This window comes from Geobacillus sp. E263 (assembly GCF_007197795.1).
GTDB lineage: Bacteria > Bacillota > Bacilli > Bacillales > Anoxybacillaceae > Parageobacillus_B > Parageobacillus_B toebii.
In genome coordinates, this window is the sequence record NZ_CP041632.1 from 2,133,846 (window position 1) to 2,190,990 (window position 57,145).

A 57,145-nucleotide genomic window follows, 5' to 3' on the forward strand; every position below is an offset into this window, starting at 1 on the left:
CATACAAGACGCGCATCGGTCTCCCTCCCTGCTTCGTTCTCAAAAACAGCTGGTGCAGCAGTCTTTGTTCAAGCATTCTATCCTGCGTGCTTCCCTCAAGGGAGCGACATTCCGTGGTGCACCAGACTACTGGGGTCCGTCTATATATCGGACTTTTACGTACCATAGATACAACGACCTCATGACCCCAGCTGCAAGGAGACCATTCGACAGAAGGTTGTTTTCATCCTTCCGATGGTGACGAAATTTTTTTGTCATGGGAGTCTATATATTTAAACAAGGTGCGATGCGTTGCATAAACAACAGCAAGCTGTACAAAATGTTGACTCGCTAGGAATAATGGAGTCAATATTAGTACCGCTAGTTAATGCATAGTAGAGAAAATCTGCAAAAAATCTCATCCACGGGATATCGGCAAAAAGAAACCGGCTTCCTCCTTGCACACTACCGAGGAGGAAGCCAGTTTTTTCGATGATAAACAGCACAAGAAGATCATCAATGCTCTCCCTATACGTTTTCTAACTGCAAATCATGCAATACGTAATTTTTCTTCGTTCATCTAGAAAACAGATCGAAAACCGCAAAAGCTGATTTAAAAAAGAGAAAGCGCCCTCGCGCTTTCTCTTTTCCGTCCTTTTTCAGTTTTTATACGCACAATACGGACGCAGTTTGACGCCGATGATGCTGCCGAGAAAGGCGAAGACAAACCAAATCCAGCCGTGGACGCTGAAAGAGGCGATGCCGCTGAAGTAAGCGCCGATGTTGCAGCCGAACGCAAGACGAGTGCCGTAACCCATCATCAATCCGCCGATAAGGGCGCCGATCGTCATGCGCGATGGGCGCTTCCATTGAATCGGTTTTGCGTATCGTCCCGCAAAGGCCGCGGCTAATAGCGCGCCGAACATCAAGCTAATATCCATTACTGTTGTTGTGTCTTGATATAACGGGCTTTTTAGCGCCTTTAATTTCGCTGGATCCTGCCAATATGCCCACTCGGTTGGATCGACGCCAAACAATTGCACGAATTTCGCTCCCCAAAGAGCGAACGCGGAGGTAATGCCCCACGGTTTGCCGTTGATCATTAATACAAGAGCATTCATAACGGCGAGTAAAAGCGCGCCGACAAGAAGCGACCATGGACCTTTATAAATCACTTTCCAGCCGTTTTTGTTTTCTATTTTCGCTGAAATCAGCTTTCCGTGACGGCGTTTTTCGATAACGGTCACAACGTAATAAACGAACGCCAATAGCACAAGTTGAAGGAGAAAGCCTCCGACAGCGCCAAGTTGATGAATGAGTGAAATTGGCGCAAAATGCGGTGTATTCATCCAAAAATCAAAATGAGTCGTCGCAATAACAGAACCGGCGATAAAACCGATTAGTGTCACAATTCCGTTCGTATCTCCGCCGCCGATATGGTAAAGCGTCCCTGAAGCACATCCGTCGCCAAGCTGCATGCCGATTCCGAAAATAAACGCGCCGACAATGACAGAAATGCCGACATCATGAACGTTTCCCGCAACCGGATGACCAAATATCGACCCTTTCAACAATAGCGGCATGAAGAAAATGCTTGCTACTAACATCATAATCATTTGTGCGCGAATACCTTCACCTTCACGATACAAAATGAATTTGCGCCAAGCGGTCGTAAAGCCAAAACGAGCTTGATATAACACGAAACCACCAAAAGCTCCTAACACATATAAAAGCGCTTGTTGCCAAGAAACGCGGCTATATAAAAACAAAGCACCACCGATTAATGCGACTAACGCTACGGCTATAATAAACGAAGTCGGATTTTTCGGGGCGTTCGTTTCTTGTTTTACTTGTATATTCGTTTGTTTTTTCACAACAATATCCAACTTATCTTCCCCCTTTACTTTGATAAATTAATAATACAATAAATTTGATGGATTTTCTAGGGCTTTTGTTTGTAAGTTTCAACGGTCAATAATGCTATACAAATTAATTTGTTATTTTATTAAATCAAAATGACTAGAATCTGATCAAACTGATATGTTATATTTTCTTTGTACGTGAAATTCAAATACAGGGTGATTTTATGTGGAAAGAATTTAAAGAATTTGCCATGCGTGGAAATGTCGTGGACTTGGCTGTCGGGGTCATTATCGGCGGCGCGTTCGGCAAAATCGTTTCTTCGCTCGTCAATGACATCCTGATGCCGCTTGTTGGCTTGTTGCTGGGCGGTGTTGATTTTAGCGGACTGTCGTGGAAATTTGGCAAGGCCGTGGTGAAATATGGCATGTTTATCCAAACCGTCGTTGATTTTCTCATTATCTCCTTTTCAATCTTCGTTTTTGTCAAAGTGTTGAATAAGCTGTACTGGCACAATAAAAAGGAAGAAGAAATCAAAGATACGGCGCCGGCTTTAACGAAGGAAGAGGAACTGTTGATGGAAATCCGCGATTTGTTGAAACAGCAGCGGGAAACGCAATAAGGGAATAAAATGGAAAGAGCCTGCCCGATAAGTGTAACGAGTTCCGTTTTAAAATGCAATTCCCATTATTCCATACGAATTGAATAGTATTGTCAGGGAAAACAACAAAAAGCTCGTCACATTGGCGAGCTTTGATTATTGTTTAATTGTCTCGTTTTTTAACTTTTTAGAGAAAATAATCGAGGTACGAATGCATTTTTCATTTTTATATTCCAATTCAATTAGAGCCACTTCTTGGATATGAGCATGTATCGTTTGAATATTGTCTGCGCAATATCGGAAAGTTCTATGGAATTGTTCTTCTGTTAAATGGTTTGCAATTGTGCAATGAGGAATCCATCTTTCTGGAAGATACAATGAAGAAGGATTGTCATTGTAACTCTTAAATTTCTCATGGTAATTACGATGCCAATCAAATAAAACCTTTGTCGGTGTAGGGGAAAGAAATATTGTCCTCGATTGTAAGAATGTACCTAATGTGCTAAGTGTCACAGGAATTTGGTCTGTTTCATGAAAAAATTCATCCATAAGCTTCATAAACGGCTCTTTTTCAAGTTCCTGATAAGTTGCGATTGTAATATGAGGTCTTCTATTTAATACTTCTTTTGAATAATAAGATAGACCTCTTTCATATAATTCATTCCAAATACTGTTTATTTGGTTTTCAGTTTTTTCATCAAATAAAGCAATTACTCCGTACATACTCCCACCCCTAATATAATGTCCGCTTCTAAATATAACTGTAACGGTTTATTATTTTTCTAATATTATAACAGTTTTATCATAAGATTTTTTGCTAATATTAGAATAATCCCTATTATACAACAATAAAAAATTGACGTGCTAAAATGGATGTCAGTTAGCACGTCATTTTCATATCATTTTTTATTTTGCACCTCAAAAATGGAACCTGTTACGATGATGGACAGGCTTTTTTTATCAGTACCCTATCGGCGTGGCGGTCATAGGCGTCCAAATCGTCCGCTCAATCCAAATGGCTAATCACTTTGGAAATGCTGATGGAAAAGCACGCGCTAGAAGCGCGTGCTTTTAGTTGCCAACGCCTAGTAACAAAGCCTCCCGCTTTTCACCACCACCCGGCCGTTTTTCACGACTGTATCGGTATGGTTCATGCCGTAGTGGTAGATGAGCTGCATATAATTCGGGACGTCGAAAAGGACCAAATCGGCTTTTTTCCCGACTTCAATGCTTCCGATTTCGTGGCCGCGGTTGATCGCGTGCGCGGCGTTGATCGTGACGGCCGCCAGCGCTTCGGCAGGGGTCATGCCCATCTGCAGGCAGCCGAGGTTCATGATCAGCGGGAGCGATACGGTTGGCGAGGAGCCGGGATTGCAGTCGGTGGAAAGCGCGACCGCTGCGCCGGCGTCGATGATCTTGCGGGCATTGGCGGCCTTGGTCATCAGGAAAAACGCCGTGCCCGGCAGCAGCACCGCAATCACTCCTTTTTCCGCCATGCGGCGAATGCCTTCGTCCGAAGCGCGCAGGAGATGGTCGGCGGAAATCGCCCCGACTTCCGCGGCCAGCTCCGCGCCGCCGTACGGCTCGATTTCATCGGCGTGAATTTTCGGCATCAGCCCGTACGCTTTTCCTGCCTCTAAAATGACTCTTGCCTGTTCTGGAGTGAACACGCCGCGTTCACAAAAGACATCATTGAATTCGGCAAGCCCGAGCTCGCTTACTTTCGGAATCATCTCTTCAACGATGACGCGGACAAAGCCGTCAGGATTGTCTTTCCACTCGGCGGGCACGGCATGCGCTCCCATAAACGTGGACACGACATCGACGGGATGGGTTTCATCGAGCTGTTTCGCCACCGTCAGCTGTTTGACTTCGTGCTCAATACTCAAGCCATAGCCGCTTTTCGCCTCCACGGTCGTGACGCCGTGAAGCAAAAACTGATCGAGCCGCCGCTTGCTTTCTTCATACAATGTTTCTTTCGATGCTTCCCGAGTTGCTTTTGTCGTCGCGTGAATACCGCCGCCGGCGTTCATTATTTCCATGTATGTCGCCCCGCTAAGACGCATCGCGAATTCGCTTTCACGGCTTCCCGCATATACGAAATGCGTGTGCGGATCGACAAGCCCCGGTGTCACCGTTTTCCCTGTCGCATCGACGATCTCCGCTTCCGCGATTCGCTCTTGAAATTGCTGCGAAAGCTCCTCGTCCGTTCCAACAGCGGCAATTTTTCCGTCTTCCACCCAGACGCTGCCATTTTCAATGATATGAAGTTCGTTCATTTTCTCCTTCACAAGCGGGGCCGTGGAGCTGCCGGCCAGCGTCACGAGCTGGCTGGCGTTGCGGATAAACAGTGGGCGCATGCGCCTTCCTCCTTTCGTTTATTTCAGCATCGGCATATGGATGCCTTTTTCTTTCGCCGTTTTGATAGCGAGTTCATAGCCAGCATCAGCGTGGCGGACAACGCCAAGGCCCGGGTCGGTCGTCAAGACGCGCTCGAGCCGTTTTTCCGCTTCTTTCGTGCCATCGGCGACAATGACCATTCCCGCATGAATCGAATAGCCCATGCCGACGCCGCCGCCATGGTGCACCGATACCCAGCTTGCACCGCCAACCGCGTTAAGAAGCGCGTTTAAAATCGGCCAGTCGGCGATCGCGTCACTGCCGTCTTTCATTCCTTCCGTTTCGCGGTTTGGCGAGGCGACAGAACCGGAATCCAAATGATCGCGGCCGATGACGATCGGCGCTTTCAGCTCGCCTTTCGCCACCATGTCGTTAATGATTTTGCCAAATTTCGCCCGTTCGCCGTAGCCGAGCCAGCAGATGCGCGCCGGCAGCCCTTGAAACTGGATTTTTTCCCGCGCCATGCGGATCCAGTTGCACAAATGCTGGTTGTCGCTGAATTCGCGCAAAATGACTTCATCGGTTTTGTAGATGTCTTCCGGATCCCCTGACAGGGCCACCCAGCGGAACGGCCCTTTCCCTTCGCAAAAGAGCGGACGGATGTAGGCGGGAACAAAACCTGGAAAATTAAACGCCTCTTCCACTCCTTCATCTTTCGCGACTTGGCGGATATTGTTGCCGTAATCGAATGTCACTGAGCCTTGTTTCTGCATGGCGAGCATCGCTTTGACATGTTCGGCGATCGATTGTTTGGCGCGGCGGATATACTGCTTCGGATCGCGCTGGCGCAGCTCAGCCGCTTCCTCGAGCGTCATGCCCGCCGGAATGTAGCCGTTAAGCGGATCGTGGGCGGACGTCTGGTCTGTCAACACGTCCGGAATAAAGCCGATTTCGATCATTTTCGGTAGCACTTCTGCCGCGTTGCCAAGCAGGCCGATCGATAGCGCTTTTCCTGCTTCCTTCGCCCTTTTCGCCATCTGGATCGCCACATCGAGACGATCGGTCATCGTGTCTAAATATTTCGTGTCAATGCGGCGCTGGATGCGGGCTGGGTCCACTTCGACGGCAATGCAGACGCCGCCGTTTAACGTGACGGCGAGCGGCTGTGCTCCCCCCATGCCGCCAAGACCTGCCGTCACCGTAATTGTTCCTTTTAGCGTGCCGCCATAGTGCTGGCGCGCCACCTCGGCAAACGTTTCGTACGTGCCTTGCACGATGCCTTGGCTGCCAATGTAAATCCAGCTTCCTGCCGTCATTTGGCCATACATGATTAATCCTTTTTTATCAAGTTCGTGGAAATGATCCCACGTCGCCCAAGCAGGCACAAGATTCGAGTTGGCGATTAACACCCTTGGCGCATCCGTGTGCGTTTTAAATACCGCGACTGGCTTTCCCGACTGAATGAGCAGCGTTTCATCGTTTTCTAAGTTTAATAGCGTTTCGACAATCGCCCCGTAGCACTCCCAATTGCGCGCCGCTTTGCCGATGCCGCCGTAGACAACCAAATCTTCCGGGCGCTCGGCCACCTCTGGATGTAAGTTGTTGTTCAGCATTCGTAACGCGGCCTCTTGAATCCAGCCTTTCGCATGCAAAGTAGAACCGGTGTATGTTTGCACCGGCCGGTGTTTCGTTGCCATCGTGATCCCCTCCATTTTTCCTTTGTTTTTAACCAATAAAACTTGTCAGCTTGCCGTTAGGATGAATGTCGAATAAGAGACGTTTTTCGCCGTCTCGATGGTCCGACTTAATCATTATTCTTTTTATTTATCAAGAATTATAAGATGAAAGCGGTTTCTGATATATGCACCCCATTTTTGAAATCGTATACAAACTTTTGAATTTCTTCCCCAATGGTGAAATGAAATGGCCATCTTGCATCATTTTCTTTAGATTTTTTTTATTTTTTTAGATTTATAAAAAAGAACCGCTCGATCATTGCGGTTCTTTGCGCTGTTCATCGCGGTATTCGCTTGGCGTCTTCTTCGTTTCTTCTTTAAATACGCGAGTAAAATAGTGCGAGGTGCGAAAGCCGGTTTGATGGGCAATCTCTTTTATGGACAGCTCCGTCTGGGCAAGCAGGCGCTTTGCCTCTTTTATTCTCGTTTGCGTCAGCAGCTTACGAAATGAGATACCGTATTTTTTCATTAACAAATGGCTGTAATACGCTGGACTTCTGCCGACAGCCGCGGCCACTTTTTCAAGCGTTAAATCGGGATTGCGAAAATATTCTTCAATATAGCGAATCCCTTTTTCAATCACATCGGCGCGCGCCTGCTCTTCCGCCTCTTTCGCGCGATCGAGAAGCCCATAGAGGAAAAGAAGCATTTCCTGCACAATGCGGTATAAGACGCGATTGTATAAAATCTCATGAAAAATGCGCATATAGTCGCGTTCCGTCTCGCCACGATCAAGGTGATACGTTTTCATAAAGCGGCGGATTTGCGCCAATATGCTCGTCAGCCTTGTCCGCACCATTTCCGGGTTGGGAAACGGCGTCGGCATATGCAAAAATTCACGCTGCATCCACGTTTTGATGGCCTGCTTGTCAAACCGGTGCAGCATGTCAATCCATTTCCGCTGCTCTTCCGGCGTTAGAAACGGGTCGAGTTCCTTCCATCGTTCATATTCAGGAGCGGGGGCAATCACCTGGCGGTACCCGATAAAAAATGTCGTTTCCAATAAGCGGCGCGCCGTTTGATATTGCGCACGCACCGTTTGACCGCCATCAGGCGGCAGCGCGACGACTGCCAAAGGCTCCGTGCACTCCGCCTCCCAGTCGCGCAGCAGTTTCCATGCCTCTTCTTTCATATCGCCCGATACACCGGAAAGCAAACAGACGACCATATTCGACAGTGGCAGCACGCGAGTCGGATAACGAAACGGATATTGCGTTAAAAAGGAAACAATGTCCCGCCATTTATTTGGATTTTCTGTTTGCAGGAGCAATAGCGCCACATTTGCCGCTCCCACCTCTTCGGAAAAGAGCGAACGGTACGAATAGCGTTCCGCATCGTTGGAATGGAGCGGATGAAGGCATTCTTGACGGACGAAGGAAGACACCGCTTTTTTTAGGCACTGCTTCAGCTTGGCTGGCTCGAGCGGTTTGACGAGCAAATCGACACATTGCCATTCAATCGCCTGTTTCGCTCGGGCAAACGTTGCCTCGGCCGTAACAGCAATCGTTTTTTGGCAAAACATCCGCACGTATTTCGCCATTTCCTCCCAATCGTCATGGGAAACCATGTCCAATTCAATATATAACAGCTCTGGTGTTTCCTTCTCTAATATCCTCATTGTCTGCTCGACGGTATTGGCGGTATAAACGTGATGAATAGGCAGCGAATAGGCGGAAACAAGCCAGCGGATCGCCGCGCTCTCGTTTTCATCCCGCTCCGCGATCAATAGTTTCATCGGGCTTCACCGACCTGTCGCCGCCCGCTGGCGGCGGTGGAAATGAACGAGCGCTTCCATGCAGAAGGCGGCCGCTAATGCAATCGTTTTTCGATTTTCATCGACAAGCGGATTCACTTCACAAATATCGAAACTGATCGTTTGCGGCTTGGAAATAATATAACGAAGCAGGGCGCGGACGATTTTTGGATCAAGCCCGAACGGCGAAGGCGCGCTCACTCCCGGCGCCGCGCTTGCACTCAACACATCCATGCAAAGCGTCAGCACCAGCACGTCATAGTTTTTGCTAAAATCGCCAATGATTCTATACGCGCGCTCTAGCGTTGCCAACGTCAATTCTTCTTCAAGCATGTACGTGCAGCCGTATCGCTTTGCGGTTTCAAATAACGCCGCCGTGTTGCCTAGTGTCTGAATGCCGAGGCAGCAGTATCCCACGTTTCCATCTTCATCTAATATTTGCCGAAACATCGTCCCCGACGACGGACCTGTTTCGTATGGCCGCATATCAAAATGGGCGTCAATGTTAATAATGCCAAGCTTCGTTTCCGAACCGACCGCCTGACGAACACCGAGATAATGCCCGTACGCGGTTTCATGTCCGCCGCCGATGACAACCGGCGTGATGCGATGGCGAATAAGGCGCTCTACCGCCTGTCCCAAATGCTTCTGGCTGTTTTCTAGTTCTTCCCCATCACAAGTAATTTCGCCCGCGTCGTAAAGTGTTGCGTCAGACGACAGGTGCCACGGCAAGTTCGCGAGCGCTCTTTTTACTTCCACCGGCGCGTGATACGCTCCTTGCCGCCCTTGATTGCGGCGGACCCCTTCATCGCATTGGAATCCTAATAAAGCAAAGGCGTTTTCTGCCTGCGTCTGTATTTGTCCTATATCAAGCAGACGAATTTTTTGATGGACGCGAAAACTTTTCTCATCGCTTTCGCTGTCGATCCGCCCTGTCCATCTCTCCTTGTCCGGCTGTTTGTACATAAAACGAGAACCTCCCTACTTTCTTTATGCTTTTGCACGACACCAACGTCCTGAATTAGTCATCGCGTTGATTCATCTATATCGGGATCTGATCCTTATCCCCGTCTCGTAAATGATGTCCCTTCTTCCTCTTTCTCTCCCACTTCCCTTATTTCCTTCTTGTTTTGCCGCCTATTTTTAGTGTTCTTTATACGAAAATAATAGGATTGTTTCTAATAACTAGTGAACTTATCATCATTACCATTCGTTTTGCCATTGCCGAAATCAAACCGCGCCATTCTTTTTCCCATCACAAATACAAAGCAATCCACGAGCTTCACTGTGTCGGGTCAACGAAAATGGGATCAAAACGCATAATTTTTTATTCATGAATATTGCGCAGCCCCTTAACGATAAAAAAAGAAATCTTTTCATTCGCGAATAGGGTAATATAGAATCTTATCATTTTCAAAAAAAGGGTTGTAGCTATGGCAAAAAACGTCAACTTGCATGGAGCCATAGCTGTAAAAGCGCACCGCCAGCCTGTGATACGTCGCTTGGCGTTCAATTAGTGGAAACAGGCGAAAGATATGCGAAAGGAAAATGGGCGATCGGGTGACATTGGCTAAACGGAAACGGCGGCATCATGGGGGATTTGTCAGTGCGGCGGCCTATATTATGATGGCGTATGCGATTACGACGTTGCTTCATAAAGACCAAACATTTGTCTCGATCAATCTGCATACAACATTCCACCGCCCCGACCGTTGCCGGAGAAGTGGAAGTCGAAGCAAAGGTGGAAAAATTCAGGTGCACTGTTGCCTATCTGACCGCTGTCTTAACGCAAAACGGCAAAGAAGCGGCAAGCGCCGTTTCTTCGGTCATGATCATGCCAAAACGATAAAAAAGCAGGATGGCCTCCTGCTTTTTGTTTGTCAATGGGCGCGCTATTTTTGCCCAAACGTCTTCGGCATCACAACGGCCACGACTTCACCGCGCGCACAAAGTTCTCCATCGGCGAATACTTCCGTCTTTACTTTCCACTTTTTCGGATGAATTTCTTCGACCGTACCGATTGCCTTTAACGGAACTCCATGCGGCGTCGGTTTCAAGAACTCTACGTTCAAAGAAGCAGTTACAAACCGCGGTGGCACTTCTCCATCTCCTGGTTCGTGTCCGTTTTTGCGATGCAGCGCCAGCGCGGCGGAACCAGTTCCGTGGCAGTCGATTAATGACGCAATCAATCCGCCATAAACAAAACCAGGAATAGCGATATGCTCGGGACGTGGCGTATAAATCGTGACCGTTTTCTCCCCTTGCCATCCGGTGCGGAAATGGTGGCCGTGCTCATTCAGCCGCCCGCATCCGTAGCACCAGGCAAATTCCTCTGGATATTCATCTTGAATGGCATGTTTTACTTGTTCTTCCATCATTTCTCCCTCCCCTTTCCTTTTCAGTATATCACAATGAGCACATTACTTCCTTTTTCGTTTATTTTTCTTTACAATAGTGATAGGTTTACAGAGAATGGAAAGGACTACAGCAATGAAAGTGTTAGAAACATATATCGTCGCAGGACTGACCGGTTTGCTGTTTTATCGTCTCCATTCCCCAATTCCATGGATGCTCGGAGCCATTACTGGAATGCTTGTTTGGAAAACGGTCATCAAGCGCCCAGTAGCGGCGCCGAAAGCGTTGTCGATCGGAGGAGATCCCGCAATTGTCAGCTCCTTGCAATTTGTACGTCTTCTTCTTGTCATTATCGTTGTGCCGAACGTGTTGAAATGGGTGTTTCGAAAATTCCCATATATCACCGAAACGCCATGGAAAAACCGCTCTGTTCGAAACTAAAACAGAGCGGTTTCGTTTTACTTAGCCGGTTCATAAAATTCGATCCATTCACCATCCGGTCCAAGGAAGAATAAATATTTCGCCACGTTTGGCAGCGTCGTAATCTCTTCCCATACAAGCGGAACGCCGAGCGAACTTTTTCGATGTTTCGATGTCTTTTACTTGAATGCCGACGTGTTCAAATTTTTTTACTGCCATTATGTTTCTCCCCTTTTTTCATTACTTCCAAGATTGTGAAAATACCGACCGCAAATATGGAGTCATATGTACGATCGAAATTCCTTTTTCCTCTAATTCACAGAAAATGCAGCGGTCAAGCGCATAAGGGCCAGCGGCTTTCCATTCTTCCACTTCCGCAAATGTCAGAAGAAGCGAAAACATCTTCCCTTGCGTATATCCGTATAAGTAGAGGGTACTATTTCTTAAGATTGGAGTTGCTTTTGCATGCAGAAAAACAAAGAAAAAGGGGGCTCTTTTTCATCGGAGAGCCCCTTCTGTTTACTTAAACGCCATCGCGGCTTTCACTGCTTTTTTCCAGCCTGCATAAAGCGCTTCTTGTTTCTCTTTTGCCATTTGCGGTTCGAATTGGCGTTCTAATTGCCATTGAGATGCGATTTCTTTGCGGTCTTTCCAATAACCGACGGCAAGGCCTGCTAAATATGCAGCGCCAAGCGCCGTTGTTTCATTGATGACTGGACGCTCTACCGGAACGCCGAGCATATCGCTTTGGAATTGCATTAAGAAATTGTTTTTCACCGCTCCGCCGTCGACGCGCAACGTTTTTAACGCAATGCCTGAATCCGCTTCCATAGCTGCTAATACATCTTTTGTTTGATATGCAAGCGATTCTAATGTTGCGCGAATGAAATGTTCTTTTGTCGTACCGCGTGTCAAACCAAATACCGCGCCGCGTACATCGCTATCCCAATACGGTGTTCCAAGGCCAACAAATGCCGGTACCACATAAACGCCATCCGTCGAATCAACTTTTTCGGCATACGTTTCACTGTCTGACGCCTTCTTAATCATGCGAAGCCCATCGCGAAGCCATTGAACCGCCGAGCCGGCAACAAAAATGCTTCCTTCTAACGCATATTCGACTTTTCCGTCGATTCCCCATGCGATCGTTGTTAATAAACCATGTTTCGATTGTACTGCTTTTTCGCCTGTATTCATCAACATAAAGCAGCCAGTGCCGTATGTGTTTTTCGCCATTCCTTCCTCAAAGCACGCTTGACCAAACAAAGCTGCTTGCTGGTCGCCGGCCGCTCCAGCGATTGGCACTTCGACGCCAAAGAAATGATACGGGATCGTTTTGGCGTACACTTCCGAAGACGGACGCACTTCAGGAAGCATTGATTTTGGAATGCCCAAAATATTTAGAATCTCATCATCCCATTGCAATGTATGAATATTGAATAAAAGCGTCCGTGAAGCGTTTGAATAATCCGTCACATGGGCGCGTCCGCCGGAAAGCTTCCAAATAAGCCATGTGTCGATCGTACCGAACAATAAATCGCCTTTTTCCGCTTTCTCCCGCGCTCCTTCCACATTGTCTAAAATCCATTTTACTTTTGTTCCGGAAAAATAAGGGTCAATTAATAAACCGGTTTTTTTGCGGAATAGTTCGTCATATCCTTGTTGTTTGAGCTGTTCGCAAATGTCGGCCGTTTGCCGCGATTGCCAAACAATGGCATTGTAAATCGGCAGCCCCGTATGTTTATCCCATACGACCGTCGTCTCCCGCTGGTTCGTAATGCCGATGGCTGCTACTTGCTCCGGCTGCACCGATGCTTCTGACAAGACGGTAGCAATTACCGCTAAAATCGAGCCCCAAATCTCATTAGCGTTATGTTCGACCCATCCTGGCTTTGGAAAATATTGTTTAAATTCCCGTTGCGCGATATGAACAATTTCGCCATTTTTGTTAAACAAAATCGCCCGTGAGCTTGTTGTTCCTTGATCCAGTGACAAAATGTATCGTTCCATCACCAATTCCTCCCCTAATTACATGAATGCATTTTTTGCTTTATTATAGCTATTCGATGTTTTTCCTTGGCTGATGAATGTCAGTGCGAGTACTACTATTATAGCAATAAGCACATACCAAAATTCCGCTGTCATTTTTCCTAGAAAGACAGCTTTGTAAAATAAACCGCCAAACGAACCGCCAAGAATCGGTCCGACAACCGGAACCCATGCGTAAGACCAATTAGACGACCCTTTTCCCGGTATCGGAAGCAAAAAGTGAACGATACGCGGCCCCAAATCCCGCGCCGGGTTAATGGCATATCCTGTCGTTCCGCCAAGGGAAAGACCAATGGCGACAATAAGAAACCCGACGATAAATGGATTTAGCCCATCGGCAAATTTATTGGCGCCAATAGCTAAAATGCCAAGCACTAATACAAACGTGCCAATTATTTCGCTGATTAAGTTTGCGAAATAGTTTGGAACAGCAGGACTTGTTGCAAATACGCCAAGTTTTGCGCCAGGGTCGTCCGTTTCTTTCCAATGAGGCAAATAATGAAGATATACAATGACAGCGCCAACCATTGCACCAAGCATTTGTGCGGCAATGTATTTTGGCACATCTGCCCATGGAAAATCCCCGTTAAACGCTAATGCAAGCGTTAGCGCTGGATTTAAATGAGCGCCGCTAAATTGTCCAACCGCATATGCCGCTACCGCTACAGCCAGCCCCCATCCCATTGTAATAACAATCCATCCGGAATTTTGCGCAAATGATTTTTTTAAGTTTACTCCTGCGCAGACCCCGCCGCCAAAAATAATAAGTAAGGCAGTTCCAACAAGTTCTGCAACAAACGCGGTCATTCTTCTTCCCCCTTGTCACATAACTTTTGTAACTGCTTCCCTGCTTTATCCCTCCGGAGGCAAAACACCATCTTTTTTGAAAGCAGTTACATTTTCCAGCGGAAAACACAAAAACCCACACATTTTCCCTCTGAAAAAAGGGAATATGTGTGGGTCTCCAACATCTCCGCCACCATTATTAACTTACTTATAAAGTTAATAGAAAATGTAAGCGTTGTCAATAGATTTTTTACAACTTTTATTTATCTCGGCAAAATTTGAATATAGTCAAAATCTAGCGTATCCACTCCATCCTCAATATCCAAGCGGGTGATAAACCGATACGAAATTCCAGGCTGTGAAGGAGGAAGCGAATCTGGTATCTGGTACGTAAACGGTATCTGCTTCCTTTGTCCTGCCTCGATCTGAAACGCTCCTGCAACCGGAATTGTTGCGATGACATTATCGATTTCTTTCCCATCGCGCAGCGTTTTTTGGATAAATTCTACATCCAGTTTTTCAATTTTTTGTTCCACCGTGCCGCCGAGAATATGAAGAACCCCCTCAATGCACTCTCCTGGCTGAAATGTGGTTTTATTTAAAATCAAATCGACATACGCCGATCCGACTCCGATTCTTGACATCATTTTACGCAATAACATATGCTACACCTCTTATCTCTTGTTCTTGTTGTTCATCCTATAGTACGATGCAGATTTGAATGTTGTTTCATCATTTGCCTATTATAAAGATAAACAGACCTATGCCTTATGGAAGCAAAGGTCTGTTACGTCTATCCCTGAACCTCTGCGCGACTAAAGTCGGCAGATTCTGACGTACTAAAGAGTTTTTTCAACACCTGCGTGCAGTCCGATAAGCACCCTGGGCAAACACCTTACTAGGGTTATGCGCCCTGTCGGCTCGGTTCAACACCATATCTGGACTTTCATGACTATATGCTTTTGCAGAAAAACCCTATTTTGATACCGCTTACAATAAGTTATAGCGTTGTGTCCTGTTTGTCAACTATTATTCATATACATTTTCGTTTTCAATGATATAGTCGATACGAATGACTGGAATATCGTTTCTTTCCACTTCTGCGACAATTAAGCCAATGCGGTCATTATAAATGCAAAACGTTTCTTGCCCTTTTTTAAACGCCGTTTCACCATAAGAAAGAACCATGTTGTAAATTTTGTTATCGGAAAAATAACGCCGACTGACCCGATTTCCTAAACGAACGATCACTTCTTTACCAGCGATTTTTCCGCGGTACATCCCATTCATCCCCCTTTACGCTCCTACTATTCCAATGTATGGTATATTTCTTCCATTCATTCTTACTTTTTTGCTTTCTAACCAAACTATTTCGAGACGCGAGCGGAAAATCCCTGTTTTTTTAACATTTTATAATTTTTTTCTGAATTTCGCCTTCTTTTCCTTGACGATGCCCTTACATTAGTGTATAGTAGAGTCATCATATAACAGAATATATTTCAAGCATTCATCATGTTTGCTCACCTTAGATGGCTGTGAAGTATATTCCGTTATTTGATAAAAAATCTTTAAGTTAGCCTAAGGGCTAAAGGTATTAGGAGGAATTCAGTATTATGCAACACGGTAAAGTTAAATGGTTTAACAATGAGAAAGGTTACGGTTTTATCGAAGTAGAAGGCGGTTCTGACGTATTCGTTCACTTCACAGCGATCCAAGGTGAAGGGTTCAAAACTTTGGAAGAAGGTCAAGAAGTTTCTTTCGAAATCGTTCAAGGAAACCGTGGACCTCAAGCTGCTAACGTTGTGAAATTATAAGGCGTTCGTTGACATAAACGAAAGAACGTAAGTGAAACAAAAAAGGCCGGCAACACGCTGGTCTTTTTTGTTTTTTATGCGCATATTCCTTCCTATTTGATAAACACTATCCGCTAGGAGGTGTTTGCAAATGGAACGTGACATTCATTCTGGCTATAACGATTTAAAACAAGTAGAAATGTTTGTGGAAACAGCGGAAAAAATGGTAGGTCAAGCAACGATGAGCTTGGATAGAGACATGCTCGAAGGCGCCAAACAAGCGATTGCCAACGCCCACGATCAGCTTTCGCGCGCACGCCGGCAAGCAACTGGCGTTGATGAAGAATTTTTATCACATTATGAACAAAAACTTGCTAAGGCGGAACATCAATTAAATGAGGCATTACGATAAGGAGAAAAAAGGGCTTCCTGCTGTGTGAAGCCCTTTGTTATTTTGATGAACGAGGAGGAGTTGCCATCAACATGGCGCCGTACTGCCGCATTTTCTCGCCGACCGTGCATTGGTTAATGCAAAATGATTGTGCATATGTTTTGCCGTATTCTTTTCGAAACGTGCTTTTTAAAAAACAGCCGTCACAATACATTTGCTGTAATTCATTTAGTTTATCTAATATTTCCTTTCGTTTGTTCACTTTTTTCTCTCTCATTTTATTGCCTACCCTTTCTCTGTAAGTTCCATCATGCTAGTAATCGTTTGGCCTTCCATCGCTTGACGGGCAAGCTGGTCGGCCTCTTTATTTTGCTTGCGTGAAATCGGCTCGTAAATTGGCTGAATTCCTAATTCGTTGATCTTTTCTTCAATACGGTCCAGCCATGCGTTATGGTCATCTTCAAAACACGGCCAATCGCCGGACAATTGCTTCAAGACGACGTGTGAATCGCCTCGGAAAATAACCGGCAAATGATGAACACCGAGCTCCTCGAGCATTTGCATTAAAAACCAAAACGCGGCGTATTCCGCTTCGTTATTCGACTTCAGTTCATCAAGCTGGCGGTTGGCGCGAAGACGATATTGTTCATTGTTTTGCTTATAATAAATCACCACTCCGACTCCGCCCTGCAATGTCTCGTTATCAAAGCCGCCGTCAAAGTAAGCAATGACATCGTGCGGTTCGGTTTCAATTTCTTTCAATAACTTATTTAGTTCTTTTTTCGACCATATGACATTATTTTGGTCAATAAAGCATATTTCCTTTACCCGGCCTGTTTTTTCAAAATCTTCAGCGAATCGCAGCGCTTCTTCAGCGGGTAAAAAATCGGAAGTAAGTACCACTTGCCGTTTTTTCGGCGTAATATATGTCCATTGAATCATAACGTCCAAGCCCTCGTCACCCTTCCGTAATCAATTCCGTGTACAATCTATATCTTACTTTGTATTATACACAATATAGTTCAAAAAACATGTATAGCAGCGGCTTTGTTTCCTCATTACCTATTATTATGCAGCTTTTGTTGCTGTATCAACGTTTTTTGCATAATGTTTCATTGATTTCTATATTGTTGTATAATTTTTCAAAAAAGTGTGTTCTTTTTCATACATTTGTGATACACTACCGTTCGATTATATTTTTATTTGTTGGTTAAAGCAAAGTGAACAAAACGGGGGGATTGGATTGAAAAAACAGTGGATAGCGGATTTTAGCCTTCTTGCCGTCACGTTCGTCTGGGGGGCAACATTTGTCATCGTGCAAAACGCGATTTCTTTTCTTGAACCTCTTTCTTTTAACGCGGTTCGTTTTAGCCTAGCAGGGGCGTTTTTACTTTTATGGCTGATAATTTTTCATCGTTCGCTTTTTCGTCATTATACCTTGCCGCTTGCCCGCGCCGGTATATGGATGGGGTTTTGGCTGTTTAGCGGCTATGCATTTCAAACGGTCGGCTTACTATACACAACCTCGTCAAAAGCGGGATTTATTACCGGACTTAGCGTCGTACTCGTGCCGTTATTTTCTTTTCTCTTTCTAAAACAAAAACCATCCGTCAATGCGTCCATTGGTGCGGTGTTAGCGGCAGTCGGCCTTTATTTTTTAACCATCGGCGATGGCAAATGGATGTTAAACCGCGGAGACGTATTTGTCTTTTTTTGCGCGATTTCGTTTGCGATGCACATCATTACTACAGGAAAATATTCGGCGCGTTATTCCACCATGTTATTAACAATGACGCAAATTTTCACCGTTGCGGTGATGTGTACGATTTTTGCCTTTCTTTTTGAAGACGAAACGCAAATGTGGAATGTGGCGATTTTACAAAAACGTGAAGTATGGACAGCCCTTCTCATTACGTCATTGCTTGCGACAACGGCAGCGTTTTTAATTCAAACCAACTTTCAAAAATATACGACAGCTACCCGCGTCGCTCTTATTTTTGCGATGGAGCCTGTATTTGCCGCGCTGACCGCATACATATGGGCGAAAGAACAGCTAACGGCTTCCGCAATTATCGGCTGCATCGGCATTTTGTGCGGAATGATTTTCGCGGAGCTTCCCATTACTGCTCGAAAAATGGCGGCGTGCAAAATGGAGGCTAACTCACTAAGACAAACGAAGTGATTTTCTTTTTTTGTTTCATATTTTTGTGCAATAAAGGTGATACTATGCCACGGAGGTGAGCGCGATGACAAAGAATGGCGGCAAAAACCGCGGGACAAAAGCTCCTGGCGTGAATCCACAAGGGTTCGGTCAAGATGCGGCATTTACTCCGGATCCAAAAAGCCAACTAGAAAATGCAGCAAAAAAATCGAATACAAAATAAAAAAAGCAGGCTCTTGGCAAGTAAGAGCCTGCTTCGTTATTTTATTTTACTTTTTTTGTTTTTGCGAGTTTTTCACGCAACACCATCGGTAAAATTCCGCCATGGCGATAGTAGTCGATTTCGACTTCACTATCAAAGCGAACGATTACTTCGAATTCTTTTGTTTCTCCTGTATCTGGATTTGTTGCCGTTACTTTGATCAAATCACGCGGTTTGACGTTTTCGTCAATATGCACTTCGAACACTTCTTTGCCCGTTAAACCTAGCGTTTCTGCGTTTTCCCCTTCTTTGAATTGAAGCGGCAATACGCCCATCAATACAAGGTTCGAACGGTGAATGCGCTCGAAGCTTTCCGCGATGACTGTCTTAATGCCAAGCAAGAATGTTCCTTTTGCTGCCCAGTCACGGGAGCTTCCCATTCCGTAATCTTTGCCGGCAATAACGACAAGCCCTGTGCCGTCTTGTTTGTATTTCATGCAAGCATCATAAATCGTCATGACTTCGCCTGTCGGCCAGTAAGTCGTATAACCGCCTTCTGTGCCAGGAGCAATTTGGTTGCGAATGCGAATGTTCGCAAACGTACCGCGCATCATGACTTCATGGTTGCCACGGCGAGATCCGTAAGAGTTGAAATCTTTTGGTTCGACACCTTTAGAGATGAGATATTGGCCAGCTGGCGTGTTTTTACCGATCGCTCCGGCCGGCGAAATATGGTCGGTTGTGACAGAATCGCCGAATTTTCCGATGACGCGCAAGCCTTTAAGCGGTTCGACTTTGCGAACATCCGGAGATAATCCTTCAAAGAACGGCGGATTTTGAATGTAAGTCGAGTTTTCATCCCATTGATAAAGCGGTTCGTCTGTCGTTTCGATTTCATTCCAACGCGGATTTCCGTCGAACACGCGCTCATATTCTTTGCGGAACAATTCCGGTACGACCGTTTGCTTAACGATTTCTTTAACTTCTTCCGTCGAAGGCCAAATGTCGTTAAAGTAAACGTCATTGCCGTCTTTATCTTTGCCGATAGGATCTTTTAACAAGTCAATGTCTACCGTACCTGCTAGCGCATATGCGACAACAAGCGGCGGCGATGCCAAGTAGTTGCCTTTGACTAGCGGATGAATGCGGCCTTCAAAGTTACGGTTACCGGAAAGTACGCTTGTCACAAGCAAGTCGTTTTCCGCAATCGCTTTTTCAAGCTCTGGCGCAAGCGGTCCGGAGTTGCCAATACATGTCGTGCATCCGTAACCGACGATATTAAAGCCGATTTTTTCAAGGTATGGCAGCAATCCGGAATCCCGCAAGTAACCAGTTACGACTTTCGAACCTGGCGCAAGCGATGTTTTTACATATTTCGGAACTTGCAATCCTTTTTCCACCGCTTTTTTCGCTACTAAACCAGCAGCGATTAATACGTACGGGTTCGACGTATTCGTACAGCTTGTAATCGCTGCAATCACAACGGCGCCTGTTTTCATTTTTACTTCTTCGCCGTTTAACGTTACCGTAATTTCTTTATTGAGATCCGCTTCTGTTAAACCGAAGCCTTGGTTTCCTTGCGGAGCTTTTACCGCTTCACGGAACGCTTCTTTCATTTTCGAAAGCGGAATCAAGTCTTGCGGACGTTTCGGTCCAGAAAGATTTGCTTCGATTTCGGATAGGTTAATTTCTACAACATCCGTAAATATTGGCTCTGGAGCATCCGGTGTGTAGAATAAACCGTTCGCTTTGCAGTATGCTTCAACCACTTGTACATGGTGCTCATCGCGGCCCGTTAAGCGCAAATAATCAAGCGCTTCCGCATCGACTGGGAAGAAACCGCATGTTGCACCGTATTCTGGCGCCATGTTTGCAATGGTTGCACGGTCTGCAAGCGGCAATGTTGCCACACCTGGTCCGAAGAATTCAACGAATTTGCCGACAACACCTTTTTTACGAAGCACTTGCGTTACTTTTAAAGCAAGGTCTGTTGCTGTTGTGCCATTTGGCAATTTTCCAGTCAAACGGACACCGATTACTTCTGGTACAGGGAAGTATGAAGGCTGTCCGAGCATGCCAGCTTCTGCTTCAATTCCGCCGACACCCCAACCGAGAACGCCAAGGCCGTTAATCATCGTTGTATGGGAGTCCGTACCGACTAGAGTGTCTGGAAACGCTACGTATTCTCCATTTTCCTCTTCCACAGTATGAACGACATTAGCTAAGTATTCTAAGTTTACTTGATGGACAATTCCGGTTGCTGGCGGAACAGCCCGATAATTGTTAAATGCTTTCTGCGCCCATTTTAAAAATTTATAACGCTCTGCGTTGCGCTGGAACTCTAAGTTCATGTTGTATTCAAGCGCATCGTCCGTTCCGGCCCTGTCAACTTGCACAGAGTGGTCAATAACGAGATCAACCGGAATTTCCGGATTAATTTCATATGGATCTCCGCCCATATCCGCCATCGCTTTACGCATCGATGCTAAGTCAACAACTGCTGGTACACCCGTAAAGTCTTGCAAAATGACGCGCGACGGCTTAAATGGGACATCGATGTCTTTCATCTCCGGTGTTCCCCATTTTGCAAGGTTTTCGACGTGCTCTTTTGTGATCACACGTCCGTCTACTTGTCGAAGTACCGATTCTAGCAATACTTTAATTGAATACGGTAAACGGGAGATGTTACCGATCCCAGCTTCTTCAAGTGCTTGTAAACGGTAATAATTATATTTTTTACCGTTCACTTCAAATGAAGAACGTGCGTTGAAAACGTCTTGTTTTGCCATATGTATTACCCCCTCAATTCAATACTATACTATTTTTTCGAAGCAAAGTCGAAAAAATAGCATGAATTCTCCCAACTCCCGTAAAATTGGTACGCTTTTATCTTATTATAAGGAGGAAAAGTTGTAAATAGAATTTCGAAGGTTTCGTCATATTAATCAACTTCTTGCATGAAAAAAGAATAAGCTTCTTGATCAGTCGCAAACTAGTAGTGGAGGTGAACAAAATGGCAAAGCGGAAAGCGAACCATGTTATCCCTGGAATGAACGCGGCAAGTGCTCAAGGAAAAGGTGCCGGCTACAACGAAGAATTTTCTAATGAACCGCTGACAGAAGCACAACGCCAAAACAACAAAAAAAGAAAAAAGAATCAATAACGATACGTCCGTTTCGTCATCCTGGACTATCGTAAATTTTTGTACAAATAAAAAAGGGAATGTCCTGTCGCGACATTCCCTTTATTGAATTTCATTCACTTCATCGACAATCGCTTGCAAATCGTTGCGAAACTTTTCCAATTGAACGCGCTGTTTTTCTGAAGCTACTTCCATCGCATTATTAATTTGTTCAAACGCTTCGTTTACTTCTTTCTTTAAATGACTTAATTGATGGCCATAATCGGCTTGGTCGCGCACTAAATGATCATACCATTCCTTCGCTTCCATCGTTCCTTTTTGTGCCGCTTGAAATGCTTCCTGTTTATTTTTATGATAAGCCATCGTTACTTCCTCCTTTTATAAATACGGCCATGCATTTATTATCTTTTCAAACATGCCATAAATTATACCGCGAATAAATGAAAGACAATGATGCATGCTAATGAACAAAAGGAGGATAACCAAACATGACAAATAAAAATACAAGCACAGATATGCGAAAAAACGCTCCAAAAGGAGACAATCCGGGGCAGCCAGAGCCGCTAAGCGGATCCAAAAAGGTTAAAAACCGCAACCATACGCGGCAAAAACATAATTCCAGCCATGATATGTAATTAACTATTTTCCGCTCCCACCGCGAACATTTCCCGCGATCATGCATACGATAAACAACAGCGATACTACGAATGCGGGGGAGCTATCCAAGTGCACAAAAATCAAAAGGAAGAGCAAAGCGAACTGCGGCAATGGCTGGAATTGTTATGCAGCGACCCTTATGCATCCATATTAGATGAAACAATTTTTCACGTCGATGTGTTGGAGACGACAGAAGACTATATTATCGAGGCCGAGCTTTCGCATTGTCAAAAAGAAAACATTGTCATACTATGCGAAGACCATTCGCTGACGATTCAAATACAGAAAAATGGGGTAACGGAAAAACAGCGGAATATTTTACTGCCATTCTCGCTTCTGGACAAAAATATTTCCGCCCATTTTTCACCGCCAATTTTAGAAGTTCGGATTAGTAAAGTTGCTCTACAAAACCATTCACCTCAAAATCATATCACAGTAATAGATATAAATGAGTAGGCTCTTATAAGAAGGGCTTTTTTTGTTTACATAATATTTTTATTGAATTGTCTATTCTTTTAATTTTCATAGATAAAATCGAGCCGTTCCGTTCCACACTCTCCTCTATGAAAGAGATAAGCCCGTTGTTACAAAAAAATGAGGATATTCCCAATCTAGGGAATATCCCCATTTATTTTGCAAATACATGATTCCCGATACGAATCGTTACCGATCTTGATAACATCCATTTATCTTTCATAATTTTAGGGTTATAGAAGTACAGCGAACCGCGGCGGTCGTTCGGGAATAGCGATAGTGCTTGATCGACCGCAGCATAATCTTGTTTCGTCGGCTGAATGCGCGTTAGTTTTCCTGTTTTTACAGGAACAAACGCATAACCCGATTTTGTTTTTTGGTAAATGACACCTTTAATGCTCTTTGGAAAAGCAGGATGTTTCACGCGATTTAAAATAACGAGCGCAACTTCCACTTTCCCGGCAAATGGCTCGCTAAAACCGGTTTCCGCATGGACAAGCTGTGCCATTAGTTTTCGTTCTTCTGCACAAATAGAAAATTTCGGCTTTTGGGAAGCAGGTTTCTCTGCTTGCTTCGCCGCTTGAGTTTTTACAAGCTGCGGCACTTTGATTGTTTCGCCGACAATAAGAACATCGCTTTTTCGATGATTTAATGATTTTAACACAGAAGTGGTTGTTTTATATGTTTTCGCAATCTTGTAAAGCGAGTCGCCTTTCTTCACCTTATAGTATGTATAAGTTGTTGCCGCATCTGTTGAATAAGAGGTAAAGCCAACGACCATACAGCAAACTACCGCGAGTGTTGCAAGAGTTTTTTTCATCATTATTCTATCCTCCTCATAGTTGCCTTTTGGTTTGTCGTCTGCTTGTAATAGATTAGCATGTTTATAGATACATATCACTGGTTTCTATTTCCATTCGACTGCTATAACAATAGTCCAGATATTGACACATAAAGGATTGCGGCATTTCTTTACATTTGCATTACATTTTCGTAACAATGTGATAAAAACATGCTTATCTTGCCAAAAACCGCTTTTTTCGCAATAATGGTTGATAGATTGGAATTCGTTGAGGTGGGAATGATGCTAAAAGGTTGGTTTCTTTGGTTTATATTGTTTTGGAGCGTTTTTTTGCTTGTCACCATGTCGATCGGTGGTTTTTTTATGTTTCGCAAATTTTTAAAACGGCTGCCAAAAGAAGATGGGAAATCGGAACTAGATTGGCAGGAATATTATATTGAGCAGACACGGCATTTATGGGGAGAAGAAGAAAAGGCGCTTTTAGAGGAATTAGTAAAACCGGTTCCTGAATTGTTTCGCGATGTCGCTCGGCAAAAAATTGCTGGAAAAATCGGGGAACTCGCGCTTCAAGAAAACGCTTCTCGAATTACAAAAGATTTAATTATTCGCGGTTACATTATAGCAACCCCAAAACGCGACCATAAATTTTTAATAAAAACATTAAAAGAAAAACAAATTAATATCGCTCCTTATGAACATTTGCTGCAAAGCAAATAAGCTGATTGCAAGAAAAAAGCGGGACGCATCTCCCGCTTTTTTCTCTTATTTTATGTTATTAAAATGGGCGGTTGGTGTTTTAAACGCCGTTCTAATTTTTTATACGTAATATACATTGCAACACGCCACGGCACAATCATTGAAAAAGCAAGCAAATAAAACATCCCGCTTAATTGGCGATAGTCAATGGTTCTTCCTAAGTATGTTTTTAAGCCAAGACGAATGACAATCAAACCGACTAAAATGAAGATAAACGCTTTCGAGCGCTTTAAGTAAATTTTTCCATTTATGATTTCAAATTTCGACGTTTTAATTAAGAAGATGGAAAAAAATGCTCCTAAAACGACCGCCTCAATCAGTTCTCCTTTCGTTACGCGAAATACTGGGTCGATAAACATCAAAGCCCCTGTGCTCATAAATATTGGAGGTAAAATAATTTTTTTGGCGTTTGTCGGTTTATTCGATGCTTTCATCCTCACAAACAAAACGAGCAATGCCATGAATACTGCAACGATTGAACTTACGATAGCCAAACACATCATCCTCTTCATTCAAGTGTATGATAATGTATTATAACAAAAAGCAACAAATCTTGCATATGCATATTGCTTATAATAAACGCGCCACCGCTTCGATCACGCGGCTTTCTTCAAACGGCTTCACAATAAAATCAGCCGCTCCTGCTTCGATCGCCTCTACAACCATGCGCCGCTGCCCCATTGCTGAACACATAATAATTTTCGCATTTGCATCTTCTTGTTTGATCGCACGCACAGCTTCGATCCCATTCATCACAGGCATCGTAATATCCATCATGACGATATCCGGTTTTAATCTCTGATACAGTTCCACTGCCTCTTTCCCGTTTTCCGCTTCTCCAATAATTTCATGGTTCGCTTTTTTCAAAATGGTGGATAACGTCATTCTCATAAATTTTGCATCATCAACAATGAGAATTTTTGCCATGACTCCTTTACTCCCCTTAATAACAAACTAATTTAAAAGCCGGTGAATCCTCCAAAAATACTTGTCGTATACGTAATAATTTTTGTCATCCAGTCAAAAAACAGAACAACACCCATTGCAATCATCACATAACCGCCGATTTTCATCATTTTTTCACTGTGGCGACGGATCCATTGCAGCTTTCCGATAAAAAACGAAAGAATAAAAAACGGAACGGCAAATCCCAACGAATAAGCAAGCATATATAGCATTCCAGAACTTGGGTTTGTCGCCGCCAGTGCAATGACCGACACCAAAATCGGGCCAGTGCACGGAGTCCAACCAGCCGCAAAAGCCATGCCAATGATGATCGAGCCGATGTAGCCAGAAGGCCGCTCTTGAAACGAAAAACGACGATCTTTCATTAAAAAAGCCGGGTTCCATATTCCGACAATCACAAGGCCAAAAATAATAATGAGAAGCGCACCGATTTGCCGTATAAAATCTTGGTATTCACTAAACCATTTCCCAATAAGCGACGTTCCGAATCCAATCGAAATGAATATAAGAGAAAAACCGAGCAAGAAAAATAATGTATGCAATAAACTTCGCCGCTGCATCAACGCGTTCTCCGTCTTCAGCTCACTCACCGATATGCCGGTGATATACGATAAAAACGCCGGGTATAAAGGCAGACAACACGGAGAAATAAACGATAAAAAGCCGGCACCAAATGCTAAAAATAGATTGACATCGGCCATTTTTTTCAACCCCTACTTGATTTTTTATTTTTATTGTAGCAAAAATATAACTATTTAGTAACCTATGAACAGCAATGCTTTTTTCTTTTCTATTTTCCTTTTTTGAATTTATTGGTAAAATAGTATACAATACACCTGTAAAAATTTTAAAAGAAAGGACTTGTTCCTCTGTGCCGAACAAAGACATTTTAATTTTAATTGAAAAAAAGCGGATGGAATTGATCGAAGCAGTCGCAAAAAATGGATTGAACTCAACCGTGACGATTCAAGTGAGCCGGGAGCTTGATTCACTTTTAAACACGTATAACAAACAAAACTATAAGCAAAAAAGCGCTCCTCGTCCATAGCGTGAGAAGCGCTTTTTTACGCATATTCTTCGACATCTATTAGTCCGTTTTGCAATAAATACATTTTATAATATAACCCTTTTTGTGCTAGCAACTCTTGATGTGTTCCCCTCTCCACAATTTCCCCGCGATGAAGGACGAGAATTTGGTCAGCATCTTGAATCGTGGAAAGACGGTGGGCAATCGCAATCGTCGTTCGACCTTTCCGCATTTTTGCGAGCGCTTCTTGGATCGCTTCTTCTGTTTCTGTATCGATATTGGCAGTCGCTTCATCCAATACGAGTATTTTTGGATTTGCCGCAATGGTTCGGGCAAACGAAATTAACTGCCGCTGCCCACTAGAAAAAGTAGATCCTCTTTCTACTACTTGGTGATCGTATTTGTCCGGAAGTTTTTCAATAAATGAGTCCGCCTGCACGAAACGAGCAGCGCTTTTCACCTGTTCATCCGTTAAAGATTGGTTGTACATGCGAATGTTGTCTTTAATGGTTCCATAAAACAAAAATGGATCTTGTAGAACGAGGCCGATATTTTTACGGAGCTCTTCCTTCGTGTAATCGCGAATCGATACACCATCAATGAGAATATCACCGCGGTCAAATTCGTAAAACCGCATTAACAAATTAATAATCGAGCTTTTTCCGCTGCCGGTATGACCAACAAGCGCAACGGTCTCACCTGGTTTGGCGGCAAACGAAATATGCTTGAGCACATCCCGTTTTCCGTCATACGAAAAACTAACATCGCGAAACTCAATCTTACCTTCTGTAATCGATGCTTTCGATTTTTCCACGTTCTTCGGCGCTAACTCTTCATGATCAAGAAGCGCAAATACGCGTGAAGCGGAAACGATTGCCTGCTGATATAGGGAAAGACGCATCATCATTTGCGTCACTGGTTCAAAAAAACGCTCCAAATAGTTGACAAACGCATACAACACCCCGATCTCCACCGGGCTTTCCATCGCGGAAATTCCAAAAAAGCTAAGAACAACCATAATCGATACGATGTAAACGAAATCGATCGCAGGACGCAATAACAAACCGTCGATTTTAATATTTTTCATGCCTGCGGCGTAATGTTTGTCGTTAATTTGCGAGAATTCTTCGCGAAGCCGTTTTTGCTGGCGAAACACTTGAATAACTGCCATCCCTTGCAACGATTCGTTTAGTTTCGCATTTAATTCGCTGAGACGTTCACGCATGTCTTTATAAAAAATCGAGCTGTAATGACGATACAATTTCATAATCCAAATAATAACCGGCAAGATAAATAAACAATATACGGCTAGTTGTACGTTTAACGCAAACATCGCAATAAATACGCCAATCACAAATACGCCATTTTGAATAAAAGCGGCAAGTACACTAACAAACATGTCTTTGATCGCTTCCGTATCGTTCGTCACGCGTGACACAATGCTTCCGCCTGGCGTCTGATCAAAATAGCGCATCCCGAGCTCGTGCACTTTCGTAAACACGTCCATCCTTAGCGCCTGGATAACCTTTAACGCCAGTTCTTGAAATTTAACGAGTTGAAAGTAGGAAATGATCGTTTTAAGGAGCAAAACACCGATATATGCTGCCGAAAGCCAAAATAGTGGCTCAAAATCAAGGCGCTGCGGTGTTAAATAATCGTCGATAAATATTTTCACTAAATACGGTCCGATGAGTTCTCCGGCCGTTGCCAGCACAAGCAATATAAAGGCAAGCATGGTATCTTGTTTGTATAATTTCATGTACGATAACAATCTCCATAAAACTTGCCGTTGTTCTTTTGGTGTTAACGATTTATTTTCCATACTTGCCCTCCCTGTTCCACTAATGACTCAAGCTGCTGCCGTTCATACATATTGCGGTACCAGCCGCCTTCTCTCATTAGTTCTTCGTGTGTTCCCATTTGCGCGATGCACCCTTCTTCTAACACAAGAATTAAATCAGCGTGCTGAATCGCGCTAAGCCGATGTGCGGTAATAATCGTCGTTTTTCCACCGCGATTTTCTTTTAAAGCTGTCAAAATCCGCTCTTCCGTTTTAGCATCCACCGCTGATAATGAATCATCTAAAATAAGCACTTCCGGATTTAAAAGTAAAGCACGAGCGATCGAAATGCGCTGCTTTTGTCCGCCGGAAAGCGAAACTCCTCTTTCCCCAACAATCGTTTCATAGCCGTCGGCAAACTGTTCGATATCCTCGTGAATATTCGCTAATTTTGCCGCTTTTATCACATCTTCTTCACTCGCTTCCGGGCAGGCAAACGCAATATTTTCCCGCACCGTAGCAGAAAACAAAAAATGGTCTTGCGGTACATAGCCAATCGACGAACGAAGCGCATGTAATGTATATTCGCTAATTTCGTGATCTCCGAAACGAATTTCCCCATCGTATTGATCAAACTCGCGAATCAATAGCTTAAGCAGCGTCGTCTTTCCTGCCCCGGTCTTTCCGACGATGCCAAGCGTCTGACCACGCCGTAAGTGAAAGCGAATATTCCGTAAAACAGGTTTTTCTTCATTCGGATACGTAAATTGTTGAATATCGTAAACAATATCCCCTGTTGGAGGGGTAGCAATCGCATTTTCCGCCTCTTGAATTTCCTCTTTCTCGTCAAGCAGCGCACGGACACGGTCATACGATGCCCGCCCGCGCTCGACAATGTTAAACAGCCAACCAAACGCCAACATCGGCCAAATTAACAAACCGAGATACGTCGTAAACGATACGAGTTTGCCGATGGTTAATTCACCGGCAAGGACCATTTTTGCGCCGAACGTAACGGCTAAGAAAAACGAAATGCCAACGATCAATGAAATCGTCGGGTCAAATAGAGCATCGATTCTCGCAACCGCCATGTTTTTCGAAACGACATCTTCCGACTGCTTGCGAAATGATTCAATGTCGTCTTGCTCATAGCCAAACGCTTTGATTACACGAATTCCACTTATGCTTTCTTGTACTTTATCGTTTAAGGAAGAAAATGCTTCCTGCGCCTTTAAAAACCGCTGATGCAGAAGCGTGCCATAGCGGCTTGTCGCAATCGCCATAATCGGCATCGGCAATAAACTAATGATCGTTAATTTCCAACTTATCGTAAATGCCATCGTCGCCAGCACGAAACTGCCTAACGCCAATGAATCGACAAGCGTCAATATCCCGATTCCAGCTGTTTGTTGAATTGCTTGTAAATCGTTTGTCGCATGTGCCATTAAATCACCGATACGTTTCCGTTGGTAAAAAGACGGCGACATTTTCGTAAAATGGGCATACAGCTCATTGCGAAGCTGCCGCGATAACTTCACAGCCGAACCAAAAATTAAAATGCGCCACCAATAACGCAATACATATAGGACGATGGCAACAACAAGCAAAGTAACCATCCAGCGAATGAGAATTGCTTTTGTAATCGTTCCTTCTTTTATATGATCAATCATAATTCCGATGACTTTCGGCGGAATCGTTTCGAAAAAAGCAACGATCAAAAGTACAATAATTCCTGTTATATATGCTTTTTTCTCCTGACGAAAAAACCAAAATAAATCACGAAATACCGTCATCGAACCTCTCCCATCGTCACGTAAAATGCGCTATATTATTGTAGCAAAAATAAAAAAATTTTGGAAGTTTATTTAAAATAAAAAGACACTCCGTTCCGAGTGCCTGTCCGTGTTTATTTTAGCTGATTGTTCATCATTTTCATCATTTGATTAATTTTTTTCTGGGATGGTGTCATCCCCATTTGCATCATCATCATCCGAATCATTTGTTCATTAATTGGCGGGTTTTTCTTTAAATAGTTCATCATCGTTTTACGGGCAATGAAAAATCCTAGCGCTGTTCCTGCAATAAGCGCTAGAACACCAACGAGAATCGTTGTCCACATACTATTACTTCCTCCTTCATGTTGTCTATCTAACAGTGTACTAAACCATGTGGTATTATACAATATTTCCTTACAAAAATCTTTTATTTACGCAAATTTTCTTCCGTCCATCAACGGAGTCAGCCAACCATAGTCGACAAAATCGGCGCCGACCGCTAAAAAAGAAGGGGAAATTTGCGCAAGCGCGCGGCAAATGTCGTCAGCGATCGATGAACTGTCGGTGACGAGAAGCAGGCGGCGCTTTTGCACGATAAGCAGCGCTTCATCCCCGATTTCATTTTTCAATATAAACATATTTCGCTCTAAATTTTTGCCGACGCTGCCGGCAAAATATTGTTTCAATCCTAATTCCAATCGGGAAAACGATAACCGTTCGGTAATAAATTCGACTTGTTTTCGGCAAATGCTTTTCAACGGCGCTTTCGCGCATTGATGCTCACGCAATAGCCCGACAATCTTTTCCGTACGATCGCGATAATAGCTTGCCACTTCCTCATTTAGCAAATAAATCCAATAGCGTACCATTTCCCATCCCCCGTTCCTTCTATTCGTTTATTTCTATTATAAGAAAACAAAAGGGAAAAATATGTCTATTAACGGAAAATTTTTTTGCTAACATTGTCGATTTTTCACATAACAAAAGCTGTCTTCACCAAAAAAGGCGAAGACAGCTTTTTCTTGTTATTTGCCAAGCAATGCTTTTACTCGTTTGACCACATTTTCTACTGTAAATCCGTACTCTTCCATGATTTTTTCTCCTGGTGCGGAAGCTCCGAAGCGGTCGATCGCTAAAATATCGCCTTCATCACCGACATAACGCTCCCAGCCGAGCGAAGCTGCCATTTCAATCGCTAAACGTTTTTTCACTGTACGCGGAAGCACTTGTTGTTTATACTCATCCGGTTGTTTTTCAAAACGATCCCATGATGGCATGCTGATGACAGAAACGTGAATGCCTTCTTCCGCTAATGCTTGTTGTGCTTTCACCGCAAGGCTTACCTCAGATCCAGACGCAAGCAATAATGCTTCTGGATTGCCGTTTTTCGCCTCAGATAGGACATAAGCACCTTTTTTCACGCCCTCGTATGCCCGTTCTGCCGTATTCGGCAATGTTGGGACATTTTGCCGCGTTAACACTAATGCGGTCGGTTGATCGGTTGACTCTACGGCTAAACGCCATGCAGCCGCCGTTTCATTCGCATCAGCCGGGCGAATGACTGATAAATTCGGCATCGCGCGCAACGATGGCAAATGCTCAATTGGCTCATGCGTCGGCCCGTCTTCGCCAACAGCGATGCTGTCATGCGTAAGAACGTACGTCACTGGCAAGCCCATTAATGCAGCGAGACGGATGGCAGGACGCAAATAATCAGAGAAAACAAAGAACGTACCGCCGAATACTTTTAGACCGCCATGTAATGCCATTCCGTTCATTGCTGCGCCCATCGCAAATTCACGCACGCCAAACCAAATGTTTCGCCCTTCATAGCTTTCTGGAGTAAAGTTTCCGGCGCCTTTAATTAATGTTTTATTGGAACTTGCAAGGTCGGCTGAACCGCCGATCAATTGCGGAACCGTTTTAGCAATTGCGTTTAGCACTTCTCCAGAAGATGCACGTGTTGCCAGGCTTTTTCCTTCTTCATATACCGGAAGAGCTTTTTCCCATCCTTCTGGAAGTTCTCCGTTCATCGCTAATTTCAATTGTTTCGCCAAATCCGGATACGCTTTTTCGTACTGGGCAAATAGTTCATTCCATTCCGCTTCTTTTTTCTCTCCCGCTTCTTTTACTACTTGACGGAAGTGATCATATACTTCTTGCGGAACGTAAAAATCTTCTTCAAATGTCCATTTATACGCTTCTTTCGTAAGTTTTAACTCTTCCGCCCCAAGCGGAGCGCCGTGTACGTTAGATGTTCCGGCTTTATTTGGCGAACCGTAGCCAATGGTCGTTTTCACTTCAATCAATGTCGGACGAGTCGTGTCCGCTTTCGCTTCTTCAATGGCTTTAGCGATTTCCTCAATATTATTTCCATCTTCTACGCGCAAATATTGCCAGCCGTACGCTTTAAAGCGCTGTTCTACATTTTCAGAAAAGGAAAGGTTTAATTCTCCGTCAAGCGAAATATCGTTCGAGTCATAAAGAACGATAAGGCGGCCGAGTTTTAAATGTCCAGCTAATGATGCTGCTTCAGAGGCAACCCCTTCCATTAAGTCGCCATCGCCGCAAATCGCATACGTATAGTGGTTTATAATTTCAAAATTTTCCCGGTTATATGTAGCTGCTAAATGGCGCTCTGCCATTGCCATACCAACGGCCATTGCAATCCCCTGGCCGAGCGGACCAGTCGTTGCTTCTACCCCTGGTGTATGGCCATATTCTGGATGTCCTGGCGTTTTGCTGCCCCATTGACGGAATTGTTTAATATCTTCCATGGAAACATCGTAACCGCTTAAATGAAGCAGGCTGTATAACAGCATCGACCCATGCCCTGCCGATAACACGAAACGGTCGCGGTTAAACCATTTCGGATTGCTTGGATTGTGATTCATAAATTTCGTCCAAAGTGTATATGCCATCGGTGCCGCTCCCATCGGCATTCCTGGATGACCGGATTTCGCTTTCTCGATGGCATCGATCGACAATGTTCGAATCGTCGTAATCGCTAATTCTTCGATTGTATGCGTCATGTTTTTCATCCTTTCATCAACGTAGTATCAATTCTATCATATAGAAAATGAAAGGAAATGTACAACTTATTTCTTTAGTTTATAAAAGAAAGCATCTTTATGTTTATGCCTTTTAATGAAACCGGCTTTTTTGACTTTCTTTTAATTTTTTTGGTGTCACATCATTGCCATTGGGATCGATAACCGTTACGGAATGCAACATATCCTCCATCGCTTTGCGAAACACTTGGATGTATTCGCGGCGAAGCTGTTGCTGTTCAAGCTCTTCTTCTTTTGTTAAACCAGATGATTTCGCCTTTTTGGCCAACTCGTTAATTCGTGCCATTTTTTGCTTTGATAACATGTTTGCCTCCACCTATTATTGTATTGTTACGCTCTCATCTTATAGGACATAAATAGAAATCGCAACTATCTTGCTTCATCGCACGCTTGGGCATATTTTGATAAGACGTTTAAAATCCATGAATGCAAAAAGATCCGCCGCAAACGAAGAACGGATGCATCTTTATATAAAAAAGCAACGAAAAAGATTGTTTATTAACGATGCTTTCACATGGACGATGAATGAGAGTCCACATATTCTCGATAGCGGCGGTGAACGGTCGCTTTCGAAACATCGTAACCAAACCCGCGCAATGTCGCAGCAATTTCCGCAAACGTCAAACCGTTATGGCGCAGGCGGACGATTTCTTCAACAGGGAGATCGATTCGCTCCCTCCCAGCATTTTCGCCAATGTGCTTTAAATTTTGCTCAGGCCGGTACCCCTGCTCAATCGCCCGCCTCATTCCGCGCTTAATTTTTAAATTATGTATTTTCCGCTGATACTCTTCGACAATGCTAAGAATGTTTAATACCATCGAATCCGCCTCTGATAGCTGCATTTCACCGTTATGGGTGATCGTATATATTTTTACTCCCTCTTTTTGAATGCAGTGGAGAAGTGCGATTCTTGCATGGCCGCGTCCCAATCTTGTTTCATCTTGAATAAGAAGCGCATCAATCCGCTGCTCTTTCAATGTGGAAAGCAAGTCAAACACACCGTCTCTGTCTACTTCATAGCCGCTTGCTTGTTCCATAATGACTTTCACTACTTCAAAGCCGTGCTTTTCTGCAAGAAGCTCCAGTTCTTCTCTTTGGCGTTCCAGCGATGTCTCCTGCTCTCCTTTATCTGTGCTGACACGACAGTAAATAACCGCTTTCACTTTAACCACTCCATGATTTTATTTGCTGACGACTAACGATTTGTTTTCTTTTGATTTTAACACAGGAATAACGATTTTTTCACCGGCGACAATTCGCTGGCTTGACAAATGATTGACATCGATCACCCAGTTAATAAATTCCGTTGTCGAAAGTTGATGTTGTTCTTCATATTCCTTTGCCAGCTTCCATAGCGTGTCTCCCGATGCGACCGTAATTTCCATATATTTGTCTTTTTCGAGCGGTTTGTTCGCATATAAAAATCCCCCAATTACCATCAATAAGAGCGCCGAAAAAATAATATAATGCACAAACATGCGTTTCATGTTATCCCACCCCTTAAGAATATTTGTTCGGTTTTATCCTCATTATAATGAAGAACATTTGTTTGTGTCAATATAAATTTCGAACTTATGTTTGTTTTTTTAATGCCTGCATGCTATAATGTAAACAAATGATGTGGTAAGAGGTGTGTAGGATGACGAAACTATCAAAGCGGCAACAGCAAATTTTGGATTTTATTAAAAAAGAAGTAAAAACAAAGGGCTACCCTCCTTCTGTCCGCGAAATCGGCGAGGCGGTCGGACTTGCTTCCAGCTCCACCGTACACGGGCATTTAGCACGTCTCGAAAGCAAAGGATATATTCGCCGCGATCCAACAAAGCCGCGAGCCATTGAAATTTTGGATGCAGATTTTTCTGCTTCCAATCAAACAGACGATGTCATCTCCGTGCCGATCATTGGCAAAGTGACGGCCGGTCAGCCGATTACAGCCATTGAAAACATTGAAGATTATTTTCCGCTGCCAAAACGGCTCGTTTCATCGGAAGATCACGTTTTTATGCTTGAAGTGATGGGAGACAGCATGATTGAAGCAGGTATTTTAGATGGAGATTACGTGATTGTGCGCCAACAGCAATCCGCGGATAACGGAGATATCGTTGTGGCAATGACAGAAGACAATGAGGCAACGGTAAAGCGGTTTTTTAAAGAGAAAGATCATATTCGCCTGCAGCCGGAAAACTCTAATTTAGAACCAATTATCGTCCGCGATTGTACGATTCTCGGCAAAGTAATCGGCGTCTATCGCGTCATTCACTAAGCATTTATACAAACAAAGGCTATCTCGCTTCATGCGAGATAGCCTTTTGCCTTTTAATAGAGTTCCATATATTGGTCGCGTTCCCATTGGTGCACAGCAGTTCGGAACATATCCCATTCGATTTCTTTCGCTTCGACGAAATGTTCGAATAAATGTTTTCCGAGAGCTTGAACGATTACTTCATCCGATTTTAAGTTTTCGAGCGCTTCCGCCAATGTCGCTGGCAAGTCAACAATTCCTTCTTCTAGGCGTTCTTCTTTTGTCATCACGTAAATGTTGCGGTCCACTGGAGCCGGAGGAGTTAATTTGTTTTTAATTCCGTCTAGTCCAGCTGCTAACAATACCGCCATTGCCAAATAAGGGTTGGCCGATGGATCCACGCTGCGCACCTCAATGCGTGTGCTCATTCCCCGTGAAGCTGGAATACGGATCAGCGGGCTGCGGTTGCGAGCGGACCATGCAACATAACACGGCGCTTCATATCCAGGAACAAGACGTTTGTATGAGTTCACCGTTGGATTTGTCACTGCCGTAAAGTTTGGCGCATGTTTCAGCACACCAGCAATAAATTGACGCGCCGTATCGCTTAATTGCAAGTCGCCATTTGGATCGAAAAACGCGTTTTCATTATTTCTAAATAAAGATAAATTGCAGTGCATTCCAGAACCGTTAATGCCGAAGATCGGTTTTGGCATAAACGTCGCGTGAAGACCGTGTTTGCGTGCAATGGTTTTGACAACAAGCTTAAACGTTTGAATGTCGTCGCACGCTTTTACCGCATCTGCGTATTTAAAGTCAATTTCGTGCTGGCCAGGAGCTACTTCATGGTGCGAAGCTTCGATTTCAAATCCCATTTCTTCCAATTCGAGAACGATATCGCGGCGGCAGTTTTCTCCTAAGTCGGTCGGCGCCAAGTCAAAGTAACCGCCTTTATCGTTTAATTCAAGGGTAGGATGCCCTTTTTCATCGAGTTTAAATAGAAAGAATTCTGGTTCTGCACCTAGATTGAAAGCAGTAAATCCGAGCGCTTCCATTTCTTTCAGCATCCGTTTTAAGTTATAGCGCGGACACCCTTCAAACGGAGTACCATCGGCATTATAGATGTCACAAATAAAGCGGGCTACTTTTCCTTTTTCCGCCGTCCATGGGAAAATAACAAACGTATCTAAATCAGGATATAAGTACATATCGGATTCTTCGATACGGACAAATCCTTCGATGGAAGAACCGTCAAACATTATTTTGTTGTCTAGCGCTTTTTCTAGCTGGCTGATTGGAATTTCCACGTTTTTGATGGTGCCAAGAATATCGGTAAATTGCAGACGGATATACTTGACATTTTCTTCTTTGACAATGCGCATAATGTCTTCTCTTGTGTACTTTGCCATTTTCAAACTCCTCCCCGGCTCCCGATTTTTTAAAATAACGAACGATCATTAATGAAAGAAGCGAGCGAGATCCCCTTGGCGAAGTGATGCACGATGAAAACGCCCCGCTTGCATGAGTTCTGTTCGCAAAATTTCGCGCAATTCCTCATCGGATAAGCTTTGTTTCACCACTTTTTCCACCTTTTCCTCTTGTTCTTTATTCTTATCCGATTGTCGCGCTGCAAAAATTTGCTTGATGCCGGCCAAGTTTACTCCTTGATCAATCAGATCTTTAATTTCAAGAAGGCGATCGATATCGTTTAGTGAAAATAAACGGCGATTCCCTTCTGTGCGCGCTGGAGAAACAAGGCCATGCTCCTCGTAATAACGGATTTGACGGGCAGACAATTCTGTTAATTGCATCACTATCCCAATCGGAAACAATGGCATGGAACGACGAATATTGCTATTCATGCCAATTCCTCCTCGCTTATGATAATTAATTTTACATCACGTCAGAATATATGTCAATGAAATGTTAGATTTCCTTACAAAGAAATTAATTGTTTTTCCATTAACTGATCAATCGCCGTACAAATAGCAATTTTCACATGAGAATATGTTAATCCTCCTTGCACGTAAGCAACATATGGAGGCCGAATTGGACCGTCCGCAGTCAATTCAATGCTCGCTCCTTGAATAAATGTTCCCGCCGCCATAATGACGTCGTCTTCATAGCCGGGCATATAGCTTGGATACGGAGTAAAATGCGCATTGACCGGAGAGGAAAATTGAATCGCTTGGCAGAATGCGATCATTTGCTCCGGATCATCAAATTGTACTGACTGAACTAAATCCGTCCGCTTCGCATCCCAAGACGGCTGCGTGTTTAAACCAATTCGCTCAAGCATCGCCGCTGTAAAAACCGCTCCTTTTAACGCTTGGCCAACGATATGAGGAGCTAAGAAAAACCCTTGATACATTTCATGTAAGCTATATAATGTCGGGCCTGCTTCGGCGCCGATACCTGGAGAGGTCATGCGATACGCGCATGCTTGCACATATTGTTTTTTTCCAACGATATAGCCGCCCGTTTTCGCAATCCCTCCGCCGGGATTTTTAATCAGCGATCCTGCCATTAAGTCCGCCCCGACGTGGCATGGTTCTTTCTCCTCGACAAATTCGCCGTAACAATTGTCGACGAAAACAACCACATCCGGTTTGATTGCTTTCACAAACGAAATCATTTCGCGTATTTCTTCAATCGTAAATGACGGCCTCGTCGCATATCCTCTTGAACGCTGAATGCCAATCATTTTTGTCCGCTCATTAATCGCGTTTTTCACAGCATCAAAGTCAACACGCCCTTCCGCTGTCAGCGGAACGCTTTGATAGCTAATATGAAATTCTTTTAGGGAACCGACGCCGCTGCCGCGAATGCCAACAATTTCTTCTAACGTATCATACGGATTTCCTGTAATATAAAGCAGTTCATCGCCTGGCCTGAGAATACCGAATAATGCAATGGAAATCGCATGTGTTCCTGAAATAATTTGTGGACGGACAAGTCCTGCTTCACCGCCGAATACGTCCGCATATATTTGTTCGAGCGTATCGCGGCCGATGTCATCATACCCATACCCTGTTGACGGAATGAAATGGCTGTCACTCACTTTATGACGCCGGAAACTGTCTAATACCCGATATTGATTGACATCGATCCGTTCATCAATTTCTTTATGAATGGGTGCGATTTGCGCTTCGATTTCTTTCACAAGTGCAGCGATTTTTTCTCCATGTCGTAACTGTGTGAACATATGATGACCCTTTCTATTTTTGATATTGTCGCAATTGCCCATACAGCGGATGTTTTGGCATCATATAGCCTTTACATTCATACATGCTGCTTTCTACATTATAACGCAACTCTCGCAAAATCGTTTCTGCTTTTAACTGAGCAAGCAGTTTCCCTTCATTGCTCGGAATCCATATGTGATAATAAACCATTTGCTTGATCATCGTCTCTTCGATAAATTGCCGCAGCTTGTGTAAATCGTGCGCGTTAAAAGCGCTGATGATGATTGCATCTGTTTTTGTACTTGGCACAAAGTTGCGATGGGCAATATCCCGCTTGTTGTAGACGGTAATAATCGGAACGTTGGAGACGCCCAGCTCATCGAGCAATTTGTAAACTGTCTGTTCATGATTGTAATAATCCGGGTTCGATGAATCGACAACGTGCAAAATTAAGTCCGCTTCTTTTACCTCCTCAAGCGTGGAGCGAAACGCCGCTACTAACGTTGTCGGCAAATCTTGAATAAAACCGACCGTATCCGTTAAGAGCGCGGTATAGCCGCTTGGAAGTGTTATTTTTCTCGTCAGCGGGTCGAGGGTGGCAAACAATAAATTTTCTTCGAATGAATCCGCATCAGTCAAGCGATTAAACAGCGTCGATTTTCCCGCGTTCGTATAACCGACAAGAGAAATTTGAAAAACGTGATTTTTTTTGCGGCGTTCTCGGTATCGCTCGCGATGCTCGGCAACCATTTTCAATTGTGTTTTAATTTCATCGATGCGCCGATAAATATGCCGGCGGTCCGTTTCTAACTTTGTTTCCCCCGGCCCTCTTGTTCCGATCCCGCCGCCAAGGCGAGACAACTCCGTTCCTTGTCCGCTTAAACGCGGCAATAAATATTGCAATTGCGCAAGCTCTACTTGCAGTTTTCCTTCTTTGGAACGTGCGCGTTGCGCGAATATATCTAAAATAAGCTGTGTCCGGTCAATAATGCGTACGGATAGCTGCCTTGACAAGTTGCGGTTTTGGCTCGGCGATAATTCATCATTAAAAATAACGACATCTGGCTCTAATTGTTCGACAAGGTGAGCAAGTTCTTCTACTTTTCCTTTGCCGATATATGTCGCCGGGTGGATCGCCTCCCGCTTTTGCGTAACAGTCATGATGACTTCGCCGTTTGCGGTATGCACTAGCGACGCTAATTCTTCCATGGAATAAAAAAACCGCTCGTCATCGATATGGGGAAGTTGACATCCGACTAAAATCACTTTTTCACGTTCGTTCAATGCAGCACCTTCCTTCCATCAGCGTAACTCAACCTGCATCCATCATAACAAATCTTATCGCAAATCGCTATATAACAAGCATACGGCCTGTTATCATAATAAAATAATGAGGATTGATTTTCCGTTTATATGACCATACAATTGTTACCGTACAACGAGAATGAAAGGGATGCACGTATGACATGGGAAGTGTTAAGCATCATTGGCACAATTGCCTTTGCGATTAGCGGTGCGATTGTCGCTATGGAAGAAGAGTATGATTTACTTGGCGTTTACATTCTTGGCATCGTCACCGCGTTTGGCGGCGGCGCCATTCGCAATTTGTTAATCGGCGTGCCAGTATCGGCGTTATGGGAGCAAGGAACGTTGTTTCTTATCGCGTTATTGGCAATGACCATCGTTTATTTATTTCCACAAAAAACATTGGTACATTGGAAACGGTGGGGAAATTTTTTTGATGCGCTCGGCCTTTCGGCGTTTGCCATTCAAGGAGCGCTTTATGCTGTAAAAATGAACCATCCGTTAAGCGCGGTGATTGTTGCCGCGGTGCTCACGGGAAGCGGCGGCGGAATTATCCGTGACATCCTTGCCGGCAGAAAACCGCTGGTGCTTCGCGCGGAGATTTATGCGGCATGGGCGATTGTCGCCGGCGTAGCGGTCGGAACAAAACTTGCCTCCACCCCTGTCGAACTTTATATATTGTTTGTTGTTGTCACGCTTTTAAGAATTTTATCGTACACGTATAATTGGAAACTTCCGCATCGTTCATTGCGGAATCAATCGATGGATCAATCCTAAAAAGAACCGGCGCATTCATAGCGCCGGTTTTTATTACAGCCGTTCGATGATCGTTGCGGTAGCCATCCCGTGACCGATGCAAATCGTCAGCAATCCATATTTGCCGTTGCGCCGCTCGAGTTCGTAAACAAGCGATGTCATTAATTTCGCTCCGGTCGCTCCTAACGGATGGCCTAACGCGATTGCGCCGCCGTTTACGTTCACTTTGGAAAGCGGAGCGCCAATTTCTTTTTGCCACGCTAATACAACAGGGGCAAACGCTTCGTTAATTTCGATTAAGTCGATATCATCAATCGTTAATCCTGCTTTTTGAAGCACCTTTTTTGTTGCTGGAATCACACCATCAAGCATATATGTCGGATCGGAGCCGACGACTGTTTGCGCGATGATTTTCGCTTTTGGCGTAACGCCAAGCTTTCTTGCTGTTTCTCTTTCCATCAACAGCACCGCAGCTGCCCCGTCGCTCATTTGGCTCGCATTGCCTGCTGTAATTTTTCCGTTTTCCCGAAAGACAGGCCTTAGTGAAGCGAGCGCTTCTGGCGATGTATCGCGGCGCGGTCCTTCATCACTTGTTACTATTATCACGTTTCCGTCCTTATCCAAACCTTCCACGGGCACAATTTCTCGATCAAATATCCCTTGTTCTTGCGCCCGAATCGCGCGCTGATGGCTTTCGTATGCATATGCGTCCAGCTGCTCGCGCGTCAATCCGTACTTTTCGGCGATTAATTCCGCAGAAACGCCCTGATGGACAAATTCGTATTTTTCATGGAGCGACGGCGGAATCGTTTTTTCGTTTCCATCGCTTAAAATCGGCACCTTCGTCATGCTTTCGACGCCGGCAGCAATCGTAATGTCCATATCGCCGGAGCGGATTTCTTGGGCGGCGAAATGAATTGCCTGCTGCCCTGAGCCGCACATCCGGTTAATTTGCACGGCCGGCACTTCGATTGGAAATCCCGCCTCAAGCGCGGCAAGCCGCCCGATATTGTAGCCTTGCTCCGCAATCGGTGTGACACATCCCATGACAATATCTTCGACAAGCCGTTTTTCTATTCCCGCTCTTCTTACGACTTCATCGAGCACAATCGCCGCTAAATGAACGGGATGTACGTTGCGGAACACGCCGTTTCGTTTGCCGACTGGCGTGCGCACCGCTTCGACAATGACGACCTCTCTCATCCTTTTCCCTCCTTGCGCTTATTCGTTGTACGTATAAAATCCTTTGCCTGTTTTTCTTCCTAAATGCCCTGCTTCCACCAGCTTGCGCAAAATTTGCGGCGCCCGGAAGCGGTCACCGTAAGCCTCTGTCAAGTTTTCGCTAACAAACAGCATCGTATCTAATCCGACCATATCGGCTAGCTCCAGCGGTCCCATCGGATAGTTCAACCCGAGGCGAACAGCCTTATCAATATCCTCGGCGGACGCGACTCCTTCTTCATACATGCGAATACATTCGATCATATGGGCGGCAATCGCTCTTGTCGTGACAAATCCTTGCCGGTCTTTGACAATAACCGTTTCTTTGCCGATTTCTTCGGACAACTGTTGAATAACTGCTACCGTCTCTTCGGATGTCGTCTCTCCTTTAACGATTTCAATCAGCTTCATAACAGGGGCTGGATTAAACCAATGCATGCCGATCACTTTATCCGGTCTTGTCGTCGCCGCGGCAATTGCTGTCACGCTTAATTCTGATGTGTTCGTTGCTAAGATGGCCTCCCGTTTCGTATAACGGTCTAACTTCTGAAATACGTCTTTCTTTAACGATAAATCTTCCGGCACCGCTTCAATGACGACATCCGCCCCTTGCACCACTTCTTGCAAATCAGTGCCAATGCGAATGCGCTGTAACGTTTGCTCAGCATCTTGTTTAGATAATTTCCCCGCTTTCACAAACCGGTCTAGGCTTTTTTGAATCGAAGCAAGCCCTTTCTCAAGGGCCGCTTCGGAAATATCGTATAAACGGACGCTTTTTTTCGCCATCGCTACCGACTGGGCAATGCCGCTTCCCATTAATCCAGCACCAACCACTGCAATCGTCTTTGCCATAACGTCTCCTCCATTCAAAGTTCAAGTCCATCGCTCGTTTATGGCACATCATTTGTTATTGAGAATTCTTACTAGAATAATAGTTTTGCAGCTCCTCACGCAGCTTCCGTTTTAAAAATTTTCCGACGCTCGTTTTTGGTATTTCTTTCATAAAGACAATGTCATCCGGCAGCCACCATTTTGTAAACTGCGGCCGCAAAAAGTCATAAAGCTCTTCTTTCGTCACCGTTTTTCCTTCTTTTAAAACGACACATGCAATCGGGCGTTCTTGCCATTTCGGATGCGGCACAGCGACAACTGCCGCTTCAAACACCGCTTCATGCGCCATTAACGCATTTTCTAAATCAACGGAAGAAATCCACTCTCCACCGCTTTTAATCACATCTTTCGTGCGGTCCACAATTTTGACAAACCCTTCTTCATCGACATTGACGACATCCCCTGTATGCAGCCATCCGTCACGGAACGCCTCTCTTGTCCGGTCGTCATTATAATATTCCGCCGCAATCCACGGACCGCGCAAACATAGCTCTCCCATTTCTTTTCCGTCCCAGCGCACCTCCCCGTCCTTGCCAATCACTTTCATTTCCAAACCCGGGACAAGAATTCCTTGTTTTGCGCGCAATTCTAATTGCTCCTCATAAGATAAGTCTTGCTGATAGCTTTTTAGACGCGATGCTAAAACGAGCGGGCTTGTTTCTGTCATGCCATAGGCGTGGATAAACGGGATATTGTATTTTTCTTCAAACGCGCGGATCACTCCTTTTGGCGCCGCCGAACCGCCGCATACGATCCGCGTTAAACTGCTTACATCATAGTTTCCTTTTTCTAATTCTTGCAACAAACCGAGCCAAATAGTCGGCACTCCCGCAGTCACGGTTACTTTTTCTCTTTCAATTAATTCTGCCAATACTTTCGGCGTAAATGCCGGTCCAGGCATAACTAATGTAGTACCAAACCATGTCGCTGCAAATGGAATGCCCCATGCATTGACATGGAACATCGGTACGACCGGCATCGCTACGTCTTTTTCCGATAATCCTAGTGTATCTGCTAATCCAAGCGCCATGCTGTGCAGTACCGTGCTGCGATGCGTATACACAACCCCTTTTGGATTTCCAGTTGTTGCTGATGTATAACACATTCCAGCCGGCTCGTATTCATCTAGATCTTTTTTAAACGGAAATTTCGGATCTCCTTGTTCCAATAATTTTTCATAATGGTAAACAGGAGAAAGCGTTGTTTCTGGAAGTTCCGCTTCATCCGTCATAATGATAAAAGCACGTACGTTTGGAATATTGTCTTTCACTGCTTCAATCGCTGGAAGCAAATCATCGTCGATTAACAATACACGGTCGTCAGCATGATTAATAATATAGGCAATATGCTGCGGCGACAGACGGATATTAATCGTATGCAGCACCGCGCCGATTCCTGGTATCGCAAAATACGCTTCCAGATGACGATGATGATTCCAGGCAAACGTCCCGACGCGGTCGCCGACGGAAACACCCAAACTTGTCAATACGCTGGCAAGCCTTCTTGTCCGCTCACCGATTTCTTTATATGTATGGCGGACAATGCCACGTTTCATGCGAGAAACGACTTGTTTAGCCGGAAAGAACATTTCCGCTCTTTCTAACATCATCGAAATGTTTAATGGCACTTTCATCATTATGCATCACTCCCTCTTTCGCAGTTGGTCTCCATGTTCATTCAGTGACGGCGCCTTTTTTCGTTTTTGTAATAATGTTTCGTCATAACGGGTCGCAACTTCTATGCGCCGGCCGGCAATATGAATCATCTTCCGGTAGCTGTCTCTTGCAAATAACGATTTCGCTTCATCTGTTTCCAACACAGGAGCAAGGCAGCAATCTACCGTTTGGCTAAATTCGATCCATTCTTGAAGCGTTTTCGTTTGAAATAAGCGCACAATTTCTAGAAAAATTGGATTTTCTTCTTTTGCGGGCGAATAATGATACGAGATCCATTCCGGCTTTTCGACAGCATGGCAAAAGTTTTCCCAAAATTTTTTCTCAAGCGCCGCAAGGCTCACATATCGCCCGTCTTTCGTTTCGTACAAGTGATAGGAAACGATCGTGCTAGCAAGCTCGGCGATGCCGTTTTTTCTTCCTGTATCATGCTCGATGACAAAATGATTCGTCATCATCGAAAGCAAGCCATCGACTAACGAAAGGTCAATATACGTTCCTTTTCCTGTCCGCTCGCGGTAATACAACGCGGCAACGATTTGTTCGACCGCATGGATGCTCCCGATCAAATCGGCAAGCGTAATCGTCGGATGAACGGGGCGCCCTTCTTTATCTTTCAGCTGCGCCAACACACCGGTTATCGCCATGTAATTTAAATCATGGCTTCCAAATGAAGCATACTTGCTCTGTTGACCGAAGCCGCTAATCGAACAGTAAATGATTGTTTCGTTGATTGCAGAGACATCTTCATAACTTAAACCAAGCCGTTTCATCACTCCCGGACGGAAACTTTCGATGATGACATCGGCCTTTTGGATCAGCTGTTTTGCCGTCTGTAAATCTTTTTCGTTTTTTAAGTCAAGGGCGATGCTTTTTTTGCCTGCATTGTTTGCGCAAAACACACACTCCTCCGAAAGTGAACGCATCATATCTCCCGTTTTCGGTTCAATTTTGATGACTTCTGCTCCTAAATCAGCCAAACGCAGGCTGGCGAATGGACCGGGAAGGTAGTGGGAAAAATCGATGACCGTTACTCCGTCTAACACATCGTCACCTTCTTTCTATAAATCTAAGGTTCTTGCAATAATCGTTTTCATCATTTCATTCGTCCCAGCGTAAATCGCGCTGACCGGAATATCTCGGTAGCGTCTGGCAATCTCGTATTCTTCCATATACCCATAGCCGCCATGCAACTGCATGCTTTCTGCAGCGATTCGTTTCGCCATTTCCGTAATCCACCATTTCGCCATCGAAACATGTGTCACCACATTCTTCCCTTGCATATGCTCTTCAATGACACGGTCGACAAACGTCCGGCCAATGGCAATTTCCGTTGCCATTTCGGCAAGTCGGAATTGGACGGTTTGAAACTCGCTAATTCGTTTTCCAAATGCGGACCGCTGCTTTACGTACTGCTTTGTCAATTCAAACATTACTTCCGCTGCCGTTTGCGCGGCAATCGCCACAACAAGCCGCTCTTGCTGCAGCTTTTCCATTAAGTAATAGAATCCTTTTCCCTCTTCTCCAAGCAAGTTTTCTTTTGGCACTTTTGCGTCATTAAAAAACAATTCTGCCGTATCTTGTGCGTGCAGCCCGACTTTGTCAAGCTTTCGTCCGCGCGTAAATCCTGGGGTATCGCGCTCAACAACAAGAAGGCTGATACCTTTATGCGGTGGTTGGGCATTTGGATTCGTTTTGCAGGCAACGACGACTAAATCGGCATGAATGCCGTTTGTAATAAACGTTTTTTGACCGTTGACAATATAGTAATCCCCATCTTTGATTGCTGTTGTGGAAATCCCAGCCAAATCCGACCCCGCTCCCGGCTCGGTCATCGCGATCGCGGTAATGATTTCACCGGATACGCATTTCGGAAGCCACTTTCGTTTTTGTTCTTCCGTACCGTAAGAAGCAAGATACGGAACGACAATATCATTATGCAAGCCGATGCCGACCATGCTCGCCCCAACTTTTTCTAACTCCTCGTTGATCACTACCGAATACGCAAAATCAGCGTTGAAACCGCTGTATTCCTCATCAACCCACGGGCAGAGAAATCCGTTTTCTCCCATTTTCGTCCAAAACGAACGGGGAATGATTCCTTTCTTTTCCCATTCGGAATAGTATGGATATGCTTCTTTTTCTAAAAACTTGCGAAACGCATCACGGAAAATGTGATGTTCTTCGCGTAAATATGCGGCTGTCATCACATCCCCTCGCTTTCAGCTTTTGGCAGCGTTTTTCACTTGCTCGCGGAGCAAAAACTTTTGGATTTTCCCGCTTGCGTTTCTCGGCAGTGCGTCGACAAAATAATATGCGCGCGGTCGCTTGTAAGGAGCAAGACGATCGCTAGTTTTGCAAAATTGCTCCAAGTCCTCCTCCGTCACATTCGGATCTTTCTTTACAACAAACGCAACAACTTTTTCTCCCCATATTTCATCCGGCTCACCGACAACAGCAACATCGAGCACGCCAGGGTGTTCGTATAGCACATCTTCGACTTCACGCGGGTAAACGTTTTCCCCGCCGCTGATAACCATGTCATCGACACGGTCCGCGACATACAAATACCCCTCTTCATCCATATATCCTAAATCGCCGGAATGATACCAGCCTTTATACATCGCCTTTGCAGTCGCTTCCTCCCGATTGTAATAGCCGACCATCATACACGGCCCTCTCATAATAATTTCGCCGACTTCTCCCGGCGGAAGCACGTCATCCGGGTCGGACGGGCCATCTTCCCGCGGCTTGACGATACGAACTTCATGATTTAGGCAGGCGCGCCCGGCAGAACCGGCTTTTGTCAACTGTTCATCTTCGAGCAAAAACGTCACCGCCGGCCCCATTTCCGTCATGCCGTACGCTTGAATAAGATCAATGCCCAACCGTTCTTTACATTCCTTGACAAGAACAGGAGCCATTGGGGCGGCGCCGTACAATCCGAGGCGAAGCGATGATAAATCGTAAGCTCTAAGATTCTCTTGCAAAATCATATTCCACATCGTTGGTGCGGCGAACAACAACGTAATTTTTTCTTGTTCAATCGTTTTTAATACTAACTTCGGATCAAAATGATGAAGAATGATATTCGCGGCACCCGCGTGAACGCGCGGCAAAAAGCAGCAATGCAGCTCCGCGCAATGAAACATCGGTGCGCTGACAAGCCCACGGTCCGTATCGCGAATGCGCATGACGGCATTACAAATCATGCTTTGTTCAATCATATCGCGATGGCGGTGCAACACTCCTTTTGGTCTGCCGGTTGTTCCGCTTGTATACATCATCGCCTGAACCTCTGCACGACTAAAGTCGGCAGGTTCTTGTGTACTAAAGAGCTTCGTCTATACCTTCGTATAGACACTCACTCTCATTCCACAAGACTTTCATGGGCAAACACCTCAATGGTGCTTAGCGCCCTGTGCGCCCGGTTCAAGACGCTTTTCATCATTTAAATTCCCATACTGCTTAATAATTTATTACCACTATTTTTTAAACGTTCTACTTCTTTATCATGCAGTCGCTTAAATCTTTCCCATGTCGCAAAACATTTTTCTCTATCGATTTCTTTTAAGTGATCTTTCGCATTCATGATGAGGAACGCACTATATAAATCTCGTTGAATTTTACAGCCATTCATATCGTTCCATCGTTCGGATAACCTCTTTTTTACATATTCACCCGTGATATGATTATATTGGCTGGCTTTCGCAGAGAATGTATCTATTTTTTTGAGCGTTTTTCCGTCATACCGTAATTTTCTGTCTAATATGGCTAAAAACATGCTTGGAGCTTTATTCGCTATACTTTTACCAAATCGTTTCTTTCTATTATACCTTCCTGTTTTCTCATTCATCGTTGTTTCTTTCGCTCTTGCTTGCAATGCTTTATAATTCATTGTTTCCACTTTAATATCATTGCCTAACGATAATATCCAATTTGCCAGCTTATTATGATCTTGCTTGCGTTTTTCCGCTAACTTCCTTTGCAGTTCCGCTAATTGATTTTTTGTTTTGATATAATTTTTGCTCCACACCCACTTTTCTTTGTTTCCTCGCTGGATGGTTCCATCTTCGTTGTACTTATTTGGATTATTTGCTCTCCGCTGCCGGTCTAGTTTTCGCTGCAGCCGCCTTTTTTCCGGATGGATGTCATCCACACTTGGAGCGAGTTCCAACAATTTTACTTCGTTCGGAGCGCAAATGGCGATCGTTTGCGTGCCAATGTCAATGCCGACCACTCCTTCACCACGGGGATGCTTGGCTTTGCCGGTTTGCCGATTGATTTTTTGCGGCGGAACCCCTTCCAAAATGAGTTGGGCATAATACTTTACTTTCCCCCGAATCCGTTTACGTACAATGCGGCAATACTTGATTCGGTCTTGCAAGGCGAGATGGGCATACACATCATTTGGTTGGATGATGACAGGGATCATCAGCCCATTCCAATGGATGGCATGGCTTTTGAAGCGAATCCCTGCGGAATTCGATTTTCCCTCTAACGAACCCATTTCGCCGAACCGTTTAAAATACACCCGTTTGGCAGCGCCAAACAAGAACCTTTCTACCGCTTTCCACGCTCTGGTGGCGATTTTTTGCGCCGTATGCGCGTCCATGTGTTTGCGGAAGTGGCGCTGCATTGGCTGAACGAAAGCGTGCATCGCATATTCGGAGAGTCCGTACTCGGTTCGCAGGTCGGAAAGTTGGCGATTTTTTTCTTTGGAGGGCTTCTGTTGAGCAAGGTCTTGATAGCGGGAATCATGTTGGAGTTTTTTGTACCGCTTCAAACATTCCTCTAAACAGGCGTTATACAAACAGCGGCCGATTTCAAACCGCTTTTCGAGGATATGTTTTTGCCATGATTCTGTCTGGAGCCGCAACGTCAATACATAGCTTGGTGTTTTCGCTCCCGCCAATGCAACCCACCTCCTTTACACATGTTTTTGATTTTCAATGTATTTCCTAACGGTTTCTTCTGAAACACATCCAACTGTACAGCAAAAATAGCCGCGAGTCCAAAGGGAAGGCAGTCGACTTTTCAAGGGCGGATATTTTTCACGAAAAATACGACTGCTTCGACCTTTCAATTTCTGGATTAACGCATGAATATGAATTCTTGGATCATAAAGAAATAAACCAATGAACATGGTCAGGCATGATTTCTAACGATTGGATTTCAACATCCTTTTCTTTCACCACTTGATAAAAAATTTTTCTTAAATCTTTTTCCATCTCACCGACTAACACTTTTCGTCTGTATTTTGGGTAGAAAATCACATGATATGGATGAAGATAAACCATTCCTTCTTTATGTAATATTGATCATAGAGATTTAATAAATCACCCCTATCTAATATCATGATAACCAAACATTAGATAGGTTACAATTATAATAATAAAGAATATTCTAATAATTTTATTATTCAGCCACTTCATCCCGATGACTAAAGTCACGGGCTTTCGTAGCAGTTATTATTGTAAGAATATACATAATGAAATAAATATACTAACTATTCAGAAAATTAATGATCCACTTGCCTTACTTATTTTCTATTCTACATATTATAAAAAACTCCTTCATTTTGCATAAAAAAAGAAAGGGGAGATACTCCCTTTCTTGCTTACGAACCAACTATAAGATCCCGATCGCGGATCAGCATTAGTTCCTTTTTATCATATCGCCCTTCACGCAACAGGCGCACCGCCTGTTTGCGAATTGCTTTTTCAATCAAGTTGCGCACGTAGCGCCCGTTGCTGAATTTTCCGCGATGTTTATCCTCCAACACTTCTTCGATATGATAATATAGTTTTCGTTCCGCTTCCGGTGTAAATTCGTATTCCCGTTCATGCAACATCTGTTTTGCGATTTTCACTAGTTCATCGACCGTATAATCAGGGAATTCGATGGTCAATGGAAAGCGGGAAGGCAAACCTGGATTTAATGATAAAAAATAGTCCATCTCTTTCGGATACCCTGCTAAAATGACCACTAAATCATCACAATAATCTTCCATTCCCTTTACAAGAGTGTCGATTGCCTCTTTCCCGAAATCTTTTTCTCCGCCGCGGGCAAGCGAGTACGCTTCATCGATAAACAAAATGCCGCCGCGCGCCTTTTTAATTAAATCTCTCGTCTTGTTTGCTGTATGTCCGATATATTCTCCGACTAAATCGGCCCGTTCTGCCTCAATAAAATGCCCTTTCGAAAGAACGTTCATTTCAAAAAACAGTTTTCCCAATAAACGTGCTACCGTCGTTTTTCCTGTGCCGGGATTTCCTTTAAAAATCATATGAAGCGCTTGTTTATTCGATTTTAACCCATTTTCTTTGCGAACTTTGTTAATATATAGCCACGCATAAATTTCTTTAATGATTTTTTTTACATGATCAAGGCCGATAAGTTGATCAAGTTCTTTTTGAATATCTTTTAATATGTGATGTTCTTCATAATTAATAAAATCATTCCGATCTTCTTTGACTAGATGATTAATATTTTTCGAATTGAGCACAATATTAATTTGACCTTTTGCCTTGTTCATTGTTAATTCAGACAATGGAGCGTCACCTCACCTCACCATTTTCATGGCTACCTTTTTTGTCGCCTCGTTCTTTATCAGTATACGTTCATCATCACCAATTCGTGACAATCGCCCAAATGAAAGAAACCAAACGACAACATCTACTAACGATTGTCTATTTTTGCGATTTCCGAAGAAATAAAAGTTTGTATAATTTTATTCAGCACGGTCGATTTTTACGCGTAAAAAAGTGCCCGTCTAAAAAGGCGGGCACTTCGCTGTTCGCGTTGTTATCCAAAAATTTTAGACACGCCGATTATTCTGTTTCAAACCGAACGTTTTTTTCCGGCGCGAACGTAGAAATCGCATGCTTATAAATAAGCTGCTGCTTTCCTTGGACTTCCAACAAAACGGTAAAATTGTCAAACCCTTTGATGTAACCCTTTAGCTGATAGCCATTTAGCAAAAATACGGTGACTTGTGTTCCATCTTTGCGCAACTGATTTAAAAACTGGTCTTGAATGTTAATGGAATTTTTCATGAGACGTCCTCCTCTTTTTCTCTCTACCTAATTTTTATATATTCGCTTCTAATTGAAGCTTTCCTGCTATGTACTGAAAAATTTCCTCCGCTTTCTCATCAAACTTTGCTGCATCCGTCATATCAAACCATTGAACAGGCATTTGATTGCGAAACCATGTCAGCTGGCGTTTCGCATAGCGGCGTGAATTTTGTTTTAGCCGCTCAATCGCTTCTTCTAAGGAAACGCGCCCATCAAAATAGTCATACAGCTCTTTATAACCAATCGCTTGGACGGATTGGCAATCGCGAATGCCACGGTCGTATAATGCTTTCGCTTCTTCCAGAAGCCCTTCGGCAATCATTTGATCTACCCGTTCATTAATACGACGATATAACTGTTCGCGTTTCATCGTTAGCCCGATAATTGCCACATCATAAAGAAGTTTTTTCGTTTGCCCGCGCTGCCATTCCGTCATCGTCTTGCCTGTGCAATGATATATTTCTAGTGCGCGGATGACGCGGCGAATGTTGCGCGGATGAATTCGCGCCGCGCTTTCCGGATCAATGGCACTAAGCATCTCATAAAGAACCATTTCTCCTTTGTCCTCGGCGATCTGTCGCAAATGACGACGATACGCTTCATCGGAAGGGGCGTCCGAAAAACGGTAATCATAAATGACGGATTGAATGTAAAGCCCTGTACCACCAACAATCATCGGCAGACGCCCACGCCCGGAAATTTCGTGAATAAGCGAGCGGGCAATTTGTTGAAATTCGACAACGGAAAACGATTCCCACGGTTCTTTAATGTCAAGCAAATGATGCGGAATCCCTTCCATTTCCTCCGGTTTAATTTTTGCTGTTCCGATATCCATTCCTTTATAAATTTGCATCGAATCCCCGCTGATGATTTCCCCATTTAACCGCTTGGCTAAAGCGATGCTTAGTTTTGTTTTTCCTACAGCGGTCGGTCCAATGATGACGACAAGCTTCTCTCCCATTTGCAATTCCACTACTTTCTTCCATCAGTAATATATACATTTATTTATTATATCCAAATGGACAAAAGATTTACATATAGAAAAAATTTAATGTGTTAGTCGGTCCGGTAAAACGTTTCAAAAATAAAACGAACGTCGTTATGGACGTTCATTACATGTTGAATCGTTTTAAAAGTGATTTTACGTCTTCCGCCATTTTCGATAAGGAAGCGGCAGAAGCAGAAATTTCCTCCATGGAAGCGAGTTGTTCTTCTGTTGCGGCGGATACTTCTTGGGTTCCAGACGCGGCAGATTCAGCAATTTGCGTCACTAGCTGCATCGATTGCACTACTTGTTCCGCAGCGGCTGACATTTGTTGAACAGAAGCAGAAACATCTTGAATGTGTGCCGCGACTTCGTGGACAGCTGTTTGGATTTGTTGAAATGCTTCACCAGAAGTGCGGATGGCTCCAGTACCAGTTTCTACTTCTTTCAGTACTGTCTCCATCGAGCGAACCGCCTCATTTGTTTCCTCTTGAATCATCGCAATTAATGAAGCAATTTGTTGCGCCGACTGTGCGGATTGTTCCGCCAATTTCCGAACTTCATCAGCCACCACAGCAAATCCTCGTCCATGTTCGCCCGCCCGTGCCGCTTCAATTGCCGCATTCAACGCCAAAAGGTTCGTCTGATCGGCAATTCCACTGATCACTTCGATAATTTTTCCGATTTGTTCGGATCGGTTTCCTAATCCTTTCACAATCCCGGCAAGGCGTTCAACGGTGTCATTTACTGTATTCATTTGCGCAACAGCTGTTTGAATCGTTTTTCCGCCTTCCGATGCTTTTTCCGATGTTTGCATCGCAATTTTCGACACGTTTTGGGCACGCTCGGAAATTTGCTGAATTCCCTCAGACATTTGATCGATCGTTTCCGATGTTTCTTCTACGCTCTGCACTTGCTTTTCCACACCTGCAGCAACATTTTGAATCGTTAATGCAATTTGTTCTGTCGCCTTGCTCGTCTGTTCCGCACTCGCCGTCAATTGTTCGGAAGACGCCGCAACTTGTTCGGCATTCATCGCTACTTGCTCTAATACATCACGTAAATTTTTCCTCATTTGGTTAAAAGATGCCGCCAGTTCCCCGATTTCATCGCGGTTGCGAATTATAACTTTCTCCCCAGTCAAATCACCATCGGCGATTCGTTTTGCCGCTTTAGAAAGGGTGAGGAGCGGACGAGAAAGATTGCGGCTCATGTAAATGGTAAGGAGGTTGCCAATAGCGAGCGCAATGACTCCGATAATAATCATCCATACTTTAATGGATGCCGCTTTTGACGTTGCATCCTTGTCAGCCTGATTCATATCTTTTTGCTGGATTTCCACTAGTTGTTGTGCCGCTTCATCAAATTGTGTAGTAATATCCCTTCCTGTTGTTGTAATTAACTGTGTATAAGCCTCCACATTATTTTCCTGTTTTAATTGAAACGTTTTTTGCCCTAGTTCGTAAAACTGTTGTTCCAGCTCATTCAATCGTGCTAGCAACTCTTTTGTTTCCGCCTTTGTCAACGTTTTCTCCAGTTTATTGCTTAGTTTTTCATATTCATCGTGCGCTTTCGTAAAGTTTGTCAATGACGCTTGGTCGCCAGTAAGCAAATAACCGCGCATGCTCCCTTGCTCGCGCCGGATCAGAACTTCTAGCTGTTTAACATCGATAAGATTGGAAACTTTATCATTTAAAAGATGCGTATAACTAGCATTAATAGTAGAAATCTGATAATAAGCAATGCCAACGAGTGCGATTAACAGCATATATACGGCGGCAAATACTGCATACAATTTTTTTCGGACTGTCATCTTCATCATCTGATCCCCCCGTTTATTCACATCTAACAACCCATCTACAAAAAAAGAAGGAAATGACCCTCCCTTCTTTATATCGGTATATCATATCAAATATTTAGACCATTTCCCCCGAGCGAAGCAAATTATTTTTTTTCTGTTCCGACTCATCACGAATGAAAAACGATGTGAATAAAGCCACAATGCTGCCGATAAATCCAAATAAAAACAGATGATGGATGCCAGTCATAAAATCAGCCGCTTTCGTTAAAAAGGCGCCCATAATCGTTACACCAATGGCTGTGCCGATGTTGCGGCAAAACATGAAAAACGAAGTCGCGATTCCCTTTTCATGCGCATCGGCAAGCTGCTGCGAGCCGATGACACCGACGGTAGATGTCAATCCAAACGACAGCCCTTGAATGAACATGGCAAAAAAGACATACAAAAATCCGTGGTTTTCATTTAAAAGTGCAAGCAACAGCCCAGAAAGCACAAGAAGAACGTTTCCGATAATCAATAAAATGCGATACCCATAGCGCAAAATCCATTTTCCCGCCGGCACCGCCGCAATCATCCAGCCAATCGACATGCCTAAAAGGGCGACACCGCTTGCAAACACCGATTGATGGGCGATATTTTGCAAAAATAGCGGAATGTAGCTAGACGTGCCAAATAAAGCGACACAGCTGACAAATCCGTTCATGTTCATCCATTTTAACGTTTTATGCTGCACGAGCGTCAATGGAACAAGCGGAGATGCTTGCTTTTTTTCATATAAGTAAAAAATAACTAATAACACAGCACCAACGATGCCATACACCCACTGATTGCTTTCAACTACTGTCATCAATAGAAGCAGGCTGATCGCGGCCGCAAATAATGCCGCTCCGATATAGTCAATCGACGTCCGCTTCGGTTCGTACACTTCTTTATATGGCAATAGTGTGAGCAAGGAAAGCAAGCAAATCGGGATATTCACATAAAAAATCCAGCGCCATGATGCGTATTCAACAAAAAAGGATCCTAGCAGCGGCGCAAGAACCGCGGAAATCCCCCACATTGCCGTAAAAAACGCTTGAATTTTTCCGCGCTTTTCAATTGGAAATAAATCCCCAGCAATGATGGCAGGAAAAGGCATCATAAAACCAGCGCCAATTCCTTGCAGGGCGCGGAATACAACAAGCTGGACCATATTTTGCGACATCCCGCAAAGAAGAGAACCGATTAGAAATAAAATAATACCGAAGCTAAATACTTTCTTTCTCCCAAATATGTCGGAAAGTCTCCCGGCGATTGGAGAAAGAACGGTTGTCGTGATCATGTAGGAAGCAAACGACCACGCGTAAAGAGAAAATCCTCCAAGTTCTTTGGCAATGATCGGCATCGTCGTATTCATGATCGTTGTATCCATCGATGCCACGAGCATCGCGAGCACAATGCTTACCATTACGGATATTCTGTTATTCACTATTGTCTATCCTCCTTTTTATCTGCCATGAATATTTTATTTTACATGACATAACCGTTTCCCTACAAAAAAAATGCTTGTCTCCTGTTATAGTTATAATAAAAGCAAATCCATTGCCATTTCTGTATTTTTTCGTTACCATAGAAACGGAAAACTTTTTTCTTTCCTTCTCCGGAACCCGAAAACGCTAACACGATCCTCATCGGCACATACTAATACTAAAGGAGGAATTAGATGAAAAAAACAACAAGCGTGTTTTATTTTTCAATAGCAATTGCTATTTTATTTATTTTTTGGGGAGTGATTCCTGCCAATAAACTGCCCGACTATAACTTAGGTGCTGTTAGTACAGCAATGCATTCCTTTTTAATTGATAAATTCGGCTGGTTTTATTTATTGGCAGCAACGACATTTCTTGCCTTTGGTTTGTTCTTAATTTTTTCTAAATACGGAAATATTCGCCTTGGCGGAGACAATGAAAAGCCAGAGTATAGCAACATCACATGGTTTGCGATGTTGTTTAGTGCCGGTATGGGAATCGGGTTAGTGTTTTGGGGGGTGGCTGAACCAGTTTCCCACTATTATGCGCCACCTGCCGGAGAAGGAGAAACGCCGGAAGCAGCCCGCATGGCGATGCGATATGCCTTTTTTCATTGGGGGCTTCATCCGTGGGCGATTTATTGTGTAATTGCTCTAGCGCTTGCGTATTTCCAATTCCGCAAAAAAGAACCTGGGATTATTAGCCGTGTATTGCGGCCAATATTTGGCGATAAAATAAATGGCGCTGTCGGCGTCGCGATTGATACGCTCTCTGTATACGCAACGATCTTTGGTGTTGCAACTTCGTTAGGGCTTGGAGCAATTCAAATTGCCGGAGGATTATCACATTTATTTCCATCCATACCAAACAACTTTACAACTCAATTGTTGATCATTATCGTTGTTACGTCTTTATTTATGCTTTCCGCGCAAACAGGATTGAATAAAGGAATTAAAATATTGAGTGACATAAACATCATTCTTGCCGTCCTGCTGATGTTTTTTTTGCTTTTTGTTGGCCCAACGAATTTTATTATGGATGTGTTTACAACGACGATTGGTTCCTATTTGCAAAACTTGCCGTCCATGAGTTTCCGGTTGGCGCCGTTTGAACAAAGCGACTGGCCCAAATCGTGGACAATATTTTATTGGGCATGGTGGATTGCGTGGGCGCCGTTTGTTGGAACGTTCATCGCCCGCATCTCAAAAGGTCGTACCATACGTGAATTTATGATCGGTGTGTTAGCCGTTCCGACCGTATTTAGTGCCTTATGGTTTTCTGTCTTTGGCGGTTCAGCACTATACCTTGAACAATTTCAACATATCAGCATCATCGATGTCATTAACGAGAAAGGGATGGAAACAGCACTGTTTTTCACACTGCAGCAATTCCCATTTGGCACTATTTTGTCGGGATTAGCTATTTTATTAATTTGTACATTTTTCGTCACATCAGCCGATTCCGCTACGTTCGTTCTTGGTATGCAAACAACAAAAGGAATGTTGAATCCGCCAAATTCGGTAAAATTTATTTGGGGAATCGTTCAATCAGCAGCAGCTGCTATCTTGCTTTGGACAGGCGGCTTAGAAGCACTGCAAACCGCATCAATCATCGCTGCGTTT

At 44.1% G+C, this 57,145-nt stretch carries 60 protein-coding genes and 3 pseudogenes (2 of these 63 only partly in view); 15 read left to right on the forward strand and 48 right to left on the reverse strand.

The window, feature by feature from the left end; translation table 11 throughout:
- Window positions 1-16, reverse strand: partial view of an IS110 family RNA-guided transposase gene (locus tag FNL97_RS10910; protein ID WP_143415794.1) — the start only. 1,205 nt of this gene lie to the left of the window's left edge; 16 of the gene's 1,221 nt are visible here — the first part of the coding sequence; its start codon is at window positions 14-16; its stop codon lies beyond the left edge, outside the window.
- Between the two features lie 622 nt (window positions 17-638).
- On the reverse strand, window positions 639-1,865 hold the full coding sequence (locus FNL97_RS10915; RefSeq protein ID WP_143415795.1) for a YeeE/YedE family protein: 1,227 nt from the start codon (window positions 1,863-1,865) through the stop codon (window positions 639-641).
- A gap of 200 nt (window positions 1,866-2,065) precedes the next feature.
- Here FNL97_RS10915 and mscL point away from each other — a divergent pair, with 200 nt between their 5' ends.
- On the forward strand, window positions 2,066-2,461 hold the full coding sequence (mscL, locus tag FNL97_RS10920; protein WP_143415796.1) for a large conductance mechanosensitive channel protein MscL: 396 nt from the start codon (window positions 2,066-2,068) through the stop codon (window positions 2,459-2,461).
- A gap of 135 nt (window positions 2,462-2,596) precedes the next feature.
- Here mscL and FNL97_RS10925 read toward each other — a convergent pair whose 3' ends face one another.
- The 5 genes from FNL97_RS10925 to hutG form a co-directional block, all read right to left on the reverse strand.
- Window positions 2,597-3,163, reverse strand: a complete 567-nt coding sequence (locus FNL97_RS10925; protein ID WP_044742070.1) for a 2'-5' RNA ligase family protein — start codon at window positions 3,161-3,163, stop codon at window positions 2,597-2,599.
- A 362-nt stretch (window positions 3,164-3,525) separates the two neighbouring features.
- Window positions 3,526-4,800: an imidazolonepropionase gene (gene hutI / locus FNL97_RS10930; RefSeq protein WP_143415797.1), complete on the reverse strand. Its 1,275-nt coding sequence runs from the start codon at window positions 4,798-4,800 to the stop codon at window positions 3,526-3,528.
- Window positions 4,801-4,818: 18 nt separating this feature from the next.
- Window positions 4,819-6,477, reverse strand: a complete 1,659-nt coding sequence (gene hutU, locus FNL97_RS10935; RefSeq protein WP_143415798.1) for a urocanate hydratase — start codon at window positions 6,475-6,477, stop codon at window positions 4,819-4,821.
- A 295-nt stretch (window positions 6,478-6,772) separates the two neighbouring features.
- The gene (locus FNL97_RS10940; RefSeq protein ID WP_143415799.1) at window positions 6,773-8,251 is read right to left on the reverse strand and encodes a helix-turn-helix domain-containing protein; all 1,479 of its coding nucleotides are present in this window, start codon (window positions 8,249-8,251) and stop codon (window positions 6,773-6,775) included.
- Between the two features lie 6 nt (window positions 8,252-8,257).
- On the reverse strand, window positions 8,258-9,235 hold the full coding sequence (gene hutG, locus FNL97_RS10945) for a formimidoylglutamase (RefSeq protein WP_143415800.1): 978 nt from the start codon (window positions 9,233-9,235) through the stop codon (window positions 8,258-8,260).
- 467 nt (window positions 9,236-9,702) lie between these two features.
- Between hutG and FNL97_RS10950 the strand changes: the two are divergent.
- Window positions 9,703-10,118, forward strand: a pseudogene (locus FNL97_RS10950) (hotdog domain-containing protein).
- Between the two features lie 43 nt (window positions 10,119-10,161).
- Here the strand turns inward: FNL97_RS10950 and FNL97_RS10955 are convergent.
- Window positions 10,162-10,644 carry a PaaI family thioesterase gene (locus FNL97_RS10955; protein WP_041269624.1) on the reverse strand — a complete coding sequence of 161 codons (483 nt, stop codon included), beginning with the start codon at window positions 10,642-10,644 and terminating at the stop codon, window positions 10,162-10,164.
- A 97-nt stretch (window positions 10,645-10,741) separates the two neighbouring features.
- Between FNL97_RS10955 and FNL97_RS10960 the strand changes: the two genes are divergently transcribed.
- Window positions 10,742-11,065: a hypothetical protein gene (locus FNL97_RS10960; RefSeq protein WP_286173362.1), complete on the forward strand. Its 324-nt coding sequence runs from the start codon at window positions 10,742-10,744 to the stop codon at window positions 11,063-11,065.
- A 17-nt stretch (window positions 11,066-11,082) separates the two neighbouring features.
- On the opposite strand, the pseudogene FNL97_RS10965 reads toward FNL97_RS10960, so the two are convergent.
- The 6 genes and pseudogenes from FNL97_RS10965 to FNL97_RS10990 all read right to left on the reverse strand — a co-directional run.
- Window positions 11,083-11,214 (reverse strand): annotated as a pseudogene (locus FNL97_RS10965) (VOC family protein); the annotation flags it as partial.
- Window positions 11,215-11,284: 70 nt separating this feature from the next.
- On the reverse strand, window positions 11,285-11,446 hold the full coding sequence (locus tag FNL97_RS10970; protein ID WP_286173364.1) for a hypothetical protein: 162 nt from the start codon (window positions 11,444-11,446) through the stop codon (window positions 11,285-11,287).
- Between the two features lie 117 nt (window positions 11,447-11,563).
- Window positions 11,564-13,054, reverse strand: coding sequence for a glycerol kinase GlpK (gene glpK / locus FNL97_RS10975; protein WP_143415801.1), 1,491 nt, complete (start codon window positions 13,052-13,054; stop codon window positions 11,564-11,566).
- A gap of 18 nt (window positions 13,055-13,072) precedes the next feature.
- Complete coding sequence (locus FNL97_RS10980) at window positions 13,073-13,900, reverse strand: MIP/aquaporin family protein (protein ID WP_143415802.1); 828 nt, start codon at window positions 13,898-13,900, stop codon at window positions 13,073-13,075.
- A 242-nt stretch (window positions 13,901-14,142) separates the two neighbouring features.
- On the reverse strand, window positions 14,143-14,541 hold the full coding sequence (locus FNL97_RS10985; protein ID WP_089097123.1) for a sporulation protein: 399 nt from the start codon (window positions 14,539-14,541) through the stop codon (window positions 14,143-14,145).
- A gap of 367 nt (window positions 14,542-14,908) precedes the next feature.
- Window positions 14,909-15,160, reverse strand: coding sequence for a hypothetical protein (locus tag FNL97_RS10990; RefSeq protein ID WP_015863588.1), 252 nt, complete (start codon window positions 15,158-15,160; stop codon window positions 14,909-14,911).
- 332 nt (window positions 15,161-15,492) lie between these two features.
- Between FNL97_RS10990 and cspD the strand changes: the two genes are divergently transcribed.
- Complete coding sequence (gene cspD / locus FNL97_RS10995; RefSeq protein WP_015863587.1) at window positions 15,493-15,693, forward strand: cold-shock protein CspD; 201 nt, start codon at window positions 15,493-15,495, stop codon at window positions 15,691-15,693.
- Window positions 15,694-15,823: 130 nt separating this feature from the next.
- The gene (locus FNL97_RS11000) at window positions 15,824-16,084 is read left to right on the forward strand and encodes a DUF2564 family protein (RefSeq protein WP_015863586.1); all 261 of its coding nucleotides are present in this window, start codon (window positions 15,824-15,826) and stop codon (window positions 16,082-16,084) included.
- Between the two features lie 37 nt (window positions 16,085-16,121).
- Here the strand turns inward: FNL97_RS11000 and FNL97_RS11005 are convergent, their stop codons facing one another.
- Window positions 16,122-16,340, reverse strand: a complete 219-nt coding sequence (locus FNL97_RS11005) for a zinc-finger domain-containing protein (RefSeq protein WP_015863585.1) — start codon at window positions 16,338-16,340, stop codon at window positions 16,122-16,124.
- A gap of 8 nt (window positions 16,341-16,348) precedes the next feature.
- Entirely contained in the window at window positions 16,349-17,014 is a 666-nt protein-coding gene (locus FNL97_RS11010; RefSeq protein ID WP_062677726.1) for a ribonuclease H family protein, read from the reverse strand.
- Between the two features lie 292 nt (window positions 17,015-17,306).
- On the opposite strand from FNL97_RS11010, the gene FNL97_RS11015 reads away from it, so the two are divergent.
- Window positions 17,307-18,245, forward strand: a complete 939-nt coding sequence (locus FNL97_RS11015; protein ID WP_015863583.1) for a DMT family transporter — start codon at window positions 17,307-17,309, stop codon at window positions 18,243-18,245.
- 64 nt (window positions 18,246-18,309) lie between these two features.
- A complete protein-coding gene (sspL, locus tag FNL97_RS11020; RefSeq protein WP_015863582.1) occupies window positions 18,310-18,447 on the forward strand; it encodes a small, acid-soluble spore protein L in 138 nt (45 codons plus the stop codon).
- A 41-nt stretch (window positions 18,448-18,488) separates the two neighbouring features.
- On the opposite strand, the gene acnA is transcribed toward sspL, so the two are convergent.
- Window positions 18,489-21,215 (reverse strand): aconitate hydratase AcnA, encoded by a 2,727-nt coding sequence (gene acnA / locus FNL97_RS11025; protein WP_062677725.1) that lies wholly within the window; start codon window positions 21,213-21,215, stop codon window positions 18,489-18,491.
- A gap of 224 nt (window positions 21,216-21,439) precedes the next feature.
- Between acnA and sspO the strand changes: the two genes are divergently transcribed.
- The gene (gene sspO / locus FNL97_RS11030) at window positions 21,440-21,589 is read left to right on the forward strand and encodes a small acid-soluble spore protein SspO (RefSeq protein WP_062677517.1); all 150 of its coding nucleotides are present in this window, start codon (window positions 21,440-21,442) and stop codon (window positions 21,587-21,589) included.
- Window positions 21,590-21,670: 81 nt separating this feature from the next.
- Here the strand turns inward: sspO and FNL97_RS11035 are convergent, their stop codons facing one another.
- Window positions 21,671-21,931, reverse strand: coding sequence for a hypothetical protein (locus FNL97_RS11035; RefSeq protein WP_015863579.1), 261 nt, complete (start codon window positions 21,929-21,931; stop codon window positions 21,671-21,673).
- Window positions 21,932-22,056: 125 nt separating this feature from the next.
- Here FNL97_RS11035 and FNL97_RS11040 point away from each other — a divergent pair, with 125 nt between their 5' ends.
- Together FNL97_RS11040 and FNL97_RS11045 are read left to right on the forward strand one after the other, a co-directional pair.
- On the forward strand, window positions 22,057-22,203 hold the full coding sequence (locus FNL97_RS11040; RefSeq protein WP_015863578.1) for a small acid-soluble spore protein P: 147 nt from the start codon (window positions 22,057-22,059) through the stop codon (window positions 22,201-22,203).
- 91 nt (window positions 22,204-22,294) lie between these two features.
- Window positions 22,295-22,681, forward strand: a complete 387-nt coding sequence (locus FNL97_RS11045) for an Hsp20/alpha crystallin family protein (RefSeq protein WP_062677515.1) — start codon at window positions 22,295-22,297, stop codon at window positions 22,679-22,681.
- A gap of 172 nt (window positions 22,682-22,853) precedes the next feature.
- Here the strand turns inward: FNL97_RS11045 and FNL97_RS11050 are convergent, their stop codons facing one another.
- Window positions 22,854-23,522 (reverse strand): cell wall hydrolase, encoded by a 669-nt coding sequence (locus FNL97_RS11050; RefSeq protein ID WP_143415803.1) that lies wholly within the window; start codon window positions 23,520-23,522, stop codon window positions 22,854-22,856.
- A gap of 261 nt (window positions 23,523-23,783) precedes the next feature.
- Here FNL97_RS11050 and FNL97_RS11055 point away from each other — a divergent pair, with 261 nt between their 5' ends.
- On the forward strand, window positions 23,784-24,218 hold the full coding sequence (locus FNL97_RS11055; RefSeq protein WP_015863575.1) for a DUF2621 domain-containing protein: 435 nt from the start codon (window positions 23,784-23,786) through the stop codon (window positions 24,216-24,218).
- A gap of 50 nt (window positions 24,219-24,268) precedes the next feature.
- Here FNL97_RS11055 and FNL97_RS11060 read toward each other — a convergent pair whose 3' ends face one another.
- The 3 genes from FNL97_RS11060 to FNL97_RS11070 form a co-directional block, all read right to left on the reverse strand.
- Window positions 24,269-24,757: a CcdC family protein gene (locus FNL97_RS11060; RefSeq protein WP_373467268.1), complete on the reverse strand. Its 489-nt coding sequence runs from the start codon at window positions 24,755-24,757 to the stop codon at window positions 24,269-24,271.
- Window positions 24,758-24,827: 70 nt separating this feature from the next.
- Window positions 24,828-25,184, reverse strand: a complete 357-nt coding sequence (locus FNL97_RS11065; protein ID WP_143415804.1) for a response regulator — start codon at window positions 25,182-25,184, stop codon at window positions 24,828-24,830.
- Window positions 25,185-25,216: 32 nt separating this feature from the next.
- Window positions 25,217-25,924 carry a cytochrome c biogenesis CcdA family protein gene (locus FNL97_RS11070; RefSeq protein ID WP_015863572.1) on the reverse strand — a complete coding sequence of 236 codons (708 nt, stop codon included), beginning with the start codon at window positions 25,922-25,924 and terminating at the stop codon, window positions 25,217-25,219.
- Window positions 25,925-26,094: 170 nt separating this feature from the next.
- Between FNL97_RS11070 and FNL97_RS11075 the strand changes: the two genes are divergently transcribed.
- Window positions 26,095-26,271 carry an aspartyl-phosphate phosphatase Spo0E family protein gene (locus tag FNL97_RS11075; protein WP_015863571.1) on the forward strand — a complete coding sequence of 59 codons (177 nt, stop codon included), beginning with the start codon at window positions 26,095-26,097 and terminating at the stop codon, window positions 26,269-26,271.
- A 16-nt stretch (window positions 26,272-26,287) separates the two neighbouring features.
- On the opposite strand, the gene FNL97_RS11080 is transcribed toward FNL97_RS11075, so the two are convergent.
- The 8 genes from FNL97_RS11080 to yneA form a co-directional block, all read right to left on the reverse strand.
- Window positions 26,288-28,072: an ABC transporter ATP-binding protein gene (locus FNL97_RS11080; RefSeq protein ID WP_143415805.1), complete on the reverse strand. Its 1,785-nt coding sequence runs from the start codon at window positions 28,070-28,072 to the stop codon at window positions 26,288-26,290.
- Entirely contained in the window at window positions 28,054-29,823 is a 1,770-nt protein-coding gene (locus FNL97_RS11085) for an ABC transporter transmembrane domain-containing protein (protein ID WP_015863569.1), read from the reverse strand. The genes FNL97_RS11080 and FNL97_RS11085 overlap by 19 nt, the downstream gene beginning before the upstream one ends.
- 113 nt (window positions 29,824-29,936) lie before the next feature.
- Window positions 29,937-30,149, reverse strand: a complete 213-nt coding sequence (locus FNL97_RS11090) for a YneF family protein (protein WP_015863568.1) — start codon at window positions 30,147-30,149, stop codon at window positions 29,937-29,939.
- 87 nt (window positions 30,150-30,236) lie between these two features.
- Window positions 30,237-30,674 carry a sporulation inhibitor of replication protein SirA gene (gene sirA / locus FNL97_RS11095; RefSeq protein ID WP_143415806.1) on the reverse strand — a complete coding sequence of 146 codons (438 nt, stop codon included), beginning with the start codon at window positions 30,672-30,674 and terminating at the stop codon, window positions 30,237-30,239.
- Window positions 30,675-30,830: 156 nt separating this feature from the next.
- Window positions 30,831-32,837 carry a transketolase gene (gene tkt / locus FNL97_RS11100; protein WP_143415807.1) on the reverse strand — a complete coding sequence of 669 codons (2,007 nt, stop codon included), beginning with the start codon at window positions 32,835-32,837 and terminating at the stop codon, window positions 30,831-30,833.
- Between the two features lie 112 nt (window positions 32,838-32,949).
- A complete protein-coding gene (locus FNL97_RS11105; protein WP_143415808.1) occupies window positions 32,950-33,180 on the reverse strand; it encodes a DUF896 domain-containing protein in 231 nt (76 codons plus the stop codon).
- A gap of 206 nt (window positions 33,181-33,386) precedes the next feature.
- Window positions 33,387-34,040: a YneB family resolvase-like protein gene (locus FNL97_RS11110; RefSeq protein ID WP_062677510.1), complete on the reverse strand. Its 654-nt coding sequence runs from the start codon at window positions 34,038-34,040 to the stop codon at window positions 33,387-33,389.
- Window positions 34,041-34,058: 18 nt separating this feature from the next.
- Window positions 34,059-34,364: a cell division suppressor protein YneA gene (gene yneA, locus FNL97_RS11115; RefSeq protein WP_062677509.1), complete on the reverse strand. Its 306-nt coding sequence runs from the start codon at window positions 34,362-34,364 to the stop codon at window positions 34,059-34,061.
- Window positions 34,365-34,516: 152 nt separating this feature from the next.
- On the opposite strand from yneA, the gene lexA reads away from it, so the two are divergent.
- A complete protein-coding gene (gene lexA, locus FNL97_RS11120; protein ID WP_015863561.1) occupies window positions 34,517-35,140 on the forward strand; it encodes a transcriptional repressor LexA in 624 nt (207 codons plus the stop codon).
- A 53-nt stretch (window positions 35,141-35,193) separates the two neighbouring features.
- Here lexA and glnA read toward each other — a convergent pair whose 3' ends face one another.
- From glnA to hflX, 4 genes are all read right to left on the reverse strand, one after another.
- Window positions 35,194-36,528, reverse strand: a complete 1,335-nt coding sequence (gene glnA, locus FNL97_RS11125; protein WP_143415809.1) for a type I glutamate--ammonia ligase — start codon at window positions 36,526-36,528, stop codon at window positions 35,194-35,196.
- A 48-nt stretch (window positions 36,529-36,576) separates the two neighbouring features.
- Entirely contained in the window at window positions 36,577-36,981 is a 405-nt protein-coding gene (locus FNL97_RS11130) for a MerR family transcriptional regulator (protein WP_062677507.1), read from the reverse strand.
- A gap of 74 nt (window positions 36,982-37,055) precedes the next feature.
- Window positions 37,056-38,324: a methionine gamma-lyase family protein gene (locus FNL97_RS11135; RefSeq protein ID WP_062677506.1), complete on the reverse strand. Its 1,269-nt coding sequence runs from the start codon at window positions 38,322-38,324 to the stop codon at window positions 37,056-37,058.
- A gap of 13 nt (window positions 38,325-38,337) precedes the next feature.
- Window positions 38,338-39,588 carry a GTPase HflX gene (hflX, locus tag FNL97_RS11140; RefSeq protein ID WP_143415810.1) on the reverse strand — a complete coding sequence of 417 codons (1,251 nt, stop codon included), beginning with the start codon at window positions 39,586-39,588 and terminating at the stop codon, window positions 38,338-38,340.
- Window positions 39,589-39,765: 177 nt separating this feature from the next.
- Between hflX and FNL97_RS11145 the strand changes: the two genes are divergently transcribed.
- The gene (locus tag FNL97_RS11145) at window positions 39,766-40,386 is read left to right on the forward strand and encodes a trimeric intracellular cation channel family protein (protein ID WP_143415811.1); all 621 of its coding nucleotides are present in this window, start codon (window positions 39,766-39,768) and stop codon (window positions 40,384-40,386) included.
- Between the two features lie 33 nt (window positions 40,387-40,419).
- Here the strand turns inward: FNL97_RS11145 and FNL97_RS11150 are convergent, their stop codons facing one another.
- The 14 genes and pseudogenes from FNL97_RS11150 to FNL97_RS11210 all read right to left on the reverse strand — a co-directional run bounded on the left by FNL97_RS11150 (window position 40,420) and on the right by FNL97_RS11210 (window position 55,483).
- Entirely contained in the window at window positions 40,420-41,568 is a 1,149-nt protein-coding gene (locus FNL97_RS11150; RefSeq protein ID WP_143415812.1) for a thiolase family protein, read from the reverse strand.
- 18 nt (window positions 41,569-41,586) lie between these two features.
- The gene (locus FNL97_RS11155; RefSeq protein WP_143415813.1) at window positions 41,587-42,438 is read right to left on the reverse strand and encodes a 3-hydroxyacyl-CoA dehydrogenase family protein; all 852 of its coding nucleotides are present in this window, start codon (window positions 42,436-42,438) and stop codon (window positions 41,587-41,589) included.
- A gap of 55 nt (window positions 42,439-42,493) precedes the next feature.
- Window positions 42,494-44,113: a long-chain fatty acid--CoA ligase gene (locus FNL97_RS11160; protein WP_143415814.1), complete on the reverse strand. Its 1,620-nt coding sequence runs from the start codon at window positions 44,111-44,113 to the stop codon at window positions 42,494-42,496.
- A 6-nt stretch (window positions 44,114-44,119) separates the two neighbouring features.
- The gene (locus FNL97_RS11165; RefSeq protein WP_143415815.1) at window positions 44,120-45,196 is read right to left on the reverse strand and encodes a CaiB/BaiF CoA transferase family protein; all 1,077 of its coding nucleotides are present in this window, start codon (window positions 45,194-45,196) and stop codon (window positions 44,120-44,122) included.
- Between the two features lie 15 nt (window positions 45,197-45,211).
- Window positions 45,212-46,357: an acyl-CoA dehydrogenase family protein gene (locus tag FNL97_RS11170; RefSeq protein ID WP_143415816.1), complete on the reverse strand. Its 1,146-nt coding sequence runs from the start codon at window positions 46,355-46,357 to the stop codon at window positions 45,212-45,214.
- Between the two features lie 15 nt (window positions 46,358-46,372).
- Window positions 46,373-47,482, reverse strand: a pseudogene (locus tag FNL97_RS11175) (long-chain-fatty-acid--CoA ligase); the annotation flags it as partial.
- A 119-nt stretch (window positions 47,483-47,601) separates the two neighbouring features.
- Window positions 47,602-49,065 (reverse strand): RNA-guided endonuclease TnpB family protein, encoded by a 1,464-nt coding sequence (locus FNL97_RS11180; protein WP_012749498.1) that lies wholly within the window; start codon window positions 49,063-49,065, stop codon window positions 47,602-47,604.
- A 15-nt stretch (window positions 49,066-49,080) separates the two neighbouring features.
- Window positions 49,081-49,296, reverse strand: coding sequence for an IS200/IS605 family transposase (tnpA, locus tag FNL97_RS18735; RefSeq protein ID WP_353652911.1), 216 nt, complete (start codon window positions 49,294-49,296; stop codon window positions 49,081-49,083).
- Window positions 49,271-49,450 carry an IS200/IS605 family transposase gene (tnpA, locus tag FNL97_RS18520; protein WP_233252989.1) on the reverse strand — a complete coding sequence of 60 codons (180 nt, stop codon included), beginning with the start codon at window positions 49,448-49,450 and terminating at the stop codon, window positions 49,271-49,273. The genes tnpA (FNL97_RS18735) and tnpA (FNL97_RS18520) overlap by 26 nt, the downstream gene beginning before the upstream one ends.
- 320 nt (window positions 49,451-49,770) lie before the next feature.
- On the reverse strand, window positions 49,771-50,703 hold the full coding sequence (spoVK, locus tag FNL97_RS11190; protein WP_015863549.1) for a stage V sporulation protein K: 933 nt from the start codon (window positions 50,701-50,703) through the stop codon (window positions 49,771-49,773).
- Window positions 50,704-50,983: 280 nt separating this feature from the next.
- Window positions 50,984-51,208: an RNA chaperone Hfq gene (hfq, locus tag FNL97_RS11195; protein WP_015863548.1), complete on the reverse strand. Its 225-nt coding sequence runs from the start codon at window positions 51,206-51,208 to the stop codon at window positions 50,984-50,986.
- A 34-nt stretch (window positions 51,209-51,242) separates the two neighbouring features.
- A complete protein-coding gene (gene miaA / locus FNL97_RS11200) occupies window positions 51,243-52,190 on the reverse strand; it encodes a tRNA (adenosine(37)-N6)-dimethylallyltransferase MiaA (RefSeq protein ID WP_062678323.1) in 948 nt (315 codons plus the stop codon).
- 151 nt (window positions 52,191-52,341) lie between these two features.
- Window positions 52,342-54,033, reverse strand: a complete 1,692-nt coding sequence (locus FNL97_RS11205) for a methyl-accepting chemotaxis protein (protein ID WP_143416322.1) — start codon at window positions 54,031-54,033, stop codon at window positions 52,342-52,344.
- 97 nt (window positions 54,034-54,130) lie between these two features.
- Entirely contained in the window at window positions 54,131-55,483 is a 1,353-nt protein-coding gene (locus tag FNL97_RS11210; RefSeq protein WP_143415817.1) for an MDR family MFS transporter, read from the reverse strand.
- Between the two features lie 234 nt (window positions 55,484-55,717).
- On the opposite strand from FNL97_RS11210, the gene FNL97_RS11215 reads away from it, so the two are divergent.
- Window positions 55,718-57,145 carry the 5' portion of a glycine betaine uptake BCCT transporter gene (locus tag FNL97_RS11215; RefSeq protein ID WP_143415818.1) on the forward strand. It continues 84 nt past the right edge of the window, so 1,428 of the gene's 1,512 nt are visible here — the first part of the coding sequence; its start codon is at window positions 55,718-55,720; the stop codon falls past the right edge of the window.

Coding starts and splice junctions, on each gene's coding strand:
- mscL (WP_143415796.1), top strand. CDS start 2,066: ATGTGGAAAGAATTTAAAGAATTTGCCATGCGTGGAAATGTCGTGGAC.
- FNL97_RS10925 (WP_044742070.1), bottom strand. CDS start 3,163: ATGTACGGAGTAATTGCTTTATTTGATGAAAAAACTGAAAACCAAATA.
- hutI (WP_143415797.1), bottom strand. CDS start 4,800: ATGCGCCCACTGTTTATCCGCAACGCCAGCCAGCTCGTGACGCTGGCC.
- hutU (WP_143415798.1), bottom strand. CDS start 6,477: ATGGCAACGAAACACCGGCCGGTGCAAACATACACCGGTTCTACTTTG.
- FNL97_RS10940 (WP_143415799.1), bottom strand. CDS start 8,251: ATGAAACTATTGATCGCGGAGCGGGATGAAAACGAGAGCGCGGCGATC.
- hutG (WP_143415800.1), bottom strand. CDS start 9,235: ATGTACAAACAGCCGGACAAGGAGAGATGGACAGGGCGGATCGACAGC.
- FNL97_RS10955 (WP_041269624.1), bottom strand. CDS start 10,644: ATGGAAGAACAAGTAAAACATGCCATTCAAGATGAATATCCAGAGGAA.
- FNL97_RS10960 (WP_286173362.1), top strand. CDS start 10,742: ATGGAAAGGACTACAGCAATGAAAGTGTTAGAAACATATATCGTCGCA.
- FNL97_RS10970 (WP_286173364.1), bottom strand. CDS start 11,446: ATGTTTTCGCTTCTTCTGACATTTGCGGAAGTGGAAGAATGGAAAGCC.
- glpK (WP_143415801.1), bottom strand. CDS start 13,054: ATGGAACGATACATTTTGTCACTGGATCAAGGAACAACAAGCTCACGG.
- FNL97_RS10980 (WP_143415802.1), bottom strand. CDS start 13,900: ATGACCGCGTTTGTTGCAGAACTTGTTGGAACTGCCTTACTTATTATT.
- FNL97_RS10985 (WP_089097123.1), bottom strand. CDS start 14,541: ATGTTATTGCGTAAAATGATGTCAAGAATCGGAGTCGGATCGGCGTAT.
- FNL97_RS10990 (WP_015863588.1), bottom strand. CDS start 15,160: ATGTACCGCGGAAAAATCGCTGGTAAAGAAGTGATCGTTCGTTTAGGA.
- cspD (WP_015863587.1), top strand. CDS start 15,493: ATGCAACACGGTAAAGTTAAATGGTTTAACAATGAGAAAGGTTACGGT.
- FNL97_RS11000 (WP_015863586.1), top strand. CDS start 15,824: ATGGAACGTGACATTCATTCTGGCTATAACGATTTAAAACAAGTAGAA.
- FNL97_RS11005 (WP_015863585.1), bottom strand. CDS start 16,340: ATGAGAGAGAAAAAAGTGAACAAACGAAAGGAAATATTAGATAAACTA.
- sspL (WP_015863582.1), top strand. CDS start 18,310: ATGACAAAGAATGGCGGCAAAAACCGCGGGACAAAAGCTCCTGGCGTG.
- acnA (WP_062677725.1), bottom strand. CDS start 21,215: ATGGCAAAACAAGACGTTTTCAACGCACGTTCTTCATTTGAAGTGAAC.
- sspO (WP_062677517.1), top strand. CDS start 21,440: ATGGCAAAGCGGAAAGCGAACCATGTTATCCCTGGAATGAACGCGGCA.
- FNL97_RS11035 (WP_015863579.1), bottom strand. CDS start 21,931: ATGGCTTATCATAAAAATAAACAGGAAGCATTTCAAGCGGCACAAAAA.
- FNL97_RS11040 (WP_015863578.1), top strand. CDS start 22,057: ATGACAAATAAAAATACAAGCACAGATATGCGAAAAAACGCTCCAAAA.
- FNL97_RS11050 (WP_143415803.1), bottom strand. CDS start 23,522: ATGATGAAAAAAACTCTTGCAACACTCGCGGTAGTTTGCTGTATGGTC.
- FNL97_RS11055 (WP_015863575.1), top strand. CDS start 23,784: ATGCTAAAAGGTTGGTTTCTTTGGTTTATATTGTTTTGGAGCGTTTTT.
- FNL97_RS11060 (WP_373467268.1), bottom strand. CDS start 24,757: ATGTGTTTGGCTATCGTAAGTTCAATCGTTGCAGTATTCATGGCATTG.
- FNL97_RS11065 (WP_143415804.1), bottom strand. CDS start 25,184: ATGGCAAAAATTCTCATTGTTGATGATGCAAAATTTATGAGAATGACG.
- FNL97_RS11070 (WP_015863572.1), bottom strand. CDS start 25,924: ATGGCCGATGTCAATCTATTTTTAGCATTTGGTGCCGGCTTTTTATCG.
- FNL97_RS11080 (WP_143415805.1), bottom strand. CDS start 28,072: ATGGAAAATAAATCGTTAACACCAAAAGAACAACGGCAAGTTTTATGG.
- FNL97_RS11085 (WP_015863569.1), bottom strand. CDS start 29,823: ATGACGGTATTTCGTGATTTATTTTGGTTTTTTCGTCAGGAGAAAAAA.
- FNL97_RS11090 (WP_015863568.1), bottom strand. CDS start 30,149: ATGTGGACAACGATTCTCGTTGGTGTTCTAGCGCTTATTGCAGGAACA.
- sirA (WP_143415806.1), bottom strand. CDS start 30,674: ATGGTACGCTATTGGATTTATTTGCTAAATGAGGAAGTGGCAAGCTAT.
- tkt (WP_143415807.1), bottom strand. CDS start 32,837: ATGACGCATACAATCGAAGAATTAGCGATTACGACGATTCGAACATTG.
- FNL97_RS11105 (WP_143415808.1), bottom strand. CDS start 33,180: ATGTTATCAAAGCAAAAAATGGCACGAATTAACGAGTTGGCCAAAAAG.
- yneA (WP_062677509.1), bottom strand. CDS start 34,364: ATGAAACGCATGTTTGTGCATTATATTATTTTTTCGGCGCTCTTATTG.
- lexA (WP_015863561.1), top strand. CDS start 34,517: ATGACGAAACTATCAAAGCGGCAACAGCAAATTTTGGATTTTATTAAA.
- glnA (WP_143415809.1), bottom strand. CDS start 36,528: ATGGCAAAGTACACAAGAGAAGACATTATGCGCATTGTCAAAGAAGAA.
- FNL97_RS11130 (WP_062677507.1), bottom strand. CDS start 36,981: ATGAATAGCAATATTCGTCGTTCCATGCCATTGTTTCCGATTGGGATA.
- FNL97_RS11135 (WP_062677506.1), bottom strand. CDS start 38,324: ATGTTCACACAGTTACGACATGGAGAAAAAATCGCTGCACTTGTGAAA.
- FNL97_RS11145 (WP_143415811.1), top strand. CDS start 39,766: ATGACATGGGAAGTGTTAAGCATCATTGGCACAATTGCCTTTGCGATT.
- FNL97_RS11150 (WP_143415812.1), bottom strand. CDS start 41,568: ATGAGAGAGGTCGTCATTGTCGAAGCGGTGCGCACGCCAGTCGGCAAA.
- FNL97_RS11155 (WP_143415813.1), bottom strand. CDS start 42,438: ATGGCAAAGACGATTGCAGTGGTTGGTGCTGGATTAATGGGAAGCGGC.
- FNL97_RS11160 (WP_143415814.1), bottom strand. CDS start 44,113: ATGATGAAAGTGCCATTAAACATTTCGATGATGTTAGAAAGAGCGGAA.
- FNL97_RS11170 (WP_143415816.1), bottom strand. CDS start 46,357: ATGACAGCCGCATATTTACGCGAAGAACATCACATTTTCCGTGATGCG.
- tnpA (WP_353652911.1), bottom strand. CDS start 49,296: ATGTTCATTGGTTTATTTCTTTATGATCCAAGAATTCATATTCATGCG.
- tnpA (WP_233252989.1), bottom strand. CDS start 49,450: ATGGTTTATCTTCATCCATATCATGTGATTTTCTACCCAAAATACAGA.
- hfq (WP_015863548.1), bottom strand. CDS start 51,208: ATGAAAAATTCCATTAACATTCAAGACCAGTTTTTAAATCAGTTGCGC.
- miaA (WP_062678323.1), bottom strand. CDS start 52,190: ATGGGAGAGAAGCTTGTCGTCATCATTGGACCGACCGCTGTAGGAAAA.
- FNL97_RS11205 (WP_143416322.1), bottom strand. CDS start 54,033: ATGAAGATGACAGTCCGAAAAAAATTGTATGCAGTATTTGCCGCCGTA.